Annotated in this window: 61 protein-coding genes and 2 tRNA genes (1 of these 63 running past the window's edge); 31 read left to right on the forward strand and 32 right to left on the reverse strand. The window is 62.4% G+C overall.

What is annotated here, in order from left to right; translation table 11 throughout:
* The 3 genes from AC3LCN_RS01315 to rplI form a co-directional block, all read right to left on the reverse strand.
* Positions 1–313 (reverse strand): LexA family protein (locus AC3LCN_RS01315; protein ID WP_488648288.1); only part of this gene is annotated, 313 nt, incomplete at its 3' end.
* A 56-nt stretch (positions 314–369) separates the two neighbouring features.
* On the reverse strand, positions 370–1,539 hold the full coding sequence (gene dinB / locus AC3LCN_RS01320) for a DNA polymerase IV (protein ID WP_488648399.1): 1,170 nt from the start codon (positions 1,537–1,539) through the stop codon (positions 370–372).
* Positions 1,536–1,982, reverse strand: a complete 447-nt coding sequence (gene rplI / locus AC3LCN_RS01325; RefSeq protein WP_488648289.1) for a 50S ribosomal protein L9 — start codon at positions 1,980–1,982, stop codon at positions 1,536–1,538. The genes dinB and rplI overlap by 4 nt, the downstream gene beginning before the upstream one ends.
* A gap of 154 nt (positions 1,983–2,136) precedes the next feature.
* Here rplI and AC3LCN_RS01330 point away from each other — a divergent pair, with 154 nt between their 5' ends.
* Genes AC3LCN_RS01330 through AC3LCN_RS01350 form a run of 5 tightly spaced genes read left to right on the forward strand, consistent with a single transcriptional unit; the run spans position 2,137 to position 6,254 of the window.
* Positions 2,137–2,454, forward strand: a complete 318-nt coding sequence (locus AC3LCN_RS01330) for a hypothetical protein (RefSeq protein WP_488648290.1) — start codon at positions 2,137–2,139, stop codon at positions 2,452–2,454.
* A gap of 20 nt (positions 2,455–2,474) precedes the next feature.
* Positions 2,475–2,999, forward strand: coding sequence for a phosphate-starvation-inducible PsiE family protein (locus AC3LCN_RS01335; RefSeq protein ID WP_488648291.1), 525 nt, complete (start codon positions 2,475–2,477; stop codon positions 2,997–2,999).
* A 48-nt stretch (positions 3,000–3,047) separates the two neighbouring features.
* Entirely contained in the window at positions 3,048–3,650 is a 603-nt protein-coding gene (locus AC3LCN_RS01340) for a cyclodeaminase/cyclohydrolase family protein (protein WP_488648292.1), read from the forward strand.
* A gap of 6 nt (positions 3,651–3,656) precedes the next feature.
* Positions 3,657–4,532, forward strand: a complete 876-nt coding sequence (locus AC3LCN_RS01345) for a tetrahydrofolate dehydrogenase/cyclohydrolase catalytic domain-containing protein (protein WP_488648293.1) — start codon at positions 3,657–3,659, stop codon at positions 4,530–4,532.
* Between the two features lie 9 nt (positions 4,533–4,541).
* Positions 4,542–6,254, forward strand: a complete 1,713-nt coding sequence (locus AC3LCN_RS01350; protein ID WP_488648294.1) for a formate--tetrahydrofolate ligase — start codon at positions 4,542–4,544, stop codon at positions 6,252–6,254.
* A gap of 8 nt (positions 6,255–6,262) precedes the next feature.
* Here the strand turns inward: AC3LCN_RS01350 and AC3LCN_RS01355 are convergent, their stop codons facing one another.
* From AC3LCN_RS01355 to AC3LCN_RS01365, 3 genes are read right to left on the reverse strand one after another with little or no spacing between them, the layout of a single operon-like run.
* Positions 6,263–6,541 (reverse strand): DUF305 domain-containing protein, encoded by a 279-nt coding sequence (locus AC3LCN_RS01355; RefSeq protein ID WP_488648295.1) that lies wholly within the window; start codon positions 6,539–6,541, stop codon positions 6,263–6,265.
* Positions 6,525–6,725 (reverse strand): DUF305 domain-containing protein, encoded by a 201-nt coding sequence (locus AC3LCN_RS01360; RefSeq protein ID WP_488648296.1) that lies wholly within the window; start codon positions 6,723–6,725, stop codon positions 6,525–6,527. The genes AC3LCN_RS01355 and AC3LCN_RS01360 overlap by 17 nt, the downstream gene beginning before the upstream one ends.
* A gap of 12 nt (positions 6,726–6,737) precedes the next feature.
* Complete coding sequence (locus tag AC3LCN_RS01365) at positions 6,738–6,896, reverse strand: hypothetical protein (protein ID WP_488648297.1); 159 nt, start codon at positions 6,894–6,896, stop codon at positions 6,738–6,740.
* A gap of 20 nt (positions 6,897–6,916) precedes the next feature.
* Between AC3LCN_RS01365 and AC3LCN_RS01370 the strand changes: the two genes are divergently transcribed.
* Both AC3LCN_RS01370 and AC3LCN_RS01375 read left to right on the forward strand, forming a co-directional pair.
* A complete protein-coding gene (locus tag AC3LCN_RS01370; RefSeq protein ID WP_488648298.1) occupies positions 6,917–7,675 on the forward strand; it encodes a GNAT family N-acetyltransferase in 759 nt (252 codons plus the stop codon).
* Positions 7,675–8,625 carry a glutamate formimidoyltransferase gene (locus AC3LCN_RS01375; protein WP_488648299.1) on the forward strand — a complete coding sequence of 317 codons (951 nt, stop codon included), beginning with the start codon at positions 7,675–7,677 and terminating at the stop codon, positions 8,623–8,625. The genes AC3LCN_RS01370 and AC3LCN_RS01375 overlap by 1 nt, the downstream gene beginning before the upstream one ends.
* Here AC3LCN_RS01375 and AC3LCN_RS01380 read toward each other — a convergent pair.
* The 3 genes from AC3LCN_RS01380 to argS all read right to left on the reverse strand — a co-directional run bounded on the left by AC3LCN_RS01380 (position 8,614) and on the right by argS (position 11,880).
* The gene (locus AC3LCN_RS01380; protein WP_488648300.1) at positions 8,614–8,844 is read right to left on the reverse strand and encodes a hypothetical protein; all 231 of its coding nucleotides are present in this window, start codon (positions 8,842–8,844) and stop codon (positions 8,614–8,616) included. The two genes, AC3LCN_RS01375 and AC3LCN_RS01380, sit on opposite strands and share 12 nt — an antisense overlap.
* A gap of 247 nt (positions 8,845–9,091) precedes the next feature.
* Positions 9,092–9,817, reverse strand: coding sequence for an MBL fold metallo-hydrolase (locus AC3LCN_RS01385; RefSeq protein ID WP_488648301.1), 726 nt, complete (start codon positions 9,815–9,817; stop codon positions 9,092–9,094).
* A gap of 233 nt (positions 9,818–10,050) precedes the next feature.
* Positions 10,051–11,880 (reverse strand): arginine--tRNA ligase, encoded by a 1,830-nt coding sequence (gene argS / locus AC3LCN_RS01390; RefSeq protein ID WP_488648302.1) that lies wholly within the window; start codon positions 11,878–11,880, stop codon positions 10,051–10,053.
* A 38-nt stretch (positions 11,881–11,918) separates the two neighbouring features.
* On the opposite strand from argS, the gene AC3LCN_RS01395 reads away from it, so the two are divergent.
* Positions 11,919–12,437 carry a hypothetical protein gene (locus AC3LCN_RS01395; protein WP_488648303.1) on the forward strand — a complete coding sequence of 173 codons (519 nt, stop codon included), beginning with the start codon at positions 11,919–11,921 and terminating at the stop codon, positions 12,435–12,437.
* Between the two features lie 10 nt (positions 12,438–12,447).
* Here AC3LCN_RS01395 and AC3LCN_RS01400 read toward each other — a convergent pair whose 3' ends face one another.
* The 6 genes from AC3LCN_RS01400 to AC3LCN_RS01425 all read right to left on the reverse strand — a co-directional run bounded on the left by AC3LCN_RS01400 (position 12,448) and on the right by AC3LCN_RS01425 (position 15,244).
* A complete protein-coding gene (locus tag AC3LCN_RS01400) occupies positions 12,448–13,284 on the reverse strand; it encodes an MBL fold metallo-hydrolase (RefSeq protein ID WP_488648304.1) in 837 nt (278 codons plus the stop codon).
* Positions 13,263–14,147, reverse strand: a complete 885-nt coding sequence (locus AC3LCN_RS01405; protein ID WP_488648305.1) for a histidinol-phosphatase HisJ family protein — start codon at positions 14,145–14,147, stop codon at positions 13,263–13,265. The genes AC3LCN_RS01400 and AC3LCN_RS01405 overlap by 22 nt, the downstream gene beginning before the upstream one ends.
* A complete protein-coding gene (locus AC3LCN_RS01410) occupies positions 14,144–14,497 on the reverse strand; it encodes a hypothetical protein (RefSeq protein WP_488648306.1) in 354 nt (117 codons plus the stop codon). The genes AC3LCN_RS01405 and AC3LCN_RS01410 overlap by 4 nt, the downstream gene beginning before the upstream one ends.
* A 96-nt stretch (positions 14,498–14,593) precedes the next feature.
* A tRNA-Glu gene (locus tag AC3LCN_RS01415) sits at positions 14,594–14,670 on the reverse strand.
* A gap of 40 nt (positions 14,671–14,710) precedes the next feature.
* The gene (locus tag AC3LCN_RS01420; RefSeq protein ID WP_488648307.1) at positions 14,711–15,049 is read right to left on the reverse strand and encodes a hypothetical protein; all 339 of its coding nucleotides are present in this window, start codon (positions 15,047–15,049) and stop codon (positions 14,711–14,713) included.
* Positions 15,050–15,070: 21 nt separating this feature from the next.
* Positions 15,071–15,244, reverse strand: coding sequence for a hypothetical protein (locus AC3LCN_RS01425; RefSeq protein ID WP_488648308.1), 174 nt, complete (start codon positions 15,242–15,244; stop codon positions 15,071–15,073).
* On the opposite strand from AC3LCN_RS01425, the gene AC3LCN_RS01430 reads away from it, so the two are divergent.
* Genes AC3LCN_RS01430 through AC3LCN_RS01445 form a run of 4 tightly spaced genes read left to right on the forward strand, consistent with a single transcriptional unit; the run spans position 15,243 to position 19,397 of the window.
* A complete protein-coding gene (locus AC3LCN_RS01430) occupies positions 15,243–15,599 on the forward strand; it encodes a hypothetical protein (protein WP_488648309.1) in 357 nt (118 codons plus the stop codon). The genes AC3LCN_RS01425 and AC3LCN_RS01430 overlap by 2 nt on opposite strands.
* Positions 15,600–15,611: 12 nt before the next feature.
* Positions 15,612–16,655, forward strand: coding sequence for a hypothetical protein (locus AC3LCN_RS01435; RefSeq protein ID WP_488648310.1), 1,044 nt, complete (start codon positions 15,612–15,614; stop codon positions 16,653–16,655).
* Positions 16,656–16,692: 37 nt separating this feature from the next.
* A complete protein-coding gene (galU, locus tag AC3LCN_RS01440; protein ID WP_488648311.1) occupies positions 16,693–17,580 on the forward strand; it encodes a UTP--glucose-1-phosphate uridylyltransferase GalU in 888 nt (295 codons plus the stop codon).
* Positions 17,577–19,397, forward strand: coding sequence for a protein kinase domain-containing protein (locus tag AC3LCN_RS01445; protein WP_488648312.1), 1,821 nt, complete (start codon positions 17,577–17,579; stop codon positions 19,395–19,397). Before galU ends, AC3LCN_RS01445 begins: the two co-directional genes overlap by 4 nt.
* Positions 19,398–19,403: 6 nt before the next feature.
* Here the strand turns inward: AC3LCN_RS01445 and AC3LCN_RS01450 are convergent, their stop codons facing one another.
* Both AC3LCN_RS01450 and AC3LCN_RS01455 read right to left on the reverse strand, forming a co-directional pair.
* On the reverse strand, positions 19,404–19,730 hold the full coding sequence (locus AC3LCN_RS01450; protein WP_488648313.1) for a hypothetical protein: 327 nt from the start codon (positions 19,728–19,730) through the stop codon (positions 19,404–19,406).
* Entirely contained in the window at positions 19,727–20,902 is a 1,176-nt protein-coding gene (locus tag AC3LCN_RS01455; RefSeq protein WP_488648314.1) for a hypothetical protein, read from the reverse strand. Before AC3LCN_RS01455 ends, AC3LCN_RS01450 begins: the two co-directional genes overlap by 4 nt.
* A 46-nt stretch (positions 20,903–20,948) precedes the next feature.
* Here AC3LCN_RS01455 and AC3LCN_RS01460 point away from each other — a divergent pair, with 46 nt between their 5' ends.
* Both AC3LCN_RS01460 and folP read left to right on the forward strand, forming a co-directional pair.
* Positions 20,949–22,433 (forward strand): bifunctional folylpolyglutamate synthase/dihydrofolate synthase, encoded by a 1,485-nt coding sequence (locus AC3LCN_RS01460; RefSeq protein ID WP_488648315.1) that lies wholly within the window; start codon positions 20,949–20,951, stop codon positions 22,431–22,433.
* Positions 22,430–23,776 (forward strand): dihydropteroate synthase, encoded by a 1,347-nt coding sequence (gene folP, locus AC3LCN_RS01465; RefSeq protein ID WP_488648316.1) that lies wholly within the window; start codon positions 22,430–22,432, stop codon positions 23,774–23,776. The genes AC3LCN_RS01460 and folP overlap by 4 nt, the downstream gene beginning before the upstream one ends.
* A gap of 18 nt (positions 23,777–23,794) precedes the next feature.
* Here the strand turns inward: folP and AC3LCN_RS01470 are convergent, their stop codons facing one another.
* From AC3LCN_RS01470 to AC3LCN_RS01480, 3 genes are read right to left on the reverse strand one after another with little or no spacing between them, the layout of a single operon-like run.
* Complete coding sequence (locus tag AC3LCN_RS01470) at positions 23,795–25,033, reverse strand: S1C family serine protease (protein WP_488648317.1); 1,239 nt, start codon at positions 25,031–25,033, stop codon at positions 23,795–23,797.
* Complete coding sequence (locus AC3LCN_RS01475) at positions 25,026–26,750, reverse strand: ATP-binding protein (protein ID WP_488648318.1); 1,725 nt, start codon at positions 26,748–26,750, stop codon at positions 25,026–25,028. Before AC3LCN_RS01475 ends, AC3LCN_RS01470 begins: the two co-directional genes overlap by 8 nt.
* A gap of 26 nt (positions 26,751–26,776) precedes the next feature.
* A complete protein-coding gene (locus tag AC3LCN_RS01480; protein WP_488648319.1) occupies positions 26,777–27,505 on the reverse strand; it encodes a response regulator in 729 nt (242 codons plus the stop codon).
* 42 nt (positions 27,506–27,547) lie between these two features.
* Here AC3LCN_RS01480 and AC3LCN_RS01485 point away from each other — a divergent pair, with 42 nt between their 5' ends.
* The 6 genes from AC3LCN_RS01485 (at position 27,548) to AC3LCN_RS01510 (ending at position 33,674) form a co-directional block, all read left to right on the forward strand.
* Positions 27,548–29,284, forward strand: a complete 1,737-nt coding sequence (locus AC3LCN_RS01485) for an NAD-dependent malic enzyme (protein ID WP_488648320.1) — start codon at positions 27,548–27,550, stop codon at positions 29,282–29,284.
* 25 nt (positions 29,285–29,309) lie between these two features.
* Positions 29,310–30,422, forward strand: a complete 1,113-nt coding sequence (locus tag AC3LCN_RS01490; RefSeq protein ID WP_488648321.1) for an NAD(P) transhydrogenase subunit alpha — start codon at positions 29,310–29,312, stop codon at positions 30,420–30,422.
* A gap of 86 nt (positions 30,423–30,508) precedes the next feature.
* The gene (locus AC3LCN_RS01495; RefSeq protein ID WP_488648400.1) at positions 30,509–30,802 is read left to right on the forward strand and encodes an NAD(P) transhydrogenase subunit alpha part 2; all 294 of its coding nucleotides are present in this window, start codon (positions 30,509–30,511) and stop codon (positions 30,800–30,802) included.
* On the forward strand, positions 30,799–32,235 hold the full coding sequence (locus AC3LCN_RS01500) for an NAD(P)(+) transhydrogenase (Re/Si-specific) subunit beta (protein ID WP_488648322.1): 1,437 nt from the start codon (positions 30,799–30,801) through the stop codon (positions 32,233–32,235). Before AC3LCN_RS01495 ends, AC3LCN_RS01500 begins: the two co-directional genes overlap by 4 nt.
* 6 nt (positions 32,236–32,241) lie before the next feature.
* A complete protein-coding gene (locus AC3LCN_RS01505) occupies positions 32,242–32,919 on the forward strand; it encodes an SdpI family protein (RefSeq protein ID WP_488648323.1) in 678 nt (225 codons plus the stop codon).
* Positions 32,916–33,674, forward strand: coding sequence for a YhfC family glutamic-type intramembrane protease (locus AC3LCN_RS01510; RefSeq protein ID WP_488648324.1), 759 nt, complete (start codon positions 32,916–32,918; stop codon positions 33,672–33,674). The genes AC3LCN_RS01505 and AC3LCN_RS01510 overlap by 4 nt, the downstream gene beginning before the upstream one ends.
* On the opposite strand, the gene AC3LCN_RS01515 is transcribed toward AC3LCN_RS01510, so the two are convergent.
* A complete protein-coding gene (locus tag AC3LCN_RS01515) occupies positions 33,646–34,638 on the reverse strand; it encodes a M15 family metallopeptidase (protein ID WP_488648325.1) in 993 nt (330 codons plus the stop codon). The genes AC3LCN_RS01510 and AC3LCN_RS01515 overlap by 29 nt on opposite strands.
* Before the next feature lie 109 nt (positions 34,639–34,747).
* On the opposite strand from AC3LCN_RS01515, the gene AC3LCN_RS01520 reads away from it, so the two are divergent.
* Positions 34,748–35,494, forward strand: coding sequence for a hypothetical protein (locus AC3LCN_RS01520; protein ID WP_488648326.1), 747 nt, complete (start codon positions 34,748–34,750; stop codon positions 35,492–35,494).
* Positions 35,495–35,576: 82 nt separating this feature from the next.
* Here the strand turns inward: AC3LCN_RS01520 and AC3LCN_RS01525 are convergent, their stop codons facing one another.
* The 6 genes from AC3LCN_RS01525 to AC3LCN_RS01550 all read right to left on the reverse strand — a co-directional run bounded on the left by AC3LCN_RS01525 (position 35,577) and on the right by AC3LCN_RS01550 (position 41,906).
* On the reverse strand, positions 35,577–36,527 hold the full coding sequence (locus tag AC3LCN_RS01525; RefSeq protein ID WP_488648327.1) for a TerC/Alx family metal homeostasis membrane protein: 951 nt from the start codon (positions 36,525–36,527) through the stop codon (positions 35,577–35,579).
* A 77-nt stretch (positions 36,528–36,604) separates the two neighbouring features.
* Positions 36,605–37,207 (reverse strand): acyltransferase, encoded by a 603-nt coding sequence (locus tag AC3LCN_RS01530; RefSeq protein WP_488648328.1) that lies wholly within the window; start codon positions 37,205–37,207, stop codon positions 36,605–36,607.
* Positions 37,204–38,613, reverse strand: coding sequence for a nucleotide sugar dehydrogenase (locus AC3LCN_RS01535; RefSeq protein WP_488648329.1), 1,410 nt, complete (start codon positions 38,611–38,613; stop codon positions 37,204–37,206). Before AC3LCN_RS01535 ends, AC3LCN_RS01530 begins: the two co-directional genes overlap by 4 nt.
* Before the next feature lie 29 nt (positions 38,614–38,642).
* Positions 38,643–39,656, reverse strand: a complete 1,014-nt coding sequence (locus tag AC3LCN_RS01540) for a Gfo/Idh/MocA family protein (RefSeq protein ID WP_488648401.1) — start codon at positions 39,654–39,656, stop codon at positions 38,643–38,645.
* On the reverse strand, positions 39,653–40,774 hold the full coding sequence (locus AC3LCN_RS01545) for a DegT/DnrJ/EryC1/StrS family aminotransferase (protein WP_488648330.1): 1,122 nt from the start codon (positions 40,772–40,774) through the stop codon (positions 39,653–39,655). Before AC3LCN_RS01545 ends, AC3LCN_RS01540 begins: the two co-directional genes overlap by 4 nt.
* Before the next feature lie 13 nt (positions 40,775–40,787).
* On the reverse strand, positions 40,788–41,906 hold the full coding sequence (locus tag AC3LCN_RS01550; protein WP_488648331.1) for a UDP-N-acetyl glucosamine 2-epimerase: 1,119 nt from the start codon (positions 41,904–41,906) through the stop codon (positions 40,788–40,790).
* Between the two features lie 47 nt (positions 41,907–41,953).
* On the opposite strand from AC3LCN_RS01550, the gene AC3LCN_RS01555 reads away from it, so the two are divergent.
* Both AC3LCN_RS01555 and AC3LCN_RS01560 read left to right on the forward strand, forming a co-directional pair.
* Entirely contained in the window at positions 41,954–43,273 is a 1,320-nt protein-coding gene (locus AC3LCN_RS01555; protein ID WP_488648332.1) for a glycosyltransferase, read from the forward strand.
* Positions 43,270–44,328 carry a hypothetical protein gene (locus tag AC3LCN_RS01560; protein WP_488648333.1) on the forward strand — a complete coding sequence of 353 codons (1,059 nt, stop codon included), beginning with the start codon at positions 43,270–43,272 and terminating at the stop codon, positions 44,326–44,328. The genes AC3LCN_RS01555 and AC3LCN_RS01560 overlap by 4 nt, the downstream gene beginning before the upstream one ends.
* 4 nt (positions 44,329–44,332) lie before the next feature.
* Here AC3LCN_RS01560 and AC3LCN_RS01565 read toward each other — a convergent pair.
* Positions 44,333–44,407, reverse strand: a tRNA-Thr gene (locus AC3LCN_RS01565).
* A 43-nt stretch (positions 44,408–44,450) separates the two neighbouring features.
* The gene (locus tag AC3LCN_RS01570) at positions 44,451–44,726 is read right to left on the reverse strand and encodes a hypothetical protein (RefSeq protein WP_488648334.1); all 276 of its coding nucleotides are present in this window, start codon (positions 44,724–44,726) and stop codon (positions 44,451–44,453) included.
* A gap of 172 nt (positions 44,727–44,898) precedes the next feature.
* On the opposite strand from AC3LCN_RS01570, the gene AC3LCN_RS01575 reads away from it, so the two are divergent.
* Together AC3LCN_RS01575 and AC3LCN_RS01580 are read left to right on the forward strand one after the other, a co-directional pair.
* Entirely contained in the window at positions 44,899–46,011 is a 1,113-nt protein-coding gene (locus tag AC3LCN_RS01575) for a YHYH protein (RefSeq protein WP_488648335.1), read from the forward strand.
* A 2-nt stretch (positions 46,012–46,013) separates the two neighbouring features.
* Complete coding sequence (locus AC3LCN_RS01580) at positions 46,014–46,490, forward strand: DUF4188 domain-containing protein (RefSeq protein WP_488648336.1); 477 nt, start codon at positions 46,014–46,016, stop codon at positions 46,488–46,490.
* A 4-nt stretch (positions 46,491–46,494) separates the two neighbouring features.
* On the opposite strand, the gene AC3LCN_RS01585 is transcribed toward AC3LCN_RS01580, so the two are convergent.
* A complete protein-coding gene (locus AC3LCN_RS01585; RefSeq protein ID WP_488648337.1) occupies positions 46,495–47,049 on the reverse strand; it encodes an isochorismatase family protein in 555 nt (184 codons plus the stop codon).
* A 135-nt stretch (positions 47,050–47,184) separates the two neighbouring features.
* Here AC3LCN_RS01585 and AC3LCN_RS01590 point away from each other — a divergent pair, with 135 nt between their 5' ends.
* A complete protein-coding gene (locus AC3LCN_RS01590; protein ID WP_488648338.1) occupies positions 47,185–48,549 on the forward strand; it encodes a TrpB-like pyridoxal phosphate-dependent enzyme in 1,365 nt (454 codons plus the stop codon).
* A gap of 20 nt (positions 48,550–48,569) precedes the next feature.
* Entirely contained in the window at positions 48,570–49,799 is a 1,230-nt protein-coding gene (locus AC3LCN_RS01595) for a DUF1015 family protein (RefSeq protein ID WP_488648339.1), read from the forward strand.
* Here the strand turns inward: AC3LCN_RS01595 and AC3LCN_RS01600 are convergent.
* Together AC3LCN_RS01600 and nhaA are read right to left on the reverse strand one after the other, a co-directional pair.
* Positions 49,796–50,287: a DinB family protein gene (locus tag AC3LCN_RS01600; protein WP_488648340.1), complete on the reverse strand. Its 492-nt coding sequence runs from the start codon at positions 50,285–50,287 to the stop codon at positions 49,796–49,798. The genes AC3LCN_RS01595 and AC3LCN_RS01600 overlap by 4 nt on opposite strands.
* Before the next feature lie 33 nt (positions 50,288–50,320).
* Complete coding sequence (gene nhaA / locus AC3LCN_RS01605) at positions 50,321–51,490, reverse strand: Na+/H+ antiporter NhaA (RefSeq protein ID WP_488648341.1); 1,170 nt, start codon at positions 51,488–51,490, stop codon at positions 50,321–50,323.
* A gap of 66 nt (positions 51,491–51,556) precedes the next feature.
* On the opposite strand from nhaA, the gene AC3LCN_RS01610 reads away from it, so the two are divergent.
* From AC3LCN_RS01610 to AC3LCN_RS01625, 4 genes are all read left to right on the forward strand, one after another.
* Positions 51,557–52,141: a hypothetical protein gene (locus AC3LCN_RS01610; protein WP_488648342.1), complete on the forward strand. Its 585-nt coding sequence runs from the start codon at positions 51,557–51,559 to the stop codon at positions 52,139–52,141.
* Between the two features lie 228 nt (positions 52,142–52,369).
* Positions 52,370–53,359, forward strand: coding sequence for a cysteine synthase A (gene cysK / locus AC3LCN_RS01615; protein ID WP_488648343.1), 990 nt, complete (start codon positions 52,370–52,372; stop codon positions 53,357–53,359).
* A complete protein-coding gene (gene epsC / locus AC3LCN_RS01620) occupies positions 53,356–54,246 on the forward strand; it encodes a serine O-acetyltransferase EpsC (RefSeq protein ID WP_488648344.1) in 891 nt (296 codons plus the stop codon). Before cysK ends, epsC begins: the two co-directional genes overlap by 4 nt.
* A gap of 77 nt (positions 54,247–54,323) precedes the next feature.
* On the forward strand, positions 54,324–54,677 hold the 5' portion of the coding sequence (locus AC3LCN_RS01625; protein ID WP_488648345.1) for an ABC transporter ATP-binding protein. It continues 1,509 nt past the right edge of the window; 354 of the gene's 1,863 nt are visible here — the first part of the coding sequence; its start codon is at positions 54,324–54,326; the stop codon falls past the right edge of the window.

Raw genomic sequence — 54,677 nt, forward strand, 5'->3', positions numbered from 1 at the left:
CACCGGCGGCGATCTGCCCCACCACGACCAGCTCGCGGGCGGCCATCGGCAGGTTGGTCGTCTCGAGCTCGCTGTCGATCTCCAGGAGGGAGCGGCCGCGGGCGGTGAGGCGCACGGAGCGCGAAAGGCCAGCGCCACGCTCGATCAAGCCCTCGTGCTCAAGGGTCTCGAGGTGGTGGTGGACGGCGGAGGGGGCGGCGAGGCCGACCAGGTCGGCGATCTCTCGCACGGTCGGCGGCGTGCCTGAACGGCGGATCCCCTCGGCGATCGCCTGGAGGATCCTCGTCTTGCGGTCCTGATCATGTCGGGTCATAGGGGTATTAGAACGCCTGTTCGGAACCGTGTCAAGTGGGTGGCACGGGTGCAGGTTTACTCCTCGGATTCATCGAGCAGCCGAGCTCGCGTAATCGCATCCTCACCGTACTTCCGGCGCATGGTGTCGGCGGCAGCGGTGATGGTGCGTTCGCGTGCCTGCGCTGCACCGTCAAAGAGGGCGAGCTGCTCCTCTTCACCAAGATCCGAGGTTGAGACCCCGATGAGTCGATAGGCGCTGCCGCGCGCCGTCTTCTCAAGCAGCGCGCGCGCCGCTTCGAAAATTAGGCCAGAGAGATCTGATGGCTGCGCAAGCTTCACCTGCCGCGTGATGGTTTGAAACTCTGCATCTTTCAGTTTGAGTGTCACGGAACGCGCGAGCAGCCCCTCGCAGCGCAGTGAGTATGCGACCGACTCGACGAGCCCAAGGAGTAACGTCTCCAGCGCCTCTGGATCGGCGATGTCGTCGTCGAGCGTCATCTCACGACCGAGCGACTTACGTTCGCCACCGTCGTCAACTGGTGTGTCGTCAATGCCACGCGCCAGCAGTTTTAGGTCGGACCCGCGATCACCGAAGCGGCGCAGCAGATGATCGTCGGGCGCGTTGGCAAGATCGCCACATGTAGTAATTTCCAACTCGCGCAAGACTCCTTGCGCGACAGGGCCAATGCCGGGGATCACGCCAACATTTCGCGGTGCGAGCCACGCCGCTTCGCTGCCTGGCGCAACAATGGTCAGGCCGTTCGGCTTCTCTGCACCTGCAGCAATCTTTGCCACGAGCTTGCTTGACGCGCCACCAACGCTAATCGTTAAACCCGTGGCTGATTTCACTGCGGCGCGAATGCCGCGGCCAGCATCTTCCAGTGAACCATGCAGCTGCTCGGTCCCATTGAGATCGAGATACGCCTCGTCGACAGAGACCTGCTCAACGACAGGGCTCCATCCGCCGAGCACCTCCATCACTTCGCGCGAGACATCGCTATATCGGTCGTGGCGCGGCGGAATGAGAATGAGGTCTGGGCAACGCGCACGCGCGACGTGCACCGATGTTGCGGCACGAACACCGAACGCACGCGCCTCATACGAAGCGGCGCAAATCACGCCACGAGATCCCTCGCCGTAGCCAACAGCAACGGGTTTGCCGGCGAGCGACGGATTGTCACGGATCTCGACCGACGCGAAGAACGCGTCAAGGTCGACGTGCAGAACGCGACGGGCCGTGATCAGCCCTTCGGCTCGACGACGACCGTCACCTCGGCGACGAGGTGTGCCGCAACCTTGATCTGCACCTTGTACGAGCCGAGCTGCTTAAGCGGCTCGTCGAGCATTACCTGGTGCTTCTCAACGCTGATGCCGCGGCGATCGAGCGCTTCTGCAATCTCTTTGTTGGTGATGGAGCCGAAAAGCTTGCCGCCCTCGCCAACCTTGACGCCCATGGTGAGGGTGGTGGAGCTGATGCGCTGCGCGAAGCCTTCGGCCTCGCCGCGCTGGCGGTCCTGCTTTGCAGCGCGCGAGACGATCCCTGCAGCAACCTGGGATGCGGCCCCGCCGATGGCTGGGATCGCCAGCCCATTGGCGAAGAGGAAGTTTTTGGCGTACCCCCCGGCGACCTCTTTCAGGTCCCCGGCATTGCCGAGCTTGGGCACATTGGCGGTCAAGATCACCTTCATCGGTTGGGCTCCTTCTTTTGTGGCTGGGAGGGCTGGGCGCCCCCCGTTGGAGCACGATTCTCGCACAGGTCCCCCCCTTGACACAGAACGGATGTTCTATGACACTACGAACAGATGTTCTAACGCAGACCCCCATGAGGGGAGGAGGTTCAGGATGGCAATGCAACCGATCAGCCCAGTCTCGGTGGCCGTGACGGCGCACTGGCGCACCGGCGCCCCAACCGCGGTCGCCTTCGAGGGGATCAGCCGCAAGGTGACCCAGGTCTTGGCCCTGCGCCGTGAGTACGGCGTCTTCAGCGCCAGCGACGGCCCTCGCACCCTCTGGGAGATTGAGACCGAAGATGCCTCCCTCGTGTTGAGCTTCTCGCGCCGCACCGGCGCCTGGTCTATTCAGGCGTTCGACGATGCATGGGCGACCCTACCGTTCGCTTCCGGGATCCCCGAGATGGAGCCGATGCTCGTTCACGCATAGCCCCTGCCATAATGGGCGGCATGAAGAAGCAGTCACGCACTAGGGCCTCGTCACCGACGGAACACGCCCTCGGTCCAGTCCTCACCGGCCTTGTCAGCCGAGCTCGCGGTGTTCTTCACGCGCTAGAGATCACCCTTGATATCGCCCTTGCTGGAGTGTTGGTGGTCGCCATCGCACTGATCGGTGCCGATACGGTTGGGCTCGTCGCTGAGGGCATCCGTGCCGGCGGCATCGACGCCGCACTCCTAATCCTCGACCGCGTACTTCTGGTCTTCATCATTGCCGAGTTGCTCTATACGTTGCGACTCTCGCTTGCGCGAACTCAACTCATCCTCGAGCCCTTCCTGATCATCGGTCTCGTGGCAGTGGTGCGACGAGTCCTGGTCGTTACCGCGCAGGCCGAACGGCTGTTGAGCGCCGGTGGCAACATTGAACCAATCCTTTGGGAACTCGGCGCCCTTGCGGGTCTAATCATTTCCCTAGCAGTCGCACTCTCCCTTGCCCGCAAGGATGGCCGCGAGTCGCGCGACTTACAGGCCGATTAACCAGCGCCTTGCCCCGCTGCTGCGCGGCTCTCGCGATACGATGCGCAAATGAAATCAATCGCACAACACACCCTCACTGATTTTCTTGCAGCACTCGCTGCGCCAACACCAGCGCCTGGTGGTGGGGCAGCCGCAGCAGTGAGTGGCGCAACCGCAGCCGCCCTTGTGGAGATGGTCGCCGGGCTCTCACTGAAAAAGAGCCCCGAGAGCGCCGACGCCGCACTGCAGCAACGCACCGTTGCGCAGATGGCAACTCTTCGCAGCGAGCTGCTCACACTCGCTGACGACGATGCAACCGCGTATGACGCGTTCATACAGGCGATGCGACTTCCGAAAGTGGAAGAGGGCGAGCGCGAAGTGCGTGGTCGCGCAATGTCCGCAGCGGCCGAGCGTGCTGCAGATGTTCCTCTGCACACGCTTCGCGCGATCACCTCTGTTGCAGAGGCTGCGCGTCTTCTTACCGGTCGGAGCTTGATAAGTGCTGCGAGCGACCTTGAAGTTGCGCTGCGATTTTCACGCGCTGCGGGCTTGAGCGCCGCCGAAAATATTGAGGTGAATCTTCCATTCATTGACAGCCCAGAGACGCGTGCGACGCTCGCGAATCGAACTGCTGCGTCTATTGCCGCACTTGAGCGCAGCACACAGTCGTAGCGCACGATGACGCAACGCCTCGCCGCACAGCCATTTGCAAAGCAGATCACCGCGCGCGCCACTGTGATTGCAGCACGCGCCATCGCCAACGCGCAAGGGAGTGTGCCCGAGATTGCTGTGGTGATTGCAACGAGCGAGCCAGACTCGCTGCTCTACGTCAAGCGACTGTTGAAGCAGGTCAGCGCGACCGGGCTAGTTGGCCGCCGTGTGGAACTTGGCGCGACTGCGACCGAAGCCGAGATCTTCGCCACTTTGACCTTGCTCTCTGCCGACCAGAACGTTGCGGGGATCATTCTGCAATCACCGCTTCCGGGCGGCGTTTCGCGAGAGATCGTTGCGGCGGCTATTGCGCCAGGGAAAGATATTGACGGCATCACCCTCGTAAATGCCGAACGGCTTGCGGATGGCACGCACGACGCGTCACTCCTCCCCGCCACCGCGGCGGCGGTGATGGAGCTACTGCGGGCGTACGAGATCCCGCTACAGGGGCGAGCCGCGGTTGTTGTGGGGCGTAGCGCCATCGTGGGCAGACCCGTGGCGCAACTCCTAGAGGCGGCGGGGGCACACGTTGAGGTCGCCCACTCCAAGACGCCCGATCTCGGTGTGGTCACTCGCACCGCTGCCGTGCTCGTGGTTGCTGCGGGCGTGCGCGGCCTGGTGCGCGGAGAGCAAGTATCGCCAGGCACCGTGGTGATCGATGTCGGCATTCACCCGAGCGGCGAAACGATCGTGGGCGATGTTGATGCCCCCAGTGTTGAGGCGCGGCTTGGTGAAACGGGCGGCTTGAGCCCGGTGCCTGGCGGCGTGGGACCAATGACGAGCGCTATCTTGGCGCTGCACGCAGCTGAGGCCGCCGAGCGTCTCGTGCGCGGGCGAGCGTAGACTCACCGCATGGGATTCCCTTCTGATCTTGAGATTGCACGGAGCATCACACCGAAACCGATTGGCGAGGTGGCGGTTGCGCTTGGCTTCCGCGACGATGAGGTCGAGCCATACGGTCGCTCAAAGGCGAAGCTCTCCATTGAGGGGATCGAGCGTCTAGAGAGGAGCGGCGCACGGGGAAAGTACGTTGTGGTCACCGCGATCAGCCCAACACCGCTTGGCGAAGGGAAGACCACCACCACCGTTGGGCTCGCCCAAGGACTCAACAAGATCGGTCACCGCGCCGCCGTTGCCATTCGACAGCCGAGCCTCGGACCAGTCTTCGGCATCAAGGGCGGCGCCGCGGGCGGCGGATATAGCCAAGTGATTCCGATGGAGGAGTTCAACCTACACCTCACCGGCGACGTGCACGCCATTGGCGCCGCGCACAATCTCGCCGCGGCATTCCTCGACAATCACCTGCATCATGGCAACGCGCTCAACATTGACTTGCGCAGCATCACCTGGCCACGCGTCGTTGACATTAGCGATCGCGCGATCCGTAAGACGATCATCGGCCTCGGTGGTCGCGAGAATGGCGTCGTACGTGAATCTGAAACCGTCATCACGGTTGCCAGTGAGGTGATGGCAGTGCTCGCACTCGCATCAGATCTTGCCGACCTTCGCGCGCGGCTCGGCCGCATTGTGGTCGCCGAAACCGTTGATGGCAAACCCGTCACGACCGAAGACTTGAAAGTTGCTGGCTCCATGGCGGCACTCTTACGTGATGCAATCAAGCCAAACCTGCTGCAAACACTTGAAGGCGGCCCTGCGTTTGTGCACGCTGGTCCATTCGCAAACATTGCGCACGGGAATAATTCCATCATCGCCGACCGCGCTGCCCTCGCAACCAACGACATCGTTGTCACGGAGGCAGGATTCGGTGCTGACATGGGTGCTGAGAAGTTTTTCGATATTAAGTGTCGTGCCTCTGGCCTCGCTCCAGATGCGGCGGTGATTGTGGCAACCGTTCGCGCGCTCAAGATGCACGGCGGCGTTGGTAAGATTGTTGCCGGTAAGCCGCTCGATCCAGCGTTAGGTGTTGAGAACGTCGCGGCGGTTACCGCTGGCGCACAGAACCTTGTAAAGCAGATCGAGAACGTGCGTGCCTTCGGCATTCCAGTGGTTGTCGCTGTGAATGCCTTCCCAACCGATACTGCCGCCGAGCACGAGGCAATTTGCAGCGTCGCCCTCGCTGCAGGGGCTCGCGCCGCGGTTGTGACCACGCACTTTACCGACGGCGGCGCTGGCGCAGCCACGTTGGCTGAAGCGGTGTGGGCTGCCGCGAGCTCAGGCGAGGCGAAGTTCGCGCCGATCTACGCCGACGACATGCCGCTCGCGCAGAAGATTGAGACAATCGCCACGCGCATTTACGGTGCTGACGGCGTCGACATTGCGCCCGCTGCGGCGAAGCGGCTCGCGCGCCTGGAGGAGCTCGGCTACGGGCACCTGCCGATCTGCATGGCGAAGACGCAGTACTCGCTCTCCCATGACGCGAGTAAGCTCGGTCGCCCAACAGGGTTCCGGGTTCCCGTGAAGGCGGTCACCCTGGCCGCCGGTGCCGGCTTCATCACCGCCGTGTGCGGCGATATGCGCCTGATGCCAGGCCTCAACAAGTCTCCCGGCGGCGAGCGCATTGACCTCGATCTAGAGCACGGCGGGGAGATCGTCGGCCTCTTCTAGGTGCCGCCCTACGGTGCGGTGGAGAGCATCTGCATGGTCTCAATTTCACCCTGCTGCGCAGTGATGATTGCCGCGGTGAGCTCTTTTATCTCGGTGCTGATGCCGCCGTCCTTGGCAGTAACCGCCATGGCGATTGCGCCTCGATGATGGAACGTCATCGCGGCGATCCACGCGCTATCAAAGGCTGATCCTGTTAAAGAGGCAATATTGAGGAGCTCCTGCTCGCTAAGCATTCCCTCCATTCCCGAACCATGCCCCATTGAGGCATGACTATTCAACGGCTGCATCCACCTCGGGGTGAGCAGAGGATGTTGGGCTGAGCGCCAAATCCGCGAGCATTACAGCCTGCTGATGATGCGGGATCATCATTTGGGCAAACACGACGTCACTGTCGTTAAATGCAGCATTTGCCGCAGAGCATGCAGCGACGAATGTGAGCGCAGAGAGCACCAGTGCAAATCGAGCCTTCATGTTTTTCACCCCCTAAATCCTGCCTGCGGCGATCGCGATGACGGCCGCCGTCAGGAGGCCAATTGCGATGCCAAGAGCACCGGCCCCCCATGCAGCAAGGTTGATGGCGCCCAGCGGGGCGTCTTCGGCCTCGCCGTGTGAACCGTGCCCAGGAGTCGCATGATCGCTCATGCGGCGTAGTATCCCAGACGATGAGAATTGACATCGGTGACGGGTTCGAGCTGGTCGGCGTGGAGAGTGCCGACGAGTTGCTGCTCGTGCCGCCGTGCGCCAACGCGAGCGCGGACCACGCCACCTGCACCTGGTGGGAGGACGCCGACCGTGGCAGCAAGGCGGCAGTACGCGGCGGTGCAGAACCGAACCCTGCGGCGCGAGCCAGCACACCGGCTGGTGGGAAGAGCGCCCTCGCCGCCTTCCTCGGCACCGATGTAGAGCAGGCGCCAGCATTTAATCCATTTGCGCCAGAGCCGCCAACGCGCGAAGAGGCGCTGCGTGATGCCGCCGCTGCGCCCGGACAGCCACCGAAGTTGCGCCTACTCACGCGACAACTCCCAGTAAGTGGGCCGATGGGTTGGATTCTTCTCGCGAAAGGTGAGCCAGTTGCCTACTGCCAAGCGGGACCTCTTTCGGCCTTCCCGCGCGCACAACGCTTGCGCGATCGCTACCCCGATCTCCCCGACAGCCCGCCGCCAGCGATCATCACCTGCATTTCGGTCGTGCCAGCGGCGCGCGGCAGCGCGCTCGGTAGTGCGCTGGTCGCCGGTGTGCTCGCTCGACTCGGCACCGCCGGTTTCGCCGCCGCTGAGGCGTATCCTGAAGAACCAGAGGATGTGGCTGATCCAGAACAAACGTCGGCCGCCACGCAGCGCTTCTGGGAGCGTCTCGGCTTCACCGTTGCAGCGACGGGCCCCGATGGTCGCTGGCCCGTCATGCGCCGTACGCTTGACTAATGACCACCACCAACGCGAACTTCGAAATCGTCGCGAACATCAGCGAAGGGCGTAACTCTGCAATCTTGCAGCAGGTTGCCGCGGCAATCCGAGCGGTTTCAGGAGTGACGTTGCGCGATGTGCACACCGATGCCGATCACGATCGGAGCGTGTTTACCTATGTGGCAGCTGGTGGCGTTGAAATAGTGGCGGCAACTCTTGCCCTTGCGCGCGTCGCCGTTGCAACTATCGATCTCACCAGTCCGCAGAAATCAGGAGCTAGTCGCGGTGTGCACCCACGCATCGGTTCGCTCGACGTGGTGCCAGTTGTGCCGATCTCACCAGAGGCAACACTCGAGCAGGCCGCCGAGATCGCCCGCGTGGCTGGCGCCGCGCTCGCCACAGCGCTCAGCCTCCCCGTGCATCTCTACGGCGCTGCAGCGCGCAACGAAGATCGGCGCTCCCTCCCAACGTTGCGGCGCGGTGGGTTCGAGCAGCTCGCAGCGCACCAAGCGGCGGAGGGTGGCGCACCTGACTTCGGCCCACTCACGCCGCACCCAACCGCAGGCGCAACGGCCGTTGGGGCGCGCACGCTGATGGCCGCGTGGAACATTGCGCTCGCTGGTGCCAACGCCGAAACGCTTCTACAAGTTTCAAAAGAGATCGCGCGAGAGATTCGTGGCACAACCCCCGGTGGCGTGCGCGGGCTGCAGGCACTCGGCTTCCCACTTGCAAGCAAGGGGATCGCGCAAGTGTCGATGAACCTCCACGACCTTCTAGAAGCTACCGATTGCGGCGATACGTTGCATGCGATCCGTGAGCGCATTCGCGCGGCAGCAAGTAGTCGCGGCGTTCAGATTGGTGAGACAGAGGTTGTCGGGCTACTCCCTAAACGTGCGCTAGTTGCCGGCGGCAACCCAGCGACGCTGCAGATCAGCGGTGGCTGGGAGCGCGTCGTTTTAGAGCGTTAGGAGCGCAAGAGCGAAGATCGCGATCGCTACAGCTGGAAGCAGACAGCCAGAACGTTTCGCTGGCCCACCACCTGACGATTGCGGTGCACCATCGTCGTCGGTAATCGCCGCAAAAAGGATGAGCTCGTCGGCCGAGGTGCCGTTGTGATTGAAGTCGAACGCTCCTCCGTCGCTGTCCCCATCGCCGGCGCCATCTCCATCAAAATCGCCGTCACTCATGCTTGCCACCGCCAAAAGGGTTCATCGGTGATTGGTACCAGAGCATCGCGCGAAGCTTGCTCTCCTCTTCTTTCTTGTGTTGGCACCTCTCTGAGCAGGCGACACCGCTGGGAGGTAGTGGATCGAGGAAAGTTCGAATTTCGTACGTTGGCTCGTCGGGGGCGATGTCGCGCTTGCAGGCGATACAGCGAAGCTCACTCATAGTGGGAGTAGAGCAGTTGACTGTGCCAACAGTCTGACGTGGGAATCAGCCGAGACCGAGCGTTCCACTGGCCGCTGCCTCAGTGCCGCCGAGCCCTTCAACACGAGCCTCGATGATGACGGTCGTCGTCTCTTCAGGGAGGGCCGAGATGGTGATGGCGAGCTTCTGCTGTGCGGGTGGCGGCGTCGCCAAGCCTTGCTCCTTGCAGAACGCCTTGATCGCCTCAGCGGCCTTACTGGCGTCATCGACCATGGACATTGGGATGACGATTTTCGGCTCCATCTGGCTGATGAGGCGCGACGCGGCTTGCGGGGAGAGCTCGCCGCCCACGGGGACGAGCACAATGTCGCAACCTGGCAGCTCGCCGATCTGCTCGGCGGTGAGCCCGTCGGCGTAATCACCGAGGTGCACGACGTGCATGCCGTCAAGTTCGGCAGAGAAGACGGTGTTATGGCGTGCCGCTGGGCCTCGATGCTCGTCGCGGTAGCTGCGGATGCCGGTGATGAGCACCGACTTCACCTCGTACTCGCCCGGCCCCTCAAGGATCACGGCGCTGTCGAGGCTCGTGGCGATGGGGGTGCGGTTGTCACGCGGGGCGAGGCGCCCCTTCACGCGGGAGAGCGGGGCGTCGTCGGGATGGCTCAGGGTCACGATGTCGGCGCTCATGCCGCGCCCGGTTGGCCCCACGATTGAGGTGTAGGGGTCGTAGGCGATGGTCGCTTCACGGCTGCGGATGCGAACACAGGTGCGACCGTAATAGGTGAGTTCCATGCCCCCATTCTCCCACGCGCCGCGGCACGCTGTCGCATCGAGATGGTGAGAGGGGGAGGTATGCCAGGAGGGTCGATGCCCGTCGGCCCTCCTGGCGTGGAGGTCGGATCACGGGAGGGAGGTCCAGTGAGCCGAAACTCATCATCCGCCCGCTAGGTGAATCTGCAAGGTGGGATCGGGTAAAGAGTTCGCAATGAATCCCCGCGCTGGGGCACCGACATACCAGGGTTGGGCTACATCTCCTCGGGGGTGGAGATGCCAAGGAGGCGGAGCGAGGCCGAGAGGCTCGCCGCCGCCGCCGCCACGAGGCGTAGTCGGCCCGCCGAGCGCTCCGGCGCCGCTATGTCGACCACCTTCGCATCGCGGTAGAAGGCAGAGAAGGCGGTTGCAAGTTCCGTCGCGTACGTCGTTACCCCTTGCGTCTCATGGTGCGTGGCGGAATCCTCAACTATCTCAGGGAGGCGCACGATCGCGCGTGCCAATTTCGCCTCTGGCGAGGTGTGGTCGTCAAGCAGGCTGCCAATTACGTTCGCAGGAGCGAGTGATTCAGCGGACGCCTTGCGCAGAATGGAGCACATACGCGCATGTGCGTACTGCGCGTAAAAGACAGGGTTATCGCTGCTCTTCGCCTTCGCCGCCTCAATATCAAAGTCAATCGCCGTTGTTGCGCTCCGCGATGCAAAGTACCAACGGGCAGCATCAACCCCGATCTCTTCGAGAAGCTCATCAAGCGTAATGAATGTGCCGGCGCGTTTCGACATGCTCATCTCTACGCCATCGCGAACGAATCGCACCCAGGCCACAAGGAGCATCTCAACTGACTCTTTGTTGAACCCAAGCGCTTCTCCGGCGTTACGCAGTCGTGCAACGGTGCCATGATGATCCTGACCCCAGACGTAGATCAAGCGATCATGTCCACGCGAGAACTTCTCCACGATGTAGCCAAGGTCGGAACCGAAATAGGTATACGCGCCACTCGACTTACGAATCACGCGATCTTTGTCGTCGCCGAATGCGGTGCTCTTGAACCAGAGTGCACCTTCGCGCTCTTCGAGCCAGTTTCCGCCACGCAGTTTGTCAATCGCACGGTCAACGAACCCTTCGGTGTAGAGCGAGCCTTCAGAGCGCCAGACATCAAACTCAACACCAAGCACCGCCAGCGATGATTCAATGCCGGCGCGAATGCGCTCCGATGCCCATCGCCCAATCATCGCGATCTCGTCATCGGCGATCGTGCCGTCATATCCTTCCGACTCAATATCGCCACTGCGCTTCGGTGCTGCAGCGGCACGCTTCACCACGTCGGGTGGAATAGCCACTGCGAGCTCTCTAACGTAGTCGCCCTTGTAGCCATTCTCCGCAACAGCGACACCATCGCGCAAGGCTATGACGCTTTCGCCGAGCCGGCGAACCTGCTCGCCGAAGTCATTGAAGTAGTACTCGCGGGTCACACTTTGACCAGCCGCTTCAAGGACGCGTGAAAGCAAATCACCGACGAATGCGCCGCGTGCATTACCGATAGTGAGCGGACCCGTGGGATTTGCGGAGACGAACTCAATGTTGACGCGGTACGCTGGCGTCCCCGCCGCAACGGCAAGATGGCCCCATGCGAGCGGCGCATGAACGATTGCATCGAGATGATCTGCGAGAAGCCCGGCGCGGAGCCGCAAGTTCAAGAAGCCAGGCCCCGCAACTTCAGCGTGTGCGATCGGGCCAAGAGCACCACCGCCGCCGTGCATTCGCTCCGACGCTTCAGCGGTGAGCTCCGCAGCAATCGCCGCGGCAATCTGTGCCGGAGCGCGCTTTAGCACCTTGCTCCCCTTCATCGCGATGTTGGAGGCGTAGTCGCCGTGATCGCGATTCCCAGGGATCTCGACCTCGATTCCAGCAACTAGTGCGTCGAGTGCGGCGGCGTCGTCAGGGGCGGGAAGGGCGCCGCTCGCTACGGCACGCCGGAGGGCGCGTGCCACTGCATCGCGCACGGTATGGCGGAGCGGGAGCCCGAGCAGGGGGTCACGCGGCAACGCGGCGGAACGAGAAGTTGGTGCAGACGGAGCGCTCATGGCTGAATCGTAGCCGCGAACTCTGGCACGATGGCGCCATGACATCTAAGACGGCTCCAGCAGGCACCCCACCAACACGCCCACCTGAGGGGGCGGTACTCGCGGCACCAGTCACCCGTGGGCAGATCGCGCGGGTTGGACTGCTTCTCTTCGTCACCTTCTTGGTGGGCGCCCTGTTGTTGCGCATGCAGGCGGACCGCATTCGGCCGCTCGACCTGCCACTTCCAGCCGGCTGGTCGGCGGTGAGCGCCGACACCGTGTTGGCGGGAATCTCGCCGCAGAGCGCGGTCCGCGCAGCTCGTTCGGCCAATGCACCTGTCGGCGCAACGCCGCGAGTGCGCCTGATCACGCTGAGTAGTGGCGGCACCGATGCGCCGGGCCTCACGGGAACCTTCTGGCTCATCGTGACGGATGACATTCGCCCCTCGATGGAGATTCCCGCGGGTGATGCGATGGATGTGATCCGAGCGTACGTGCTGATAGATCAGGCTGGTCGCGTCGCGCTTGCAGTAGAGCGCGGGTTTGCGAATACCGATCCAACGCTCCCGCCGGACTGATCGGCGCTAACTAGATCTCGAAGCGATCCCCTTCGCGCACCGCAACAATCTCGCCAGAAAACTCTGTCGCCGCGGCGCGAACGGCTTCCGCTGGATCAACCTCGGCGCCAAAGTGTGTGAGTACAAGTTTTGTCACCCCTGCCGCCGCCGCCGCTTTTCCTGCACCGTACGCGGTGATGTGCGTATCGCCCTCTCGCCACTCTGCCGCACCACCAGTAGCCTCACAGAGCAGTGTGTCGCGGGATCGCAAAATCGCCGCAAGGTCCTCCCAGTGCGAGACGTCGCCAGAGTAGGTCAGCCCAGGCTGATCACCTACAGCAACACGCATCGCGTATGACTCACTCGTGTGGCGCACACGCGCGCTACGCACCGTGAGATTACCCACGGAGAATGCACGTCCGCCGCCGCGTGGTGGCAGTGCCGCGTCACTTCGCCACGTTGAGAAGGCAAAGGGCTGCAACGAGTCATGCGCGCCGGCAGCCTGCTCTTCTGGGGTTCGATCATCGAGCAGCGCTGCAAGTCGTTGCGCTAGGCCACTCGGGCTAATCACAGAGACACTTCGCGCATCGCTCCCCATCTTGTTGCCGTGCACGAGCGCATGTCGCAGCGCTGCAAGGTCAACCCAGTGATCGGGATGCAAGTGTGAGATTGCAACTGCGCTGATCTGCGGCAGTGCGCTAATGCCTATGTGTGCTGCGAGTGGCGCGTAGGTGCCGTGACCGAGATCAAGTAGCAGCGTTGTCGAACCATGCTGTATCAGATACCCCGATGCGCGCGAGCCATTGTGGGTGCGATACGCACTAGCTGAGCCGAGCACGGTCAGCGCTAGCGAGTTGGAATCGACCACTGTTCCCCTGCGGACCTCCAGCGCTTCGTTGCGAGTTCCTCAAAACCTGCATCGAGAAGTAGCTGACGTGCGCTATCAAAGTTCATCGCGAACCAATCGGGTTGATGGGCGTCAGAGCCGGTCACGATGTACTCACCGCCAAGTTCGCGATACCGATGCACCGCTTGCGGCAGCGGATATGGGATGCCAGTTCGCTGTCGCCACCCTGACGTATTGATCTCCAACGCGGTGCCCGTTTCAATCAGCGCCTTCAGTACCGGTTCATATAGGTCAGGCGCCGCCTCGAAAGCCGGCGTGTCAATATGTGGGTACACGTACTTCCGCACGTAGTCCATGTGGCCCACGATGTCGAAGAGGCCGCTCTCGATGCCCGCCTGCACCTCGGCGAAGTAGGGTGCCGTCTCGTGTACGTCGTGCCCCGCCCAGTTCGCCGCAAGCGAACGCTTGAACGGCGAGTCAACCCCGGGGTGCACGCTGCAAATGGTCAGGTCGTACTGGTGGGTGCGCAGGTGCTCGCGAATCTCCGCCTCGTACTGCCGCTCGTAGGAGATTTCAACGCCGAGAAGGATTTCGAGGCGATCGCCGAATTCCCGCCGCAGCGCCTCGACCGTCTCGACGCGCTTCTGGTGAGGGGCCAGGGTGGCCCCCACCTCACGCGGGTCAAAGTCGAGGTGGTCCGTCAGGGCGATGCGCCGCATCCCCAGTGCGATTGCCAGGGCGGGGTAGACGTCGAGCGGCACCTCTGAGTCGGGAGAGAGGAGGGTGTGCAGGTGCACGTCGAGGGGAAGCTCAAATGCCCCCGCGAGGGCAAGGTCGGGCCGGCGGTCACGGTCGCCGATCCGACGAAGCGGGGCGGGGCTCACTGCTCGTTCAGCCAGGCCCGGGCGGATGCCCCCCGCAGCCCACGGATCAGCAGGAGGGCCAGGGCGATCGGGGGGAAGCCGGGGAGCCAGTTCCCCACGGTCAGTGCAATCAGGGGCCCGGCGGGGATCAACATCGTGCTCAGTCCGAGGGCGAATCCCCGTCCCGCCTCCTTTCGCTGCCAGACGAGTGTGATCGTGAAGATGCACGCGGCGATCAGGGCCATCCAGACCACTCCCTGCAGGGTGACGGGGGCGGCGGTCGCCTGCTCCACGATCTTGCCGAGGGTGAGGCCTAGCCCCGCTAGCAGGAGGAGGGCGTACGTGAGGAAGGCGGCGACGGCAATCGGCATGCGCTCAGGATGCCATGGGCGCCATTTATGCACCCGAGGCCATCAATAACTGCCCCCCACGCTCTGGCACGCGTCCAGGGAGTCGCGCGATGGGGGTGGTACCCCCGACGGGATTCGAACCCGTGATCTCCACCTTGAAAGGGTGGCGTCCTAGGCCTCTAGACGACAGGGGCGCGCGGAACGCAGCGTAGCACCGCTCTTGCGGCGCCGCCCCTACGAGGCGAGCTTACCGAGGATGTCTGATGCGCCGAGGGCGATTCCGGCGGCGATGGCAAACCCGCCAGCGAGCAGGGCGGCGAGCATCGCCCGGCCGTCGCGAGCGCTACGAATCGCGCGAATCATGCTGATTGTGAGCATCAGTGACGCGAAGGCGCACGAGAGACCCACCACGAAGGTGCCCACCGAAAGTTCGCCGACCTGGTCGGAGTTACGGATCGTGGCGACCCAGGCGAGGTAGAGGAGCGAGACGCCTACCGCCACAACAACGGCAACGAAGGTGCCGAGCGATACAACGCCACTCAGGCGGCTGCGCAGTTTGGCTGGTGCACTCATCGCGGCAGACTCCACATAGCCCTAGGGTACGACCTTCTTGACGATTGTGGCGCGTGTTGGTGAGTCAGCCACAGCGGCAGGGTCAGTCGGGTCGCCTTCTGGCCCGCACCCAGCGGCAAGTAGTGCGGCGACGAGGGTGACGGGAAGGGCGCGGCACCAAGGCGCGGCGGGCTCAGGTACGATCAGAGTGACCATGGAAATTAACGGCATCCGAATCCCCACAATCATCGTTGAGAATAGTGCCACGCGCTGTGATAGTTGCTCGGCGCAGATTCAGGGGACGCCATTCCGCATCAGCGTGCTTGACACCACCGCAACAGAGGTCGCTCCCTCTTTTGGTGAACCGTCGCCGATCAATCCTGGGCCATTCCAGTTTTGCACCGACCCGGCCTGTCCGCCGCGCTGGATGGCGACGCGCGGCTGGCTCCGCTGCAGTCGCAGTAGTGTGCGCGAGGTCATGCGTCCGATCCGGCTGCCACATGGCGCTGGCGCTGAGTTTGGGCTGTGTGATGGGCTGCATCACGACGCTCACGAGTTCCTACCGGCGTAGGCCGGAGCCCGCGTGACAACGCTCCTCCCAGCACTGACGGCGCTCTTCGCACTCCTCTTTGCGGCACTCCTCTTCGATCAGTATCGAACGCGTCGCGGCGCGTATCAGTTGGCGTGGGGTATTGGCGCGCTTGCCTTCTCAATTGCCGCTGGCGCTGAAGCGGTCGCCGCCGCAATCGGCTGGAGTGAACCGATCTATCGCGTGTGGTACCTCTTCGGTGCGGTCTGGACCGCAGGCTGGCTTGGCGCTGGCACCATTCTGTTGCTGGCAAAAACTCGTTTCGGGTACTGGTATGCGCTCTGCCTTGCCCTCTCTGGTCTTTTTACGATTCTGGTGGCACGTCGATTAGAAGACCCATCAGCGGGACCAACTGCGCTCGTATATGCGCTCACCGCATGGGGCGGGGCGATTGCCATCGGCTGGCTCTCGTACATGGGCGACGTGCGGTGGGCACGAGTTGCAATCACACTAACTGCTTTGTTGAGTGTTTTTGCCGTGCCACTTGTGGTGATTGCCGAGCTCCCCGCGCCAGGGTGGGCAACAGACCCAGCGACCGGCGCGCCGATCGCACTCTTACTCCCGCCAGCACTTCGCCTGTTGACGCCAATCTTAAATGTGAGCGGTGGATTGGCGCTGCTCACTGGCGCCCTCTTCTCGGTCTACGTGTTCATGCCGAAGCGCCGTGTGCTCCCCTATTCAAGTGATCCAGATCAGCGTGGTGATGAGCTGCTCTTCAATCTTGCGATCGCACCGGTGGCGCTTACCGTGAACTTTGTGCGCAGCGTTCCCGATGCCTGGCGTGCCTGGCGCGATGGCAGCCTCAATCGTCGTGTTCCGGCGACGGCGCTCATCGCCCTGGGTGCCTTCGTGCCGAGCCTCACCGATACGTTGAATCGAGCCGGCTCCACCGAGGGCTACCAGGTGGGGAAGCTGATCGGAGCGCTCCTTCTCCTCTGCGGATTCCTGGCGAGCGTTGAAGCGAAGAGTGAGGTGCGACTGCCGCTCCTTGGTCGACCCGTGAGAGCGTTGCTTGGACGGGTTCGCCGCGAGGGGTGACTGGTATCCTGAGCCTCAGCACCGCACGGAGGCCTCTATGAAGATCCGCACCGCAGTTCTCCCAGTTGCCGGATGGGGCACCCGATTCCTTCCCGCGACGAAGGCTGTTCCGAAGGAGTTGCTGCCGATCGTCGACCGCCCCGCCATTCAATACGCCATTGAAGAGGCGGTTGCCTCAGGCATTGAGCGGGTCATCCTCGTCACGAGCGAGCATAAGCGCGCGATCGAGGATCACTTCGACATCTCAACCGACCTTGAGGCGATCCTTGAGCAGCGCGGTGACATCGAGCACCTTCGCGCCGTGCGAGCGGTTGCTGACATGGTCCACCTTGTGACGATCCGTCAGAAAGAGCAGCTCGGACTCGGCCACGCCGTGCTGATGGCGCAAGACGCCGTAGGTCACGAGCCGTTTGCGGTGATGCTTCCCGATGACCTGATCTTCGGCACGACCCCTGCACTCGCCGAACTCATGGGCGCGTATGTCGCCACGCAGGCATCGGTGCTCGGCGTGATGCGCGTCGCACCTTCGGAGACACATCGCTACGGCATCGTTGACCCAGACACCACACTGCCAACCAGTGATCAGGGGCGAACCATTCCACTTCGCGGCGTCGTCGAGAAGCCTGACGCAGCGCATGCACCTTCGGACCTTGCCGTTGTTGGTCGCTACATCCTTAGCCCGAAGATCTTCGAGCGCCTTGAACAGACGCCACACGGCCTGAACGGTGAGATTCAACTAACCGATGCGATCCATACCCTGGCGCAGGAGCAGCCAGTCGTCGCGCGCCACTTCTCTGGGACGCGCTACGACGTTGGCTCGCCAGAGGGTTGGCTACGCGCGAACATTCATGTTGCGCTCGATCACCCGGTATATGGACCGGTCGTTCGTGGGGCGGTTGCCGCCGAAAACGAGCGCCTCACATGACGCCATCAGCGCCTGACGAGCGAACACTCAAGCCGGGCGACATCGTCGCCAGGCGCTATCGGCTGCAGGAGCTAATTGGCGAAGGGGCAGCCGCACTTGTCTTTCGCGCCACCGATGAGGCGCTTGGCCGCGACGTGGCCGTCAAGGTGCTCCGCGCACCACTAGCGACATCTCGTGACGCCGCTGATCGATTCCGTGCCGAGGGTCGCGCCGCGGCAATTGTTGCGCACCCAAACGTCGCTGCCGTATTTGACGTTGCGCCAGAGGGTGAATCTCCAGCGATCGTCATGGAGTTTGTTGACGGCGAGGATCTCGCCTCAATGTTGCGCCGTGTCGGCCCACTTGTGCCACGTCGCGCTGCAGCGATTGCTGCACAGGTTGCGCGTGGACTCGCCGCCGCACATGTGCGCGGCATCATTCACCGCGACGTCTCTTCACGCAACATCCTCATTAACCGCGAAGGTCGCGCGCAGATCACCGACTTTGGCATCGCTCAGGCGATGCATGAGGTTGACGGAAGCGAAGCTGCTGCGCGCAGCGGTCAGCGACCGGAAGGTTCGGTTGGCTACCTTGCGCCAGAAGTGCTGGCCGGCAGTTCGCAATCTGCGGCGTCAGACCTCTTTGGCCTCGGCGTTGTGTTGTTTGAGCTATTGACCGGACATCGACCGTTCGACAGCTTGAGTGGTGCAGCGTTGAAGGAGCGACGTGGCCAGTCGCCCGCCCCATCGCCTCGCGAGCTGCGACCCGATATCTCACAGGAGCTCGACCTGATTACCATGCGCCTGCTTGCGCCGAAGCCGAACGAACGGTACATGAATGCAACGGCGGCCGCCGATGCGCTTGAGACGTATGTTGTGCAGGCGAATCGCACCGCCATCCCATCGCGACCGGTAGGACCAGCCGCTGGTGCACCGCGCGCCCTTGCGGGAACGCGTGTGGCTCGGGTTGCAGCGGAGGCTGGGCCGGGCGAGCCCGAGATGCTTCCAGATCCGAACGACGTCGGCGGCGACGACCCCTCTGAAGCGGGCGACACGATGTCGCTGCGCACCATGTTCCTGGCGATCGGCGGGGTCGCCCTGACCGCGCTCCTGCTTGTCGGCGGTGTGATCTTGGCGCTTCGGCTCTTCTCGGCTGGGACCGGTCCAGATAACAATGTGAAGGTGCCGAGCCTCTCCACACTGACGCTGGCCGAGGCGATCCCCATCGCTGAGGGTCTTGGCCTGCGCGTACAGGTGGTTGAGCGGGTGACATCGACTGACCAGCCGGTCGACACGATCCTGTCGCAGTCGCCTGGGAGCGAGACGCTGGTGCCACTCAACACCGTCATCGAGGTACGCGTTGTGGCCGGGAGCGGGTTCGTGGTGGTCCCTGACATTCGGGGAATGAGCGAGGCGGATGGGATCGCTGCACTGGCTACGGCGAAGCTTGTTCGAGGTGGGACTTTCACCCAATACTCTGACATCGTTCCCGCAGGTGAAGTGGTGCAACAGAACCCACGCCCTGGCGTGCAGGTGTCGAGTGGCACGGCGATCGACATCGTGATCTCACTGGGTGTCGAGCCATCCCCAAGCCCTTCGACGAGCCCGAGCGGAGCTGACTGGCCGCAGGTGCCAGACTTGCACTGCTCAAGCATTGCCGACGCGGCAACGCTCTTGTCGCTAGTGGGCCTCTCGTTGGACTCGCCATCAGCGCTGCTTGATCCAACAGACCGGATCAACACCTTCTCACCACTCGCAGGGGTATTCGTAGCACCTGGGAGCGTAATTATGATCGTGACGAGTGTGCCAGCAGGGACGCCGATCGTCGGCTGTCCGTAGCGAGGCTTAGGCCTCTAGCCCCTCCCAGAGTCCACCGCTCGCCCAGGTGAGCCGAGGACGTTCAGGGAGCGTTCCATCCACACCGCGCTCGTGCTGCGCGGCGGCCTGCAGCGGCACTGGCGCTGTCCAGCACTCCTTTACGTCGCTCTCAGCAACGAGACGACGCTTCTTGTCGATGCCGCAATACGAGATTTTCCCAATAACCGAGCGGCGCATGTGGCGGCAGGTGCCACACGAAGCGGTAGGAGTTTTGCACACCCAACACTGACCAGACTCTTGTTGGATGGCGCCACACGATGGGCAGCGCCACGTGAGGGCTGGCGCAGCGCTCACGGCTTTACTAGATAGACGTGGAAGCTTTGCGTGCCAGAGATCGGGTCACCAACACTGAGCTCGTACGTCACGGTGACGAGGCCACGTCCCTCCGTGTTGAAATTTTCTGGGAATGCATAGTTCCAAGAGGCACGACCATTTACGTCTGATGTTGTGCAAAGGCCAGGCGCGATTGGGTCTGGTTGCCCACCGTAGGGCGTGACGTACATACACACCCGAACGTTTGCAGCAGAAGCGCCGCTTGAGTCGGTGGCTGTCGCAGTGATTCGGAAATCTCGTCGAGTGCTCAAGATAATCGTTCCTGGATTCAGGATGATCGAGATTTGTCCGACCGATGCGCTCGTAGAGATCTCAACGCTCTTTGATGTCTGGTTTCCTGCTCCATCTGTCGCCGTGATCGTTAGCACATTTGTGCCATCACGCAGCGTGATGCCAATAGAGAACGCCCCCTTCGTTGTTGATCTTCCGCTCTCAATCGTTCCCGCTGTCTCGTTACGAACCTGCACATCAATATCCTTATCAGTCTTCCCGGTCACGGTGACAGCGTCGCCGTTCATGATTTCTCCTGGAGTTGGCGCTGTAATGGTCAGCGACGGGGCACTTGTATCGCGCACGACCGTGATTGGGGCGGAGCGCGTACCCTCAACGCCGTTCACCACGACGACCGCTTCAATTACGTTGGTGCCAGTTGAGAGAGGGACCTGTGCCACATCAAAGCCCGCCGTCTTCGGCATGTTGATCTCACCGCCGGTGATAACCGATCCATCATCGCGCGTGATGATGATGCGAATAATTGCATCACTCTTATCGAGGAGATCCTGCGGCAGTGTGCCGCTGACGGTGATGGTTGCGGCGGCGGTGATTGGGTCACTCGGCTCGCTGAGCGTCGGCCGCCCCGGTTCAACTGAGGCGGGCGGCGGCGTAGGTGAGCCGCTGCCACCAATTGAGGTGATGATCGGAATCATTACGACGGCGAGGGCGATCGCGCCAGCAATGACAAAGAGGGTGACAAACGTGGAGAGGGCAGTCGCAATCGTCCCGCCGATGCCGCGGGATGCGGATTGGGATCGCTGAGAGGTTGAGTCAACGCGATACGGGGGCGTGTACCCCGCAGAGCGGCCAGGGAGGCCGCGCCGCGGTGGCTTCGCACTCGTTCGACGGAAGAATCCCATAGGACGATTCTCGCACGCAGCACGCCGAGACCGCTACGCTCCAACGATGCCCGATCTGCCGAGTGACCCGCAGCTGATCCTCGAGATGCGCGATCGCGTGGCGCGCGCCCGCGCCGAGATCGTTCTCGCCGTAGGAGAGGGACGCGGACCCGACGCATGGCGAGCGGCGCTGGTGGCGCTCGAGTCGCGTGGACGCTTCGGCATTCGCATGGGGTTGGGGCGGTCGAACGCCCTCCTTCGTGCTCTCGGCTCACCAGAGACAGGAGTTCGCGGTGCGCTCGTGGCCGGAACCAACGGCAAGGGGAGTGTCGTTGCCCTCATCTCGGCGGCCCTCCGCGCAGCGGGGATTCGCCACGCCACCACGCCGAAGCCGCATCTGGTCAGCTACCGCGAGCGGGTGCAGATCGATGGGCAGCCGCTCGCCCCACTCCCGTTCGCGCAGGCGGTTGCGCGCGCCCTTGACGCTGCTGATCAGATTGAGGAGCGCGTGGGGCCAGCGACCGAGTTTGAGATTCTCGTCGGTGCAATCTTCGAAGCACTGCGCCAGCAAGAGATCAGGACAGCAATCGTTGAGGTTGGGCTCGGTGGCAGGCTCGATGCAACGCACGCCTGGGATGGCGGTGTTGCCGTGGTGACGAATGTTGGCTTAGACCATCAGCAATACCTTGGCGACACCATTGAGGCGATCGCCAAAGAGAAGGCGGCGATCATCGTTCGCGGGGACCGTGCCGTGATTGGCGCGAGCGAACGTGGCGGCGCGCTCGATGTGATCCGCCATCGTGCCCAGCGCGTCGGTGCACCCTTCACGATTGCTCGTGCTGGAGCCACTCGTTCACTCGGACGCGACGGCATTGAGGTAGAACTCGACGGGCGTGGTGCCGTACACGTTGGTTTACTCGGTCGGCATCAAGGAGCAAATGCTGCAGTAGCGGCTGCGACTCTCGACGCACTCCGTGATGCTGGCATCGCCTCTGTCAGCGACGAGGAGATGCGTGCTGGATTCTCGGCGGCGCGTTGGCCAGGTCGCATGGAGCTGATCGCGAAGGCACTTGGTGGTGGCGACGAACGCGACCTGCTCCTTGACGGTGCACATAATGAAGATGGTGCCGCCGCACTAGCCACCTCACTCGCTGACCTCGCGCCACACCTTCTCAGCGCTACTGGCGCACGAAGCGTGCCACCCGTATTGATCCTTGCCGTGATGGCCGACAAGTCGGTTGCCGAGCTGAGCGCTGCTCTGGCAACGTCACCAACGCTGCGGGCCGCCCAGGTGATCTGTACGACCGTCGGTGACGTCCGATCTCTCGCACCAGAGCAACTTGCGGCTGCAGTGCGCGGAGCCAAACTTGGCGCCCAGGTGCATATCGCTGCAAGCCCGAACGCCGCACTTCTTGCCGCGGCAGCGCATCAAGGGCCAATCATTGTGGCAGGGTCGCTCTACCTCGTTGGTGCGATTCGTGGTGAACTCATGCGCCGAGGTGTGCTCCCAGATGACGGAAGCCGTGATGACGTGGCAGGATCAGCCACATGAGCGAGCGTCCGACGAACCGCGAGGTGATCAGCCACTCGTACGCGCTAAGTCCAGCTACGACGATTGGCCCACTGCGCGTTGTCTGGGGGAGCCGTACCTACGTGATGGCTGTGGCAAACCTCACCCCCGACAGCTTCTCAGGCGATGGTCTCCTGGCTCCAAGCGATTCTATGGGCGATCTTCTAGATCGCGTGGAGTTGCTCGCACGCAACGCCGTCCGCGATGGAGCAGATCTGCTCGACCTTGGTGCTGAGTCGACACGACCAGGGCACACCGAAATCTCGGCGGCTGACGAGATCTCCCGGTTGATTCCCGCTATTGAGCGACTCCGGCGCATGCTCCCAACGCTGGCACTCAGCGCTGACACCCAGAAGGTCGAGGTGGCGGCCGCTGCACTCGATGCAGGGGCGCACATGCTGAACGACATCTGGGGGACCCGTGCCAGCGATGAGATGCTCCAACTTGCTGCAGATCGCGGCGTGCCGATCGTTGTCATGCATAACCGCAAAGAGATCGCCACTGGCGAGCGGGCCGCTAACTTCACCGAGGAGTTCCTGGATGAGATGGCGGCAGTTGCGGCACGCGGCCGCGCCCTGGGCATTCCGCCCGAGCGGCTGATCCTTGACCCCGGATTCGGCTTTGGGAAGGGTCCCGCCCAAAACCTCGTGAGCCTGCGCCTTCTTGGCGCCCTGCGTGATTTGGGCCACCCCGTGCTCCTTGGCACCAGCCGCAAGTCCACGCTCGGGCGCGTTATTGACGGGGCTCCAGCCGACCGCCTTGCTGCCACCGTGGCCACGACCGCGCTCGGCGCGATTGCTGGGGTCGACATCGTGCGCGTGCATGACGTACAAGAGAACCGCGACGCGGCCCGCATCATCGACGCCACGCTCCGAGCGAGCGGCGACCAGCCTGACGAGGCCATCGGACCAAATCCGAACCGTGCCGATCGTGCTCCGCGCCCAAGCCAGCGTGACCGCATCACTGTGCGCAATGTGCGGTTTGACGCGGCGCATGGCGTCTACCCAGAAGAGCATCAGAAGCCGCAGCCGTTCTTCGTGGACGTTGAGGTTGACGCCGATCTTGCTCCCGCTGGTCGAGGCGACACCCTTGCCGCCTCAGTCGATTACAGCGAACTCGTGCGCGTCGCGGTTGAGCGCGTCGGCATAGGCAGACACGCCGATCTTATTGAGACAATTGCCGAGCGAATCGCGGACGCCGCAATGGAGATTGTTGCATTGAGCGGGGCGACCGTGCACGAAGTGCGCGTACGCGTACGCAAGCCCGAGGCTACTGTTGCGGCGCCGATTGACTGGGCCGGTGTTGAGGTTATACGGAAGCCGTAAGGCCACCGAATAGTCGATCTACTCTATTGGGCGGATCCCCAGCTCCAGCGTAATTGTGATGGATGAGCCTTCACGAAGCACCGTCAACGTGATTGACGTACCGGGCGAGTACTGCACCAATAGGTCCTGCAGTGGATGTGCCTCGTCAATTAACGCGTCATTGACAGCGGTGATGATGTCGCCGCTCTTGAGTCCTGCGACGTCAGCTGGGCTACCGGCAATAACCGGTGATGTGGTTCCATCGCCAGTAATCCATGCACCAGTGCTGACGGAGAGCTTGTTCTCGGTGGAAATCCGCAGATCAAGCGCTGTGTAGCGCACGCCTATCCAAGGTCGCGAAAGCGGAACGCCCGCCAGGGCCTGCTCAAGGATCGGTCGAGCGATATCAATTGGAATCGCGAATCCAATTCCAGATCCCGTTGTTGAGATCGCGGTATTAACGCCTATCACCGCACCACTTGAGTCAACCAACGCACCGCCAGAGTTTCCTGGGTTAATTGCGGCATCAGTTTGAATTAGCCCATGGATCGAGCCACTCTCCGTCGTGATGTCACGACCAAGGGCCGAGACAATGCCAGCCGTGACAGAGTTGGTGTAGACACCGAGTGGTGAGCCGATTGCGATGGCAGTCTGCCCGACCTTAATGCCACCAGAGCGACCGAGCGTAGCTGTAGGTAGACCGGAAGCGTCAATTTTTACGACGGCCAGATCGGTAAGAGTGTCAATGCCGTAGACCGTGCCAGTAAAGTCTCGGCCATCTTTTAGATGAACAACGATAGAGGTTTCGTCGACGACGACGTGCTTATTTGTCACGATCCAGCCATCAGCCGAATAGATCACACCAGAGCCGATTGCTTGACCAGCTGCGGTTGTGACCTCAAGTGTCACGACAGCTGGAGATACACGCTCTGCAACGGCAACGATTGCCGACTGCTCAGAGACGAGTGTTTGTCGAATCTGCGTGGTGATGTCACCACCAGAGAGTCCACCGAGAAGAAGAATCGTCGCAGCTGCGCCACCACCCGCGCCGAAGAGGAGTGAGAGGGCAAGCATTCCGACGATCGCGCCACGGCTAAGCGATCCGGCTCCGGCGCGCAGCGAATTGCGTGCCGCCTGTAGGGGGCCACTCTCTCGCGTGATCCACGCGGCTGGTCCCATGGCTGGCTCTGGCTCAAATCGAAGTGGTGAGCGCCGCTTCACTGGAGCCTTCACCGCCCTCTTTGGGGTGGCAGGGGTGCGCTTTGCTTTCTCAATCACGTAGGGACTCCTTTGGAACTTCGCTGCTCTCAGGTGCCACGCTCAATGAGGCGGGCGTCTCACTCAACGTAGAGGATGGGGGATCGGCACGTAGAACACTGCGAAGACGGAGTGAAGTTTTCGCAACCTCACCCAGGAGGGCTGCAGCACGCCGACCGAAGCTCACGAGCGTGGCTGGTCCCGCCTCCGCTGGGGGGGCTTCGGGCACCTCCTCCTCAATCGCCTCGGGGTCAACAGGGAAGGTGAGGGCGAAGCTCGTCCCCTCGCCAGGGAGACTTTCGACCACGATGCGCCCAGCGTGCATGTCCACAATCGACTTCACGATCGCCAGACCGAGGCCAGAGCCCGTGGCTCGGGCGGCCCGGCTCGCTGCCGCCAGACCCTCGGTACCGCGGTAGAAGCGATCGAAGATGCGCGGCAACTCGTCCGATGAGATGCCGACCCCCGTATCGCGGACGGTCACCGTCGCGGCCCCGGTTGAGAGGAGTTGTACTGAGACAAGTACGCTGCCACCCCGCGTGGTGAACTTCAGCGCATTAGCGACGAGGTTTGCAACAGCCTGCCCAACGAGCGCAGCGTCATGTCGCACGAGAACCTTACGCGTCGGCATCCGCTCATCGACCGCAACACCGGCTCGACGTGCTCCTGCCGCCGCCTGCTCGACGGCCAGCTGCACACTAGCTCGCATGTCAGCAACAACAAAGACTGGTCGTGCGATCCCCGCATCAAACCGCGAAAGCTCAAGGATGTTGGAGGTAAGTGAATCCATCCGCTCAAGCTGCCTACCGGCCTCAACGAAGAGTTTCTTTCTCGTTGCCTCATCGGTTGATGGCTCTTGCAGTAAATCAATAAACGCGCGCAAGGCGGCAAGAGGTGTGCGGAGCTCGTGCGACACATCGGCAAGATGCTCCTGTCCGCGATCTCGTTCACGGCGTAGGGCCTGCATTGATCCCTGCAGTCGATCAGCCATGAGGTTGAACTGATCAAGCAACGCCACCATCTCGTCGTTTGCCGCTACCTCAAGGCCAGTAGGGACGCGTGCAGAGAGATCACCATCACTAATCGCTGTCGCAGTTTCAGATAGGAGCTGTACTGGCTTTGCAAATCTTGCCGCAGCAATTGTCGAAATGATGATGGCAACAATCATCGCGAGAATTCCGACAAAGGCAATCGTGCCGGTGATGCCCGCGAGGCGCCACGCGCGGGTTGTCAGTGGTGAGATCAGCGTGACCTCAATGCCAATGGACACAGGCGCACCGCCAATAATCACCACGCTTGGCTCAAGCTGAATTGAGTCACGCGCCTCACCTGGCTCAAGCACCGCTCCGTCTGAGCTAATCAGGAACTCTGATTCAGCAGCGGGAGAGAAAAATTCTTTATCAGGATTCCATGTGCCAAATCGTACGCGCACGTCGGATCTAGCAATTCCCAGCGCGAGCTGTTGCAACTCTGGATCTTGCAACAGAAATCGTTCGCGAACTTTAGTGTTGAGGCGCCCCTTGCTATCAATGATGTTCTTTGTTCCAGCAACGCTTTGGGCGAGACTGCGGACGGCACTTGACACGGCCGATGTTCGGGCCGCCTGTGCCGCACGCTCTTGCGTTTCAAACTCTTTTGAAACGCGGTCAACAACAAGGAAGGCAGAGAGCGCGAGGGAGATCGCAACAATGCCGAGGAAGGCAATGGTTAGGCGAGCACGTAGCCCACGGGGTGGCACGCCGTAAAAGGAGTCGGGAAGCGGGCTCAGGCGCCGCTCCGTTCACCACGATCACTGCGGTCAGAGAAGCTGTAGCCCACCCCACGAACGGTCAGCACGAAGCGTGGTTTGGCAGGATTCGGTTCAACCTTGTCGCGCAGGTGGCTGACGTGCACGTTGATCGTCTTCTCGTCACCGGCAATCGCGGCGTCGTAATCGCGCACACGCTCAAGAAGATCACGACGGCCAAAGACGCGCCCCGGCTTCTCGGCAAGGATGCGCAGAATTTCAAACTCCGTTGGAGTGAGGGTGATGCGCGCGCCACCACGCGTGACCTTGCGACGCTCGAGGTCAATCACCAGATCTTCAGCTCGAATGACACGCCCGCCCATCGCATCGGCAAGGTCGCCATAGGCGCGTCGCAGCTGCGACTTGACCCGGGTGAGCAACTCGCGAACGCGGAAAGGTTTCGTCATGTAGTCGTCGGCGCCAAGTTCAAGGCCAAGGATGGTGTCGACCTCCTCGTCGCGGGCGGTCAGGATGATGACGGGGGCCTTGGAGCCCCCAGCACGCAGCCGCCGCAGGAGCTCGAAGCCGTCGATCCCAGGGAGGCGTACGTCGAGGATGAGTAGGTCGGGGGCCTGCTTCATGCCGATCTCAAGGCCTTTGTCGCCGGTTGCGGCCATGAGCGGCAGGTAGCCCTCGCCCTTCAGCGCCACCTCAAGGGCGAGCGCAACGGCTGGATCGTCTTCAACAACAAGGATCGTGGCTGCCATGCGCCGATGCTACACCCCTGACGAGGCTATCCTTCGCCTCACATGAGCACGCCCAACGCCCCCCAGGTGATGAACGGCAACCTGACGCCTGCTGCCACCCTCGCGGTCAAGGAGCGCGGCAAGGCCCTTCTGAGCCGGCCCACCCTGAATAAAGACACCGCCTTCAGCCGCGAGGAGCGCCGCCTCCTCGGCCTTGACGGGCTCCTACCCGCGTCGATCCTGACCCTTGAGGAGCAGGTTGCCGTGGAGCTGGTCAAGATCCGCCGCAAGCAGGACCCGCTCGAGCGCTACATCGGCCTTGCCGCACTCCAAGACCGCAACGAGACCCTCTTCTATCGTCTGCTTGTTGAGAACGTCGAAGAGTTCCTGCCGATCGTCTACACGCCAACCGTCGGCGAGGCGTGCAAACGCTGGAGTCAAATCTGGCGTCGTGCACGCGGCGCATGGATTACGCCCGAGGATGCGTCGAGAATTCCTGAACTGCTACGCAATGCATCTGGTGGTGCAGAGATTCGCCTGATCGTTGTCACCGACAACGAGCGCATCCTTGGCCTCGGCGATCTTGGCGTTGGCGGCATGGGGATTCCCATTGGAAAACTCTCGCTCTACTCCGCCGCCGCTGGGATTCAACCAACCTGGGCGCTGCCAGTCTCGCTTGACGTTGGCACCGATAACAGCGAACTGATCGCTGACCCAAATTATCTCGGACGTCGAACTCCTCGACTGCGTGGTGCCGAGTACGACGCATTTGTGGAGAGCTTTGTGCACGGTGTCCAGGCGGCGTTCCCTGGCTGTGTCATTCAGTGGGAAGACTTCAAGCAGCAGAATGCAATTCGCATCCTTGAACGCTATCGCAACACCGTCGCATCGTTCAATGATGATATCCAAGGAACTGGCGCCGTTGCGCTCGCCGGCATCATCGCGGCGATCGTTGCGGGTGGCGGAACTGGTACGGGAAAGATTGAAGATCAACGAATTCTCTTCTACGGCGCTGGCGCTGCAACACTCGGCATCGCGCGACTCTTGCGCCACACGCTGGCTGCCGCCGGACTACAAGGAGTGGTACTTGATACCGCGATCATTGCCCTTGACTCAAAGGGTGTCGTGCATGAAGGGCGTGCTGAGCTGGGTGACGGTAAGAGCGAGCTCGCACTCTCAACCGCCGCCGTTTCGGCTCTCGGCGTCCCTGACTTGTTGGGCGCCGATCTCGCTGAGGTGATTCAACAGGTGAAGCCAACGATCTTGATCGGAACCAGTGGCCAAGCTGGTGCTTTCACTGAGTCTGTGATTCGCGCAATGGCGGCGTCCGCAGTGGCGCCCCTGATCTGGCCGCTCTCAAATCCAACCTCCTGCGCTGAGGCGACGCCGAGCGAGATCCTCACCTGGAGTGACGGTCGCGCCGTTGTTGCAACAGGCTCGCCATTTGATCCCGTCATGGTCGGCAGCACCTTGCGAACGATTAGCCAGGCGAACAATGTCTACATTTTCCCCGGCGTTGGACTCGCAGCGATTGCTGGGAGACTAAAGTCGATCCCTGATGAGGCCTTCGCTGTTGCTGCGAAGAGACTCGCCGCAATGACGGCAGAGAGCGCCCCCGCCGGTGGCGCACTCTACCCGCCTCTGGCCGACCTACGCTCCATTAGTCGAACCATCGCCATCGCCGTCATTGAGGCGGGCGCAAAGGCGGGCTGGGCCTCGGCGGCCGACGGGGCGCGTGCCGCAGATCTGGTCGACGGGGCAATGTGGAGCCCGAACTACCGCACCTACGTTCCCGCCTAAACTAGAAAGAGCGAAAGGAGGAGTCATGCGAATCGGCGTCTTGCGCGAAACAGCCTCAGGCGAGCGACGCGTTGCCCTCGTTCCCGATGCCGTCACCAAGCTGGTGGCGGCTGGCCACCAGATCGCTGTGCAGCGAGGCGCCGGCGAGGCGGCCGGCTTCCTTGACGCCGCCTACGAGAAGGCGGGAGCCACGCTCGCCGCTGACGCCGCCGCCCTTTGTGGCGGTAACCCCGAGATCATCGTGAAGGTGCGCAAGCCGAGCAGCGCCGAGGCTGCACTACTGCCGAAGGGCTCCACCCTTGTCGCACTCCTGACCCCTGGCTCCAATGACGACCTCATCCCAGCGCTCAAGGAGCGTGGCCTCACCGCACTCGCACTTGAGCTGGTGCCACGCAGTAGCCGTGCCCAGTCGATGGACGTGCTCTCCTCGCAGAGCGGCGTTGCCGGGTACAAGGCGGTGCTGGTTGGTGCGAACGCACTCGACAAGTTCCTGCCGATGTTGACGACGGCGGCGGGGAGCATCGCCCCAGCCAAGGCCTTCGTTCTCGGGGCCGGCGTTGCCGGCCTCCAGGCCATTGCCACCGCACGCCGACTCGGTGCGGTCGTGACCGCCTTCGACGTGCGATCCGCCGCAGGTGAGCAGGTGCGCTCCCTCGGCGCACAGTTCGTAGAGCCTGCAGCAAAAGCCGAGGGGACGGGCGGCTATGCCCGTGCACAGACCGAAGATGAGGCGGCACAGAACGCCGCGATCATCGCCGACCACATCAAGAGCCAGGACCTGGTGCTAACGACCGCGCTGATCCCTGGGCGCAAGGCGCCCGTTCTTGTGACCGATGCGATGCTTGCGAGCATGCGACCAGGATCTGTTGTCCTCGATCTCGCCGCCGAATCGGGCGGCAACGTCGAGGGTTCGGTCGCGGGCGAAACAGTGGTGCGCCATGGCGTGCAGCTAATCGGCGTCGCCAACATCGCCGCGTCAGTCCCACTTCATGCCAGCCAGATGTTCTCTACCAATGTGCGCACCCTCTTGACGCACCTGAGCGGTGAGAACGGCGCACTCACCGTGAACGCCGCCGACGAAATCACCGGGCCAATGCTCGTGGTGCATAACGGCGCTGTGCCGGTGAAGGCATCATGACCGCACTGTTCACTGCACTCGCCGCCGCCGCTGCGTTCATTGCGGTGGCATCTGGAGGAGCCCCGGCCGCAGCAGCGTCAACAACGCTGGTCGACGCACAGATCGTAGAGGTCTACGTCTTCCTGCTCGCCGCATTCACCGGCTTCCAGATCATCACCAAGGTGCCACCACTGCTGCACACGCCGCTCATGGCAGCCACGAACGCGATCTCAGCGATCAGTCTCGTTGCCAGCATTGTGATCGCTGGCGCTGAGCGACCACTCTTCATCAACATCATGGGCATGGTCGCGGTCGCCGCCGCAACGATCAACGTGGTCGGTGGCTTCGTCATCACCGACCGCATGCTGAAGATGTTCAAGAAGACGGAGGTGCCAAAGTGATCGACCAGCAGATCGGCGCCCTCTTCGTGCAGATCGCCTACATCGGCGCCTCCGCAGCGTTCATCCTTGGACTGCGCGGGCTCACGAAGCCCGACACCGCGCGTCGCGGCATGCAACTTGCTGCGGTCGGCATGCTGCTCGCCATCATCGGCACGCTGCTGAACCACGAGATCGTCAGCTATCAGTTCATCATCATCGGGCTCGTGGTTGGTAGCGCCATTGGGCTGCCGATGGGTTTGCTCGTGCCAATGACCGCCATGCCACAGCGCATTGCGGTCAGCCACATGTTTGGCGCACTTGCCGTAACGCTTGTCGGCATCGCGGAGTTCGTGCACTACCGCGACGTTCCGGGCGGCCCCGGTGTGGTCAAGATGATTGCTCTTGGATTCGAGACGCTCTTCGGCGCGCTCACCATCACGGGCTCCTTCATGGCATTTGGCAAGTTGCAGGGATTTATTACCGGTCGCCCGGTCACCTTCCCTGGACAGAAGCTGATCAATGCCGCAGTCTTTCTAGGCGCCGTTGGCCTCTACGTGACGCTCGTTCTCACCCAGTCGGGCGGCGCCACGGGCGGCGCCACGGGTGATGCGGGACTCATCATGTTCGCCGTCATGACGGCCCTCGCCCTCATCATCGGCGTCACCCTCGTGCTGCCAATCGGCGGCGCCGACATGCCCGTCGTTGTCTCACTCCTGAACTCGTATGCGGGCCTTGCGGCGAGCGCCACCGGCTTTGCGATCGGCAACAACATCTTGATCGTGGCCGGCGCCCTTGACGGCGCAAGCGGCTTCATTCTGTCGATCCTCATGTCGAAGGCTATGAACCGTTCGTTTGCGAACGTGCTCTTCGGTGCGTTTGGCGGTGAGAAGGCGGCAGCCTCCGCAAAGAGTGCCGAGGGCCTCACGACGCGCAGCGTCACCCCAGAAGAGGCGGCAATGCGCATCGGCTATGCACGCAACGTCATCATTGTTCCTGGCTACGGCATGGCGGTGGCGCAGGCGCAGCACGCGGTGCGCGAGCTCGCTGAGCTGATTGAGAAGCGCGGTGGTCGTGTGCGCTTTGCGATTCACCCTGTTGCGGGCCGCATGCCCGGGCACATGAACGTGCTCCTCGCCGAGGCGAACGTGCCGTACGACCACCTCTTTGACCTTGAAGAGATCAACGAGGAGTTCCACGCCTGCGACGTTGCCTTGGTGCTCGGCGCAAATGACGTTACGAACCCTGCCGCGAAGAGCGATCCAGGCTCGCCGATTTACGGCATGCCGATCCTCAATGTGCAGGATGCCGAGCAGGTCATTGTGGTGAAGCGCGGCATGGCGACCGGCTTCGCTGGCATCGAGAACGAACTCTTTTACCTCGACAAGACCTCGATGCTCTTCGGCGATGCCAAGAGCGTGCTCTCCCAGGTTGTCACTGAAGTGAAGGCGCTCTAGGCGCCCGTGGAGCTGAACCCCTACGCACGAGTGGTCAGCACCGTCGCACTGGCAGCGACCGCCTTCTTCACCCTCACCGCCTTCCAAACACTCCCCGCCGATGCCGTCTTGTCCATCCACTGGAACATCAACGGCATCGCTGATGGCTTCGCTGGACGGGAGGCGCTCCTGATCGTGCCCATCACCACGGCGTTGATCGGCGGGCTGCTCTGGCTCGCGGTGCGCTACGACCCGAAGCGCGCCAACATCGCCCGCAGCAGTGAAGCTCTCGGCATTGTGGTAGTGGCCCTCTCACTGCTGGTCGCTGTCGTGCAGTCGGCAATCATCAACTCAGGATTCGGCGAGGCGGCGCGACTCGATCGCGCGGTGCCAATCGCGGCTGGCGCCTTCATTGCCATCCTTGGCTACGCCATGCCGAACATCCGCCAGAACTACACCATCGGCGTGCGCCTCCCCTGGACCATCGAAAGCGAAGCCGCCTGGGATGCGTCACATCGATTCATCGGCGGCATCTGGATCCTTGTGGGCACGGTGACGGCACTCCTCGGACTTCTTGCACTCAGCGAAGCGGCAATCATCACCCTCTTGGCTGGCTTAGCACTGAGCGTTGTGGGCACGGTCTATGTCGCCTATCGCGTCTGGAGTCGTGGGCTGGGGTCGTCGCGCACAAAGCGCCGCGCGTGATCAGCGTCGATCTCCCATCTACCGAGGCGCTCGCCGCGGCTTCAACAGCGTTCACCTTCGCCCTTGTCGGCATTGGCGCTCTCATCGTTGGCAGTGCCCTCGTGGCCTCGATCTGGGCGCGCTCATTGAACGGCTGGGCACTAGGCGGCGTCTCGTTCGTGCTGAGCCAGACTGCACAGGTCGTGACCCTCTTCTTGCTTGGCCCACTCATCGCAGCATTTGCCAGCGCCCCCCTGCAAGAGGTCAGCCGCGCACTTATTCTCTCCACCGCCGCTCGGCGTGTACGCGACAAACGGCCAAGCACCGCCTTCGGATTTGGACATGGCGCCATCGACCTGCTGACAAGCTCACTGATCCCAACGCTCTCAGCGGTGATCATTCTTGGCGGCATTAGAGATGGGAGCATCTTCGTTGGGCTGAGCGCCGAAGTCACCGATAAGGTGCGCGCGGTTGCAATCTTCCTCGCCAGCCAGAGCCCCTTCAATGCTGCACTACTCATCGTGCAGGGTGCGCTGATGCTCGGGCTCCACGCCCTCCTTACGGCGATCGTGCTCCGCGCTGTGGTTCGTGGCGGTGGCGCACGATCAATTGGTCGCGGGCTTCTTCTACCAATTGCTATTCATACGCCGGTCGCCGTGGTGCGCACGCTCTTCCCGATGGCAACAACGCCAGTTCTCCTTGGAGCGTTACTCGTCGCCGCACTCGTCTATCGGCGAGGCCAGGGAGCTATGGCGGAGTCGGCACCGATTCAATAGGCGATGGGGTCGGCGACTCAGTCGGTGAGGCTGTAGGCGATTCGGTCGGCGTCTCACTCGCTGGCGGGGTAGGGCTTGGGCTCGGCAACACATATCCCTCTGGCGGTGTAAGCGAATCACATACGGGGCCAATTACCCGCTCTCCGTCGTTTTGACGATTCCACAAGAAGATGCGTGGAACCTGTGCACTGCAAACGATCTCGTAGGCCAGGCTAGTGCCAACGTAGCGCCAGTGCCACGCCTCAGCGCCGTAGCAACTCAGCGCGATCTTTGCCGAGCCCGCGGGGTACGAACGCACAAATCCAAACCTATATGCATTCGCTTCAAGCCAGAGGGCGGTTGCCGATGTAGGGAATTTCGGATTACTCCACGAAACCCCAGTAACACTCCCGAGATCAACGGTCGTGCCGAGCTGGTGTTCTGAGTGCCCAGGGATGGCGCTGTACTTTCTCGCCTGCTGCAATCCAGCTTTAGCAACCCACTTCGCAAAGACTTGCACCTGCGCGACATACGAGCGATACGCAGAGAGAATTTTTAGCGAGATCTTGCTCACCTTTGCCTCGGCGAACATGGCGCTGAGTGCATCAGCAGCCTCACGTTTCAGCAGGTATCCACCCTTCGGGGTGATGGCGCCGAGCCAGGTGATGGCTACGACGCTAGTTGGTTTGTAGCTCGACGAGATGCGGTACATGGGGTCAAGCAGGGCGACCGCCCACTCGTTTTTGCGCCAATACTTAGTAGTGACCGCTCCTTGGATGCCGATCGACGTGCGCGTGATGATGATCTTTCGCGTGTTGATCTCCGAGCAGTCGGTGATCGGAGGCACCTCAACCGTTTGTGAGGTAACTCCCGCCGCCACAACCCCGCCTCCTGGAAGTGCGGCACCGAGGGCTGAGACCCCAAGAATTAGTGCGAGAAGAGGCGCGGCGCGCATCAGGTGCCGAGGGTGGTGAGCACGGTTCATGGGGATAGTTTGGCGCATTCCCATCTCCAACAAAGAGAGCGCTAATGCTCGAGGCTCACCATGAGGGGGAACGAGGCAAATGCCCTCGGGATATGGGAAGGAGCCATGTATGGCACGAACCGTAAAGCTCGCCCCAACGGAGCGGTCGACCCCGAAGGCGAAACAGGTCGTTTCGCCGTCGCGTTTCGCGAACATCCGTAACAACCTTCCAGCCATTGTTGGCGCGGCAGCCCTCGTGGCAGCTGGTGCCCTAGCCGGTACGGCACTTGCGCACGGCGGGCCGAACGGCAGCGACGGCCGGCACGCTGGCCCAGGCGCAGAAGCCCGCATGACCATGCATCGCGATCACAGCGGGCAGCATGACTCGGGTAAGCCAAAGGCCAGAGTCGGCCTTGTGGGAACAGCTACAAGCGTGAGCCCAACCGAGCTCTCGATCACGCTCGCCGATGGAACCTCTAAGACGGTCGTTCTCGACAGCGCGAGCCAGTACTTCACACAGACAACGGGAACCGCCGCTGATGTAACGGTCGGCTCCTATGTGCTGGTTGATAGTGGAAGGCCCGCAGGTAGTGCAGCGGTTACCGCCAAAGGCATCGCTGTACTAACGAGCGGCCGTACCGATGTGCGCCTGCACCTTGGCCACCCAGCGAAGGTCACTGCCGTGAACGGCAGCACGCTCACCCTTGAGGTAGTCACCCCTCGCGGAACGAAATCGATCACCGTAACGATCGGCGCCAACACGCTAATCAGCAAGATCGCGACCGCAACGAACGCTGACCTAACGGTGGGTAGCACCGTAGCTGTTGATCTTGGGCGAGAGTCAGCCGCTGCCAAAGTGGTGCTCATCGTTAGGTAACGAACGCACCAAGAACTCGCAAGACGCCGTTGGTGGCCCTCCTGCCAGCGGCGTTGTTGCACCCGCCGATAGAGCCTTGGGTTTAGCGCTTCCCTTTTGCGGAAGCGACGGGCCGGAAGTGTGAAAGCACGACGGACGTGCCTAGAATTCCCACTACGGCAATTAGGCTCAAGAGCGGATGAATGTGCACATCAACCTGAGGGATGATGGCGTGCACGATCGGCACGGCCATCTTTGCGCCGATAAAGATCAAGACAAGGCCGAGACCCTGCTGTAGGTAGTGAAAGCGATCTTTAGCATCGGCGAGCAGGAAGTAGAGAGAGCGCAGGCCTAAGAGTGCAAAAGTGTTAGCAGTAAAAACGACAAATGGATCCTTCGTGATGCCGAAGATTGCAGGAATTGAGTCCACTGCAAAAATTAGGTCAATAATTCCGATGACCACAATGGCAAAGAAGAGTGGCGTCCATTTCAGCTTACTACCGTGTTGAACACGGAACTGATCAGAATCATAGTCGGTGCTCACGTGCATAAAGCGCCGCACAAAACGAATTGCACTAGGTTCACCATCGCCCACCTTGTGCCCACCACTACGAATCATCTGGATCCCGGTGAAGAGTAGGAAGACCCCGAATCCGTATAGGACTACCTCGAAGCGCTCAACAAGCGCGGAGCCGACGAGGATCATGCCAAAGCGCATAACGAGGGACATGATGATGCCGAAAATGAGTGCCTTCTGTTGTAGTCGCTTTGGGGTTTTTAGTGCGGCAAAAATTATGGTGAAGACAAAGATGTTGTCAATTGAGAGTGAGTATTCGATGAGATATCCGGTGAAGAAAGCCTGACCGGTCTCAGCGCCTTTCGTGGACCAGATCAAGGCGCCAAAGATGATGGCGGACGCGACAAAGAGCGCCGTGAATCTCAGCGCCTCGCTGGCGGGCACGACGTGCGAGCCCTTACGGCGTAGCCAAACCAGGTCAATAAAGAGGGCAAGTCCAACAAAGGTGAGGAAGCCGGTGAGTAGTCTTGGATCCAAAGTTCCTCCGTCGCTAGTGGGGTGTGTCACCAGTGGCAGCAATGATAGCGGAGGGGGGTTAGTGAGCCCGTCTGTGGTTAGGCTCGAACGAGGCCGCCGTTGGTGGTGTCGAGCGTGTAGGAGCGTGCGCAGGCGCCGCAGCTGAGCGTGGTCCCCTCGTTGGGCAGTCGAGTGCCGCAGTCGCAAACCCAGCCGATGCGCCTGGCTGGGCTGCCGACCACGAGGGCGCGCGGCGGCACGTTCCGTGAGGCGACCCCACCCGCACCAACCATGCAGTAGTCGCCTAGGGTGATGCCTGCCACAATCACGGCGCCCGCACCAATCGAGGCGCCATCACCTACGTGGATTGGGCTCACCATCCAGTCGCTGGCTGCGGCGAGACCGCCGTCAGGCGTTTGGGCACGTGGGAAGCGGTCGTTGGTGAGGATCGCGTTGGGGCCGATGAAGACGCCGTTGCCGGCGGTGACCCCGTGATAGACAAGCGCAAGGTTCTGTACCTTGCAGCGATCGCCAAGTACCACGTCGGCATCAATGAATGCGCCACGCCCAATGATGCAGTCGGCGCCGATCCTCGCACCGCCTCGTACCACTGCGCCGCCCCACACCTTGCTGCGCGCGCCAATAGTCACACCATCTTCAACGATTGCTGTCGGGTCAATGAACGCCGTTGGATCAATCATTGGGCGGCGACCCCGTTAGGCCGACCGAAGCCGATGCGCTTGGCACCAGCTGGCAGCGTCGCTCCAGCGCAGGCGTTGCGACCATCAACCAGCACCTTGAGTCCTGGGAAGAGCGTGGCGAAGTCCATCGTGCGATAGGCAGCGTCGGCGGTCGCAACCACCACGGCGGAGACCTGCGCATTCGCGGTGCCGTCCCACGGCGTCATCTTCAGTGATGTGACGTCGTCGCCTGAAAGAAGTGGGTCGTGACCGAACACCGTTGCGCCACGGGCGCGCAGCACATCGGCCATCAGTGGTCCGCGCGCATGCGCCAGCTCGCGCACACCTTCACGATAGGTAAGTCCGAGCACTGCAACCGTTGCTCCGCTGAGTGCACCAACCGTGGAAGCGATCGCATCTGCGGCGCGCTCAACCTGCCCGTCGTTGACGACACGTGCGGTCCTGATCAACTCAAGGTCACCATCGGTTGAGAGGATCATGCGTGGATAGACCGGGATGCAGTGCCCACCAACACCGATGCCAGGCTCATGAATGTGCGAGTACGGCTGCGAATTTGCAGCGCGAATCACTTCGGAGAGATCAATGCCATGTCGATCAGCGACGCGAGCGAACTCGTTGGCGAGGGCGATGTTCACGTCGCGGTAGGTCGTCTCGGCGAGCTTCGCCATCTCGGCAGCTTCGAGGGTCTGCATCTGTGCGATCGGTGCGTCGAGCACGCTCTCGTAGAAGGCGGTGGCGCGCGCGAGGCTCGGAGCATCGATGCCGCCAACGAGCTTTGGATACGCGGCGAGGTTGCGGAACGTTTGGCCAGTGAGCACGCGCTCTGGCGAGAAGCAGCCGAACACCTTTGCGCCACTTTCGGAGGCAACCTTTGCAACGAGTTCGCGCGTGGTGCCGATCGGCACCGTTGTTTCAAGGATGACGAGCAGGCCGTCGTGGGCGCCGGCAATCAACGTTTCAGTGGCGCCGACGAGCGCCTTGTCGGCGATGCTGCCATCGTCGCGCACCAGAACCGGAACGACGACAAGCGCAACGTCGGCATCGCGCACGGCGGCAGGGCCGTCGATCGTGGCGCGCAGTCGGCCAGAGCCAACATGCTCGGCAAGGAGCTCGGGAAGGTTCGGCTCGCCGCCCCACGGCGCAACGCCAGAGTTAATAACGTCGACGAGCGCCTGGTTGATATCGACGGCGTGCACGCGCCACCCGTGGGAGGCGAATTGCAAGGCGAGCGGCAGGCCGATCTTGCCGGAGCCGATCACGGCGATGGTGCCGACGGTGCCAGGGGCGCCGACCCACGGCTTTGAGGTGACAGGGGTGCCGTGGGTGCAGGGGTGCGGCTCAGCGGTAAAGGAGCCACCAAGCATGGACGTTGCTCGACCGAGTGGATCAGTGGTGCGTGCGCTCATCAGCCCTCCTTGTTCTCTTGGAGGGGATGCTACACCGCGGCGATGGCCTCGAGCTTCGGCCGCACGGGGATCCCGCCACCACGAGCGGACTCAAGAACTGCGTCGGCGAGGATCACGGCACGCGCGCCGTCGTGAATGCTGACGGCAGGCTTCGCCTCACCACGGGCGGCGGCGAGGAAGGCGCTCAACTCAAGGGCGAGCGGCTCTTGTCGTGCGGCGGGGAGGTCGGCGGTGCGACCCGGCTGCACGGGGGCAAACCCATCGAGCATCGCGCCCGAGTTTGGATCGGCGCTGGTGAACGAGACGGTGCGCTGCAGCAAGCTCACGTCGTATGCCCCAGCGCTGGTCGTTACCAGCAGCTGTCGTCGCTTGGCAGGGGCGAGCCATGAGGCGCGTATGCGCGCCACCGCGCCGCCGGGGAAGGTGAAGAGCGCCTCGGCGAAATCCTCACGCCCCTCAATCAGTCGTGAGCCGGCAACGGCGGTGACCGAAAGTGGCGAGCTGCCCGCAATGGCGCAGGCGAGATCGATGTCATGCACCATCAGGTCGCGCACCACGCCAACGTCGCTGATGCGCTCGGGGAGGGGGCTCTCGCGCATCGCCTCGATGGCGTAGAGCGCTTCGCCTGTGCTCCCACGCATCTGCTCAAAGAGTCGGGTGACGGCGGGATTGAAGCGCTCCACGTGACCGACCTGCACGATTGCGCCCGCGGCGGTGGCGCGTGCGACGAGGTCAAGCGCCTCGGCTGAATCGGCGGCGAGCGGCTTCTCAACCAGGATCGGAATCTTGCGCTCGATGGCGCGAATCACGAGTGCGGCGTGGAAGCGCGTGGGTGCCGCGATGATCGCCGCCTCAAGGCCCGGATGGTTCAGTAGTTCTGCGGCGTCGACATACGTGGTGGCCAAAGGGGCAACAGCCAGCGCAGCGTCGCGCGCTGCATCAACCGGGTCGCTGATCGCTACGATCTCGACGTCGAGGAGGGTGGCCAACACGCGCAGATGGTTGCGCCCCATGACGCCAAGGCCGATCAGGCCAACCTTCATGCGGGCCAAGCGCTCCCGCCGTGGCGCTCCACGGCGCGTCGCAGCGAGGCGGCAACCTCCTCTTGCTCTGCAGCTGTCATTGCAGCAAACATCGGCAGTGAGAGGCAACCCTTCGCCAGCGCATCAGTTACCGGCAACACAACGCCAAGACCACGCTCCTTGATGTAGGGCTGCTCGCTCACTGGAATCGGGTAGTAGATGCCCGTACCGATCCCATCGTTGGCAAGATCTTTCACGATCTCGTCGCGCGCTGGGCCCACATGCACGGTGTACTGGTGATAGACGTGCAGATTTCCTGCTGCCGTTCCCTGTCGAACGATCGGCGCACCAGCGAGCAGCGCGTCGTAGCGCGCCGCAGCTGTAACGCGCGCCGCAGTGAACTGATCTAGCTTGCCGAGTTGCACGGTGCCGATCGCGGCGGCAATATCGGTCATGCGGTAGTTGGTGCCGAGCATCTCGTGCAGGTAGCGCACCTTTGCCCCTTGGCTGCGGAAGGCGCGCAGCCACTCGTTGAGCGTGTCGTCGTTAGTGGTGATCATGCCCCCCTCGCCGCTGGTGATGTTCTTTGTGGCGTAGAGAGAAAAGGCGCCAACGCCGAAGGAGCCGGCCTGCTTGCCGTTCTGTGTCGCGCCGACCGCCTGGCAGGCGTCTTCAATCATCGCGAGGTTGTGCTTGACGGCGAGTGCGCCGAGGGCGTTCATGTCGGCAATGAGGCCGAAGAGGTGCACGGGCATTAGCGCCTTCGTCTTTGGCGTGATCGCTGCTGCCGCTGCCGCGGGGTCCATCAGCCAGGTAACGGGATCGATATCGACAAATCGTGGCGTGGCGCCGGCGCGCAAGATTGATGCCGCGGTAGCGCTAAACGTGTGGCCAACGGTAATGACCTCGTCGCCAGCCTTAATACCGAGTCCCTGAATGATCGCCTCTTCGGCGAGGGTGCCGTTCGCCACGGCGATCGCATGCTTCACGCCAACCATCTCGGCGAAGCGGCGCTCGAACTCGGCGACACGTGGACCCTGCGCGAGGGCGCCCGACATGATCGCTTCGGCGGCGGCGTCTGCCTCCTCGCGACCAACAGCGGGGCGGGTGATCGGAATGCGAATTGGCGGTGTACTCATGATGGGGAGCGTATCAGCGTGCGAAGCGACGCGCGATCAGTGCGGCTCGGATCGCCTCCGCGGCACCCCCCGCGGGCAGGGGTCGGGATACCCGCGCGGCGACTGCGGCTGCACCCGTCACGGCCCCAACGGTCGCAAGGGCAGCGGGAACGAGATCTGCATCGATCCCAATCAGCAGCGATGGTCCAGCCGGGTGCAAGAGCTCCGGCCACTCCGTGGTGTCGCGCAAGATCAGCGTTGGGGTGTTGAGCCAGACCGCCTCGCGCTGCAGCCCGCCCGAATCGGTGAGTACCGCTGCCGCATGTGCAGTAAGTGCAAGCGAGTCAAGGTAGCCGACAGGCGGCACCAGCTCTACTCCGTCGGGAACGTCGATACCGTGCACTGCGATCGCGGCGCTAGTTCCAGGGTGCGCGGCAAAAATGACGGGCACCCCGAGAACTTCAGCGGCGCGATGCAGCGCTGCGAGTGCGGCACCGAGACGCGACGCCTCACGCACGTCGGCTCGATGCAGTGTTGCAAACACAAATCCGCCAGAGGTAAGTGAGGTACCGATGCGCAGGCTCACCTGGTCAAGGGCAGCAAGGGATCGCGCAGGTGGAGCGAGTCGCGCAACGAGGTCAGACATGAGATCCCCCACAACCTCGTTCCCATCATGTCGATCCTCGCGCTCGAGCGCCGCAACGGCGGTGCCACTCGTGCACAGGCGTAGGGCGGCAATCGTGTCTACCGCAATACGATTCCGCTCCTCAGGCATCGTGAGATCCCCCGACCGAACACCCGCCTCAACGTGAATGATTGGTACACCGTGGTCTTGAGCGGCGAGTGCGCCAGCAAGCGTTGAGTCGGTATCACCAAACACCAAGACGGCCTCTGGGCGGGTCTGCGCAATGGATGCAGCAATTGAACTGCGCATCGCTGCGAGGCGGGCCTCACCAACGAGGCCCCCTGGCTCGGGCAGCAATAGGTCTGCCGGTGCAATGCCAAGATCGCGATAGATCTGGCCCGCCAACACCTCGTCGTGATGTTGCGCGGTATCAATCACGAATGGCTCAATAGGGGCGGTGAGTTGCGGGGCAAGCGCCGCCAACTTGATCAGCTGGGGTCGCGTTCCAACGACTGCTGTGATGCGCATACCCCTCCCGTCGCGATTGTGAGCGTAGGCTGCGATAGACTCGCCACATGCCTGACGCGCGTCGACCCATCGTACCGAAGAGCGTGGCCATGTTCGTGTTTAACGAGGTCAGCCACGATCGCCGCGTGCTCAAAGAGGCGGACGCCCTGCAGGCGGCTGGCTGGTCCGTCACCATTCACGGAATTCGCCAGCGACGGTCAACTGCGGCTCTGCGCGAATCCCGCGCGACCGGCGTGGTGATCGTGCGGCACCCGCTCACGGTGAGCGCTGACGTGCCCCCAGCTTGGAACAGAGCATGGCGCGTAGTTCTCTTGCCACTCCTTGCAATGCAATTTGCTGCAACCTCCCTGCTTGCGTTGCTTGGAATTAGGGCAGCAAAACAGGTGCGGTCAGCCTTCGTGCTCTGGGCGTGGGGCGCCACTGCAGCTCGCGCCGCTGTTGATGCGGAGGTTCTACACGCGCATGACCTAAGTGGTGGCATCCCAGCCCTCTTTGCAGCAGACAAAAGTCACGCCACAATCGTGTACGACAGTCACGAAGTCTTCCTGGAGAGCGGGCATTGGGCGCGTGCGCCTCGGATGGTGCGTCGCCTTCTCGCCTCGCAAGTTGAGCGCCCTCTCCTTAGGCGCGCCGCAGGCTTAATCACGGTTAATCCGTCAGTTGAGCAGGTCCTTGATGAACGGTACGAGATCCCCAAGCGTCGAATCGTTGTGTACAACTGTGTTGAACCGCTTGAGAGCGCAACACGGCCCCGCGAGTTGCGTGAGGCGATCGGCGTGGGTGATGATACTCCCATCGCGCTGTACCACGGAGGCTTCTCGCCTGTTCGTGGCTTACGCCAAATCATTGAAGCCGCTCTAGACCCACGACTCGCGGACATCCACGTTGCCTTTCTTGGATACGGGCCAATGGAGGCTGAGCTCCGCACCCTTGCAGCACGCCCCGATGTTGCAGGGCGCATTCACGTCCTAAAGGCCGTTTCCCCCGAGGTGCTCGATCGGTGGGTGGCTGGTGCCGATGTTGGGCTGATGCCAAACCAACACGAAACGCTGAACGAATACGTGAGCACGCCAAACAAACTCTTTGAATCAATTGGTGTTGGCACGCCGGTTGTTAGCAGTGATTTCCCCGAGCGTCGGCGCATTATCTTGGATGGACCAGAGGGCTCCCTTGGGGCACTCTGTGATCCCGCTGATCCCGCGGATATCGCGCGCGCGATCGTCGAGGTCATTGGCGGCAGTCAGGTGGAGCGAGAAGCCTACCGAAGCCGATGTCGCACGGCGGCGCAGGCACGTTGGAATTGGGAGGTTCAGGCCACACGCCTCACCGAGCTGTACACAGCACTTCAGGTTTCTGAGGGCGCGTGAGCACGCGAGAGAGACGCCTCGTCATTGCGATGCTCAACACGGCTGGGCAGGGCACAGAGTGGGCACACGCGCTCAAGCGCTTCACGAGCGCCACCGCAGAGTCGTGGGCGATCGCTCGCCCGCAAGAGCAGGTCATTCAGTTCACCGTAGATCGCACCTATCCACTGATCAACGGTGCGACGGATCAAGCATGGCTTGATCTACTCAACGCGCAATCAAAACCAACACACCTGATCATTGAGAGCGGCAAGCCGATCAGCATCAAAGGCACGGTACGCCGCATGCTCTTTCAAGCCGTTACTGCCCGGCGGCACGGCATTCGCCCGGCACTCTTGTTTCACGGGAGCGATATTCGCGTGCCGAGCTTGCACCGCACCACACACCCCGAATCACCATTCCAGCAATCCCATGACGGGCTCACGGAGAAGCTCGAACGGAAGACAACTGAGGTGCGCCGCTGGCTGACGATTTGGCCGTTTCAAGTATTCATCTCCACCATTGACCTGCGCCGCTATGTTCCTCGCGGCCGATGGCTTCCGGTCGTTGTCGGCGACCATTGGTTTGCTGCAGCGTCACTAATAAACGTGGAGCGCCCCCGACCGCGCGTGTTGCACCTCCCTTCGCGCCGCGCACTCTTCAAGAGTGAACAGGTCGATCAGATTTGCCAGCGCCTGCACGACGAGAGCCTGATTGAGTACAAGTCAGTGACGGGCGTCCCCCCAGCCGAGGTGCGCAGCCTTGTGGAGTGGTCTGACATCGTGATCGACAAGATTGGCCTCGGAGGTACTGGCGTCATGGGTGCCGAGGTGATGGCATCTGGTCGCCTGCTGATCGGCGACGTAGATCAGATCGTGCGCGCAGAGGTCCCCGATCTACCGCTGATTCAGAGCTCCATCGGCACTCTTGACCAAGTGATTCGCACCCTGGTTGCCGATCGCTCCACCTGGGCCGCTCGCGCCACCGCGGGTCAAGCCTTCGCCCGCAAATATCACGACGGGCGCTACTCAGCGGCCGTGCTGGCCAAGTGGATGGGGGTTCCGGTAAACCAGCCGTAGCAGCTGGAGCCGATGGTGAGGATTGAACTCACGACCTGCTGTTTACGAAACAGCTGCTCTACCACTGAGCTACATCGGCGCCGGAGGGGGATTGTAGCGGAGCGGCATGCCCCCCGCGAGACCTACGTGGCTGAGGGCGGGGCGACGACGGGGTAGGTGTCGAGATCCCAAAGAGTGGCCAGTGGCAGTTCGCGAACCGTTTGCTCTGCAGACGCGATGTCGCTCGCAATCACTTCAATGAATACCTTGCGCCTTGGCGGAGGGGCGATGTGGATAGCGCCAACACGACCAGCTGCTTGGAGTGCGCTCGCTGCGGCTTGCTCCGCGGGGACGAGCGCTCGGATCGCCTCTTCAGTGGTGTCGGGCTTAAAACTACAAACGACGATAAATGTCGACATGCGCACTCCTAATGGATGATGGGCGTCCATGTGGGCCCTCGCCAGAACCGTACACCTAATCAAAATGTCGAGGCGTGCGCCGTAGGCGGTTATGTGTGACACTCAACGCGCCCAGAAGGGTCAACACGCTGCGATGCCCCTCGTGGGAGTCCCGCGTGAGAGGAGAGCATCGATGCGCAAGAGTCTGAAACTCGTGCTGGTCGCAGCCCTACTGGTTGCTGGCGTTGGGGCTGGGCTCTTGGCCATGGGCGGTTCAAGTGGTAGCGCGCTGCCCCTAGGCGCCCCAGGAGTTGACGTTGCGGCGTTCAAAACCGGAGCTCTCACCGAAGCGATCACAGAAGAGTCCTGCACCTTGACCGACGGCACCAAGACCACCTGCTATCGCATCACGGTTACGGGCACACCGATTGACACGGTGATCGGGCCATTCTGCCCAGAGACCACCAGCACATCAGCCGCTGACTCAGGCATCTGGCTTGACGGCAGCAATATCTATGACGCTGATGGAAAGTTCATTCTTGACCTGAGCATGATTTATGGAGACGCACAGTGGCGCCTGTATGACGAGTCGGGGAAGGTCAATGTGACCGATAGTAAAGAGTCGTTCCAGGGAGCGGCGCGCCCTGACGTGCTCGACGCGTACAAGTACCACTGCGTTGAAGGTCGCTTTGAGTGGACGAATTCGGGCGCGGCGGTGCCCATCTCAATTCTGGTGCCGGTGACCCCAGTGAAGGCTTCGGCGCCGGTCAGCACCCAAGGGGCCGACCTCGGCATCACGATCAACGGTCTAGTCATCGCCCCTTCAGCACCAGTGCAGGCAATCTTGAAGGCGTACACAATCGCGGCCTTTGATGATTGCGGCGGACACTTCAATCCGATTGAGGGGTATCACCTGCATGCGTTCACTGACTGCAAGGGGACCGCGTATGACGCGTCCATTGATGACTCGAACGCTGAGACGAGACTGATCGGGTATGCGCTGGATGGCGTGGCGGTCTTTGCGCCGCTGGCCCACGACACCACGATTCAACTTGATGAGTGCAATGGCCGCACTACCGAGAAGGACGGCTATCACTATTACGCACAGGCGCCAGAGCTCAATCAGGTAGTGAAGTGCTACATGGGGCTGTTGGCCGTTGATCCAACTCACCCACAGCAGGGACCACCAGGGGGCGGACCTGGGGGCGGTGGACTGGGCGGGCTCCTCGTTCCTGGCCTTGCTGCTTCTGCTGGGCTGATTGGCACGCTGTTTGTTGCTCCGAAGTTGCGCAGGAAGTTGAGGTAATCATGTCGAAGCACATCCCAGTCCGAACTATGGCCGACGTCAAGGAGCCGCTCGTGCTCTTCCTCATCGGCATGCGCATCAATACCCTCTGGCGCGTGTGGGAGTGGCTCCCTGCTTTTCTCGCGATGCCAACCATGATCGTGGAGCTCTACAAGAACTCCGAGCTCGGCTTCTTGAGCGCCCGCACCGAAATGGCTGGACGAACGATCACGGTGATCCAGTATTGGAAGTCGTTTGAAGCGCTTGAGGCGTACGCCGCGAACGGCGAGCGCAAGCACCGACCCGCGTGGACCGCCTTCTACAAGCGTGCAACCAGCGGCACCGGCGCCGTGGGCATCTTTCATGAGACCTATGTGATTCGCCCAGGCGAAATCGAATCCCTGTATGTCGACATGCCAGTCAGTTTTGGGCTGGGAGGCGCGGTAGGGGCGAAGCCAGTGACGCCGAAAACTGAAACTGCGCGCGAGCGCAAGGGGTAACGAGCTAGGCGGAGAACTTTACCTCGGCGGTAGTCACAACCTTCGCCGTTCGCCCGGGCGCCGACTGAAAGCCCCAGTACATGTTGGTGTGCTTGATGATCACGTCGGGAGGCGGGGCGCCCCACTCGCTCATGTCTTCGGTGGTGTGGGCATCGCTCACGAGCGTCACGTCATACCCGCGGGTGAATGCGCCGTGAATGGTCGAGCGAATGCAGGCGTCGGTCTGAGCGCCGACCACGACCAGGTGCGCCACATTCGCTGCGGCAAGAGCCGCCTCCAGGTCAGTCGCCTCGAATGAGTCGCCGTAGAGCTTGTGCACGAGTGGCTCGCTCTCTAGGCGCACGAGCTCGGGTACGTACTGCCAGGCGTCGCTGCCGATGGGCATCTGCTCGTCGGAGTGCTGCACCCAGACTACGGGCGTGCCGGCGGCGCGGGCGGCGGTGAGGAGCGCTTGGATGTTGGCGATCACGGCATCGCGCTGGTAGGCGGCGCCAACCACGCCGACTTGCACGTCGATGATCAGCAACGCTGTTGCGGTTCGGTTGTGAATGGTTGTCATAACGGCGGAATACTACCGCGTTCCCAAACTGGTGCGATTTGGTTGTCTTACGGGGGCGCTCCCGTATACTTCGCCGAGTCAGATGATCATTGGGGAGCTTCCCCTGAGGCGCTGTCATAAATACGGAGGTGTATCGTGGCCGACCCAAAGCAGACGAAATTCGTGCTCGACGAAAATCGGATGCCGAAGGCCTGGTACAACATCGCGGCGGATCTTCCGTGGCCACAATCGCCGGCGCTGAATCCTCAGACCGGCCAACCACTCGGCCCCGATGATCTCGCCCCACTCTTCCCAATGGCGCTCATTGGTCAAGAGGTCTCCACGGAACGAGAGATTGAGATTCCAGAGCCGGTGCGCGACGCGTATCGCCTCTATCGACCGAGCCCGCTATATCGCGCGCATCGACTTGAGAAGCTGCTAGGCACACCAGCAAAGATCTTCTACAAGTACGAGGGTGTAAGCCCCGCAGGGAGCCACAAGCCGAACACCGCCATTGCGCAGGCGTTCTACAACGCGCAAGAGGGTGTGAAGCGACTGGCAACCGAAACTGGTGCAGGGCAGTGGGGCACTTCACTCGCATTCGCTGGCGCCATGTTCGGTCTCGAGATCAAGGTCTACCAGGTGCGTGCGAGCTACGACGCGAAGCCGTATCGCCGCATCCTTATGGAGACGTACGGCGCATCGGTAGTTGCAAGCCCAAGCCCCGACACGAACTACGGTCGTTCGGTGCTCGCTTCAGACCCACACACGACCGGTTCGCTTGGCATGGCGATCAGCGAGGCGGTCGAAGATGCCGCCACGCGCGACGACACCAAGTACGCACTCGGATCGGTGTTGAATCACGTGCTGCTGCACCAGACGGTGATCGGCCAAGAGACGCAGTTGCAGCTCGAGATGGCGGACGTTGAGCCCGACATCTTGGTCGGCTGCACCGGCGGCGGATCGAACTTTGCTGGATTCACCTTCCCGTTCTTGGGCGCCGCCTTCCGTGGCGGTCGCAAGGTGCGGGTGATTGCGGCGGAGCCGACGGCGGCGCCATCGCTTACGCGCGGCATCTATGCGTATGACTACGGCGACACGGCGCATATGGCTCCAATGGTGAAGATGCACACGCTCGGTTCGGCCTTCATGCCAGATCCAATCCACGCCGGTGGGTTGCGCTATCACGGCATGGCTCCGCTGGTCTCTCTCCTAAAGGAGAAGGGCGCCATCGAGGCGGTCGCCATTCCGCAGCGCGAAACCTTCGAGCGCGGCGTGGAGTTCACTCGAGCAGAGGGGATCCTGCCAGCACCCGAAGCGAACCACGCCATTGCGGCGGCGGTGCGTGAGGCGTTGATCGCCAAGGCCGAGGGGAAAGAGACCGTGATTGTCTTCAACAATTGCGGGCACGGCTTCCTCGACCTGGCGGCGTATGAGAACTACCTCGCTGGCAAGCTCGAGGACTTGAGCCTTGAGCAGAGCAAGATCGAGGCTGCGCTCAACGACCTGCCAAAGCCGTAACGCAGCGGCGTTAGACGCTCATGGCGAACGTACGACCCTTCCGGGCGACGCGCTACGCGCGCGAGCAGATTGATGCGCTCCTGAGTCCACCGTATGACGCGGCAGAGGCAGAGGTCATTCAACGCTTGCGCGCGAGCGAGCCGCTCAACTCGGCAGCGCTCGACGCCTCAAACTCCCCCGAAGAGTCCGCGGCACTCTGGCAAGACTGGCGCAAAAGCGGCGTGCTGATCGACGAAGCCGAGCCTGCGATCTACCTGTACGAAGGGGTCAGCGAGAGCGGCGTCACTATGCGCGGCATCTTCGCCGCGGTGCCAGTTGGCGCATACGGACCAGCGACTGGCGTGTATGGGCACGAGCGCACCCTCGATGCACCACGCGCAGGCCGGCTGGCACTGCTCGCGGCAACGCGCGCGAACCTGTCGCCGATCCTGCTGCTGCGCGCGGGGGGCGCGACCACATTTAGCACCGCGTTTGCGCAGGTTGCAGCGGGTCAACCAGTAACGCGCACAACGGCACCCGATGGCACGCGTATTCAGCTCTGGCACGTAGCGCCAGAGAGCGATGCAGGTCGCGCCTTGCTGGACTGGGCATCTGGCGCCCCGCTGATCATTGCCGACGGGCATCACCGCTATGAAGCAGCGCGCGAATATGCCGAGCGCCACGACGGCCCTGCGGCCACGATGGGCCTCATCGTTGAGGCCGATGGTGCTGGCCCAACGCTGCACGCCACCCACCGAATCCTGCGCGGGTACGAGAGCGAGCGATTCCTAACCGCCCTTCGCGCGAGCAGCGACGTAGTCACTGTTCAGGCAGCTGACCTGGCTGATGCGGCAGAGCAATTCTCCGAAGCGCACCGCGGCGAGCGAGCGGAGTTTGCGCTCTGCGCCAATGGAGTGGCGCACCTTATCACGCTGGCGCCAAGCCAACAGGCGCAGCCGATCACGCAGCGGGTGGAGGATCTACTTCGATCTCTCCTTGGAATCACAAAGGCGGATATTGCCGCAGGCGTGCTGCGCTACGAGCGACGAGTAACTGACGCAGTTGAAGCATCACGCACCAAAGGAGTAATCACTCTGCTCCTTCCGCCAGAGCGAGCGGAACTTGTGACATCGATGGCACTCGCACAACAGGTGATGCCCCAGAAGGCGACGCACTTCTCGCCAAAGCCAGCAACGGGGCTGCTCTTTCTATCGCACGACCAGAACGCGCAAGAGGCGGAGGCTAGCTCCGGCGCTTCGCGAGCGGTCTAGAGGGCGTTGTTATACGTCCAGACGTCGAGCGCGTCTAGATCAAGCGTGGTGTTGCCGTTCGCGGCGAGGGCACCGGCAATCTGGGCACGGTGTTCGGTGGCGTGGTGCACGGCCTGGTTCACCAACACCCAGCGCGGTACCGAGAGCTCTTCGCCGCTAAACGAGATCCAGGTGAGGATCTCGTCGCCAGGCAGCAGCGCTCCTGCGTGCAGCTTGGCGTCGGCAACTACGAGGGCGGCGGCAAGGGCCTGTAGATCTGCAGCGGTGGTGGGGAGCTCGCGCTTCTCGGCGCGCGGTTCGCCGTGCAGGCGCTGGGCGTAGTTCTCGGCGGCGGTGACCAGGTGATGGGTAATCGCCCCTACGCTCCATTCGGAGCCCGGTGAGGTGTAGGCGAGCGCATCAACAGGAAGTGCTGCAAACACTGTGAACATCTGGGTGTTGGCCCAGGCCATGTGCTCCAGGGTGCGATTCAACGTGGTGTTTTCCATGCCGCGAGGATAGCCGAGCGCGATCGGGTTGGGCTAGCGGGCGAGCGATCGCCGCAGAGCGAGAACGACGGCAGAGAGGGCAACCGCGGCGAGCGACGCGATCAAGACGCCGATCTTCGCAGCGCCGAGTGACTCCTCGCTGGCAAAGGCCAGCTCGCTGATGAGGAGCGAGACGGTGAAGCCGATGCCGCCGAGTTCCCCAACAAGGGCAATGTCGATCCAGCGCATGCCCGCCGAGAGCTTCGCCCCCAGCGCGGTCGCGAGCCGGGCGGCAACGAGGATGCCGATTGGCTTACCGGCGACGAGGCCAACGAGTACGCCGAGCAGGATTGGCGAACCGGTTACCGCACCGAGGTCGATGGAGCGAAGGTCAACTGCAGCGGCGAAGAGGGCGAAGAGTGGCACGGCGATCGCCGCGCTGATCGGATGAAAGCGTTCCGTTGCGCGGTCGACGGGCGCATCTTGCTCGCCAGGATCTTTCTTGACGCGCATCAGTAGCCCGAGGGCAACGCCCGCGATTGTTGGATGAATCCCAGCACTGTGCACGGCGTACCAGGTGCCGAGTGCAAGGGGCACGTAGATGAGCGGTGAGGTGATGCGTTGCCGCTGCGCAATCGCGAATAGTGCCAACAGCACCGCTGCGACAGCGAGCCACTCTACGTGCAGGCTGGCGGAGTAGAAGAGTGCGATTACTAGAATCGCTCCGAGATCGTCGACCACCGCCAGTGTCAGCAGGAAGGTGCGCACCCCAGTGGGCAGTCCGCGACCGAGCACCGCGAGCACTGCGAGGGCGAAGGCGATATCTGTGGCCATCGGAATACCCCAGCCGCTGAGCGCATCAGGCGCACCGCCCTGATTGATTGCGAAGTAGAGGAGCGCTGGAACGATCATCCCGCCGAGTGCTGCGGCAACCGGTAGGGCCGCCTGGCGCGGCTTCGAGAGTGTGCCCACCACCAGTTCATGCTTGAGCTCGCAGCCGATCACGAGGAAGAAGATGGCGAGCAACCCGTCGGCGGCCCACTCCTGCACGGTGAGGTTCAGGTGGAGCGCGTCGCTGCCGATCTGCGTCGTGGCAACGGCGCGCAGTACCTCTGAGAGGGGGCTGTTCGCCAGGAGGATGCCGATGAGCGCCGCAGCGATCAGCAGCGCACCGCCTACGGTCTCGCTGCGAAGGAAGAGCTGCATGCGCTCTCGGGTGTTCATGCGTGCATCGTATCGCCTGCGGGGGGGGGTTGGCGGAAACGGAGCCCGTTCAGTAAAATCCCAGACATGCTGGCGCAATGGGACTGGACGGGCATCATCGGGGGGCTGATTGGCTTCCTCGTCGTGCTGTTTGTGCAGCAGTCGCAGCGCATCTATCGATCCCGTGGAACGACGGTGAGCACCATTGCGTTTGCCGCCCTTGTCGCCTACGTCTGGGCACCGTTTGGATTCCCCAACTCTGATTGGTCGCGTGCGCCGCTCGGCAGCGATGTGATTCGCCTGATTCCATTCATGAACTTTGATCCTGCTCTTCTGCAAACGCAGTGGTTGCTGATGCAGGTGAGCATGGGAGCATCGACGTTCCTGCTGGCGACTCTCGCCCTCTACGGAGATGCCAGGCGGGCGGCCTTTGCCGTCATCGGCATCATGGCGGTGGGTCTCGAGGTCAGCCAGGGGTTCTCGAATTACTTCTCGAGCCCAGTGCCGCCCTATCGAATCGACGTTCACGACATCATGGCGCGAGCAGCCGGGGCACTGGCTATCTATTTCGTACTGAAGGTCACTGCCGCGATCTGGCGTGTTCGGGTCAGCCCCACCCCTCGCAAGAGCAGCCTCTTTGGCTTCATCGACGGGGTCACGCGCCGCATTTAGCGGTTGCGAGACGTTGCAGTAACGACCTCCACGCGTAGGCGATACGATATGCAAATGGCCGCAGCTGATCTCATTGCCCAAGCCGCTGGCGAGCCGAGCATCTGTCGATGCCCGTCGCTCTCCTTCAGGCCGTCCTGCGCGCGCTGAGGCACACGCAACCAGGGACCAAACGGCAGAGGGGGCGGCGGATGTAGTCCACAACCCACCATATAGCTGGAGGTACCCGACATGACCGTTCAGAACCCAGAAATCTTCTCTGACAACGCCATCACGATTGGCGGCACGCCACTCGTGCGCCTGAACCGCGTCACCGACGGCGCCGCCGCAACAGTGCTTGCCAAGGTTGAGGGGCGCAACCCTGCCTACTCCGTGAAGTGCCGCCTCGGCACCGCCATGGTGCTCGACGCCGAGAAGCGCGGTGTGCTGAAGCCAGGCAATGAGATCGTGGAGCCAACGAGCGGCAACACCGGCATCGCCTTGGCGATGGTTGGCGCAGCACGCGGCTACAAGGTCACCCTCACCATGCCCGACACCGTCAGCATTGAGCGACGCAAGCTCATCGTTGCCTACGGCGCAACGCTCATCCTTACGGAAGGCGCCAAGGGAATGCCAGGCGCGATCGCGAAGGCGGAAGAGATTGCCGCATCGGATCCTGCACGCTACGTGCTGCTGCAGCAGTTCAAGAACCCAGCCGGCCCAGCGATTCATGAGTCGACCACTGGTCCAGAGATTTGGGCAGACACCAATGGGAAGGTCGACATCTTCGTTGCAGGGAGTGGCACTGGCGGCACCATTACTGGCGTCGCTCGCTACTTTAAGAAGGGCCTCGGTAAGGCGGTGCACATTGTTGCCGTTGAGCCTGCCACCAGCCCAGTCATTGCGCAGCGCATTGCTGGTCAGCCGAATCAGCCAGCGCCGCACAAGATTCAAGGGATCGGGCCAGGATTCGTTCCTGACGTTCTTGATATCTCGCTGATCGATCAGGTTGAGTCCGTGACCAACGAAGAGGCGATCGCCATGGCGCGTCGCATCGCTCGTGAAGAGGGGATCCTTGTTGGCATCTCGTGCGGTGCTGCGGCACACGTTGCGCTGAAGTTGGCGCACCTGCCAGAGAACGCCGGGAAGACGATCGTAGTGGTACTGCCAGATTCGGGCGAGCGCTACCTGAGCACCGCGCTCTACGAGGGGCTCTTTGATGCCAGCGGCATCGCTCTGTGAGTTCTGACGCAACCGATCTAAGTCGCGCACTCACCGCCGCCGACGCTGCCCTCGCGGGTTGTGCGGTGGCGGCAAGCGACCGGCCATCGCGCGGTGAGATCACCCGTGTGTTGGCCGAACTTCGTGCGGCACTCTTCCCACGCGAGCTCGGTGTTGCGGCCGATGGTGATGCGGCAGTGGCCGCGCATCTCACCGCAGCACTCGCTGGCCTGCGCGAGCAGATTCGACGTTGCACCGTGCTGTTCGCCGCCGAGCGACCAGGTGAGGGGCTCGCTCCTGATCAGGTTGATCGCGTCACGCAGGCGTTCGCAGCCGAGCTTCTCGCGATCCGCACGCTGATTGAGGGCGATATCGCCGCAGCGTTTGCGGGCGACCCTGCGGCACGCAGCCGCTCAGAGATTCTGCACGGCTACCCTGGCATACGCGCGATGATCGATCACCGCATGGCGCACCTTCTCTATACGTTGAGCGTGCCACTGCTGCCGCGCATTGCTTCGGAGGCGGCACACTCCGCAACGGGGATCGACATTCACCCCGGCGCAACGATTGGCGAGCGCTTCTTCATTGACCACGGCACCGGTGTGGTGATCGGCGAGACGGCGATCATCGGGAGCGGCGTGCGCCTCTATCAGGGCGTCACACTTGGCTCAAAGAGCTTCCCGAAGGGTGAAGACGGCAACCTCGTAAAGGGCCAGCCTCGGCACCCGATCATCGAAGACGATGTGGTGATCTACTCGGGGGCGACCGTCTTGGGTCGCATCACCGTTGGACGCGGCTCAACGATCGGCGGCAACGTATGGCTGACCAAGAGTGTTCCGGCTGGGAGCCAACTTTCGCAGGCACGCGTGCGCACCGACGAGCTGGCAGCCGACGGTTCGGGGATCTAGCCTTCGGCGGGATAGAATCCCGCCATGCCCACGGGCCTTCTATTGATGAGCGCACTCGCCCGCGTCGCCGTGCCCGCATGAGCGTCGGCATGGGACCCGGGCGCGGCGGCCACAGGTTCGGTGGCGACGCGAGCGGCCCAACGAAGCCAGCTGGGGCGGCACTGCCACTGCTACGACGAGCGGCGAAGTTCTTCGGGCCATTTCGAGGGCGACTGAGCGTCATTGGGCTCGCCATTCTTGGGTCGAGCATCTTGGGGCTCGCCAACCCGTACCTCTTAAAGCTCCTCATTGACGAGGCGATCCCGCAGCGTGATCTTGGCCTGCTGGCCCTCTACGCCGGGCTGATGGTGGTGGTGCCGATCATCAACGGCGGGATCGGACTCGCCCAGGCGTGGCTCACCGCCTCTGTGGGTCAGTTCGTGATGCGCGAC

The sequence above is a fragment of the Candidatus Limnocylindrus sp. genome, from assembly GCF_040397215.1.
Classification (GTDB): Bacteria; Chloroflexota; Limnocylindria; order Limnocylindrales; family Limnocylindraceae; genus Limnocylindrus.

Excerpts from the sequence above, each read along its gene's own strand:
- rplI (WP_488648289.1), bottom strand. The coding sequence starts at position 1,982 with ATGAAGGTGATCTTGACCGCCAATGTGCCCAAGCTCGGCAATGCCGGG.
- AC3LCN_RS01330 (WP_488648290.1), top strand. The coding sequence starts at position 2,137 with ATGGCAATGCAACCGATCAGCCCAGTCTCGGTGGCCGTGACGGCGCAC.
- AC3LCN_RS01335 (WP_488648291.1), top strand. The coding sequence starts at position 2,475 with ATGAAGAAGCAGTCACGCACTAGGGCCTCGTCACCGACGGAACACGCC.
- AC3LCN_RS01340 (WP_488648292.1), top strand. The coding sequence starts at position 3,048 with ATGAAATCAATCGCACAACACACCCTCACTGATTTTCTTGCAGCACTC.
- AC3LCN_RS01345 (WP_488648293.1), top strand. The coding sequence starts at position 3,657 with ATGACGCAACGCCTCGCCGCACAGCCATTTGCAAAGCAGATCACCGCG.
- AC3LCN_RS01350 (WP_488648294.1), top strand. The coding sequence starts at position 4,542 with ATGGGATTCCCTTCTGATCTTGAGATTGCACGGAGCATCACACCGAAA.
- AC3LCN_RS01355 (WP_488648295.1), bottom strand. The coding sequence starts at position 6,541 with ATGCAGCCGTTGAATAGTCATGCCTCAATGGGGCATGGTTCGGGAATG.
- AC3LCN_RS01360 (WP_488648296.1), bottom strand. The coding sequence starts at position 6,725 with ATGAAGGCTCGATTTGCACTGGTGCTCTCTGCGCTCACATTCGTCGCT.
- AC3LCN_RS01365 (WP_488648297.1), bottom strand. The coding sequence starts at position 6,896 with ATGAGCGATCATGCGACTCCTGGGCACGGTTCACACGGCGAGGCCGAA.
- AC3LCN_RS01370 (WP_488648298.1), top strand. The coding sequence starts at position 6,917 with ATGAGAATTGACATCGGTGACGGGTTCGAGCTGGTCGGCGTGGAGAGT.
- AC3LCN_RS01375 (WP_488648299.1), top strand. The coding sequence starts at position 7,675 with ATGACCACCACCAACGCGAACTTCGAAATCGTCGCGAACATCAGCGAA.
- AC3LCN_RS01380 (WP_488648300.1), bottom strand. The coding sequence starts at position 8,844 with ATGAGTGACGGCGATTTTGATGGAGATGGCGCCGGCGATGGGGACAGC.
- AC3LCN_RS01385 (WP_488648301.1), bottom strand. The coding sequence starts at position 9,817 with ATGGAACTCACCTATTACGGTCGCACCTGTGTTCGCATCCGCAGCCGT.
- argS (WP_488648302.1), bottom strand. The coding sequence starts at position 11,880 with ATGAGCGCTCCGTCTGCACCAACTTCTCGTTCCGCCGCGTTGCCGCGT.
- AC3LCN_RS01395 (WP_488648303.1), top strand. The coding sequence starts at position 11,919 with ATGACATCTAAGACGGCTCCAGCAGGCACCCCACCAACACGCCCACCT.
- AC3LCN_RS01410 (WP_488648306.1), bottom strand. The coding sequence starts at position 14,497 with ATGCCGATTGCCGTCGCCGCCTTCCTCACGTACGCCCTCCTCCTGCTA.
- AC3LCN_RS01420 (WP_488648307.1), bottom strand. The coding sequence starts at position 15,049 with ATGAGTGCACCAGCCAAACTGCGCAGCCGCCTGAGTGGCGTTGTATCG.
- AC3LCN_RS01430 (WP_488648309.1), top strand. The coding sequence starts at position 15,243 with ATGGAAATTAACGGCATCCGAATCCCCACAATCATCGTTGAGAATAGT.
- AC3LCN_RS01425 (WP_488648308.1), bottom strand. The coding sequence starts at position 15,244 with ATGGTCACTCTGATCGTACCTGAGCCCGCCGCGCCTTGGTGCCGCGCC.
- galU (WP_488648311.1), top strand. The coding sequence starts at position 16,693 with ATGAAGATCCGCACCGCAGTTCTCCCAGTTGCCGGATGGGGCACCCGA.
- AC3LCN_RS01445 (WP_488648312.1), top strand. The coding sequence starts at position 17,577 with ATGACGCCATCAGCGCCTGACGAGCGAACACTCAAGCCGGGCGACATC.
- AC3LCN_RS01455 (WP_488648314.1), bottom strand. The coding sequence starts at position 20,902 with ATGGGATTCTTCCGTCGAACGAGTGCGAAGCCACCGCGGCGCGGCCTC.
- AC3LCN_RS01460 (WP_488648315.1), top strand. The coding sequence starts at position 20,949 with ATGCCCGATCTGCCGAGTGACCCGCAGCTGATCCTCGAGATGCGCGAT.
- folP (WP_488648316.1), top strand. The coding sequence starts at position 22,430 with ATGAGCGAGCGTCCGACGAACCGCGAGGTGATCAGCCACTCGTACGCG.
- AC3LCN_RS01480 (WP_488648319.1), bottom strand. The coding sequence starts at position 27,505 with ATGGCAGCCACGATCCTTGTTGTTGAAGACGATCCAGCCGTTGCGCTC.
- AC3LCN_RS01485 (WP_488648320.1), top strand. The coding sequence starts at position 27,548 with ATGAGCACGCCCAACGCCCCCCAGGTGATGAACGGCAACCTGACGCCT.
- AC3LCN_RS01490 (WP_488648321.1), top strand. The coding sequence starts at position 29,310 with ATGCGAATCGGCGTCTTGCGCGAAACAGCCTCAGGCGAGCGACGCGTT.
- AC3LCN_RS01515 (WP_488648325.1), bottom strand. The coding sequence starts at position 34,638 with ATGAACCGTGCTCACCACCCTCGGCACCTGATGCGCGCCGCGCCTCTT.
- AC3LCN_RS01520 (WP_488648326.1), top strand. The coding sequence starts at position 34,748 with ATGGCACGAACCGTAAAGCTCGCCCCAACGGAGCGGTCGACCCCGAAG.
- AC3LCN_RS01530 (WP_488648328.1), bottom strand. The coding sequence starts at position 37,207 with ATGATTGATCCAACGGCGTTCATTGACCCGACAGCAATCGTTGAAGAT.
- AC3LCN_RS01535 (WP_488648329.1), bottom strand. The coding sequence starts at position 38,613 with ATGAGCGCACGCACCACTGATCCACTCGGTCGAGCAACGTCCATGCTT.
- AC3LCN_RS01540 (WP_488648401.1), bottom strand. The coding sequence starts at position 39,656 with ATGAAGGTTGGCCTGATCGGCCTTGGCGTCATGGGGCGCAACCATCTG.
- AC3LCN_RS01545 (WP_488648330.1), bottom strand. The coding sequence starts at position 40,774 with ATGAGTACACCGCCAATTCGCATTCCGATCACCCGCCCCGCTGTTGGT.
- AC3LCN_RS01550 (WP_488648331.1), bottom strand. The coding sequence starts at position 41,906 with ATGCGCATCACAGCAGTCGTTGGAACGCGACCCCAGCTGATCAAGTTG.
- AC3LCN_RS01555 (WP_488648332.1), top strand. The coding sequence starts at position 41,954 with ATGCCTGACGCGCGTCGACCCATCGTACCGAAGAGCGTGGCCATGTTC.
- AC3LCN_RS01570 (WP_488648334.1), bottom strand. The coding sequence starts at position 44,726 with ATGTCGACATTTATCGTCGTTTGTAGTTTTAAGCCCGACACCACTGAA.
- AC3LCN_RS01575 (WP_488648335.1), top strand. The coding sequence starts at position 44,899 with ATGCGCAAGAGTCTGAAACTCGTGCTGGTCGCAGCCCTACTGGTTGCT.
- AC3LCN_RS01580 (WP_488648336.1), top strand. The coding sequence starts at position 46,014 with ATGTCGAAGCACATCCCAGTCCGAACTATGGCCGACGTCAAGGAGCCG.
- AC3LCN_RS01585 (WP_488648337.1), bottom strand. The coding sequence starts at position 47,049 with ATGACAACCATTCACAACCGAACCGCAACAGCGTTGCTGATCATCGAC.
- AC3LCN_RS01595 (WP_488648339.1), top strand. The coding sequence starts at position 48,570 with ATGGCGAACGTACGACCCTTCCGGGCGACGCGCTACGCGCGCGAGCAG.
- AC3LCN_RS01600 (WP_488648340.1), bottom strand. The coding sequence starts at position 50,287 with ATGGAAAACACCACGTTGAATCGCACCCTGGAGCACATGGCCTGGGCC.
- nhaA (WP_488648341.1), bottom strand. The coding sequence starts at position 51,490 with ATGAACACCCGAGAGCGCATGCAGCTCTTCCTTCGCAGCGAGACCGTA.
- AC3LCN_RS01610 (WP_488648342.1), top strand. The coding sequence starts at position 51,557 with ATGCTGGCGCAATGGGACTGGACGGGCATCATCGGGGGGCTGATTGGC.
- cysK (WP_488648343.1), top strand. The coding sequence starts at position 52,370 with ATGACCGTTCAGAACCCAGAAATCTTCTCTGACAACGCCATCACGATT.